Origin of the sequence: Luteimonas panaciterrae (assembly GCF_020511115.1) — a bacterium.
Lineage (GTDB): Bacteria > Pseudomonadota > Gammaproteobacteria > Xanthomonadales > Xanthomonadaceae > Luteimonas > Luteimonas panaciterrae.
Window position 1 is genome coordinate 515,255 of record NZ_JAJAVH010000004.1, and the last position, 57,032, is coordinate 572,286.

General features: G+C 64.4%; 52 protein-coding genes (1 of these 52 cut by a window edge). 17 read left to right on the plus strand and 35 right to left on the minus strand.

The window, feature by feature from the left end:
* Positions 1-136: 136 nt before the first annotated feature.
* From LG367_RS07135 to LG367_RS07155, 5 genes are all read right to left on the minus strand, one after another.
* Positions 137-346 (minus strand): cold-shock protein, encoded by a 210-nt coding sequence (locus LG367_RS07135; protein WP_226468527.1) that lies wholly within the window; start codon positions 344-346, stop codon positions 137-139.
* Between the two features lie 271 nt (positions 347-617).
* Positions 618-1,385 (minus strand): pseudouridine synthase, encoded by a 768-nt coding sequence (locus tag LG367_RS07140; RefSeq protein ID WP_226468528.1) that lies wholly within the window; start codon positions 1,383-1,385, stop codon positions 618-620.
* Between the two features lie 24 nt (positions 1,386-1,409).
* The gene (locus tag LG367_RS07145; RefSeq protein WP_226468529.1) at positions 1,410-1,691 is read right to left on the minus strand and encodes a GNAT family N-acetyltransferase; all 282 of its coding nucleotides are present in this window, start codon (positions 1,689-1,691) and stop codon (positions 1,410-1,412) included.
* Positions 1,692-1,734: 43 nt separating this feature from the next.
* Entirely contained in the window at positions 1,735-2,355 is a 621-nt protein-coding gene (locus tag LG367_RS07150) for a rhomboid family intramembrane serine protease (protein WP_226468530.1), read from the minus strand.
* A gap of 75 nt (positions 2,356-2,430) precedes the next feature.
* The gene (locus LG367_RS07155; RefSeq protein WP_226468531.1) at positions 2,431-4,017 is read right to left on the minus strand and encodes a POT-type proton-dependent oligopeptide transporter; all 1,587 of its coding nucleotides are present in this window, start codon (positions 4,015-4,017) and stop codon (positions 2,431-2,433) included.
* A 180-nt stretch (positions 4,018-4,197) separates the two neighbouring features.
* On the opposite strand from LG367_RS07155, the gene LG367_RS07160 reads away from it, so the two are divergent.
* From LG367_RS07160 to LG367_RS07180, 5 genes are all read left to right on the plus strand, one after another.
* Complete coding sequence (locus LG367_RS07160; protein ID WP_226468532.1) at positions 4,198-5,982, plus strand: M14 family metallopeptidase; 1,785 nt, start codon at positions 4,198-4,200, stop codon at positions 5,980-5,982.
* A gap of 167 nt (positions 5,983-6,149) precedes the next feature.
* On the plus strand, positions 6,150-7,664 hold the full coding sequence (locus tag LG367_RS07165) for a hypothetical protein (protein WP_226468533.1): 1,515 nt from the start codon (positions 6,150-6,152) through the stop codon (positions 7,662-7,664).
* An 11-nt stretch (positions 7,665-7,675) separates the two neighbouring features.
* Entirely contained in the window at positions 7,676-8,491 is an 816-nt protein-coding gene (locus LG367_RS07170; protein WP_226468534.1) for an HAD-IIB family hydrolase, read from the plus strand.
* 23 nt (positions 8,492-8,514) lie between these two features.
* Positions 8,515-9,375, plus strand: coding sequence for a sugar nucleotide-binding protein (locus LG367_RS07175; RefSeq protein ID WP_226468535.1), 861 nt, complete (start codon positions 8,515-8,517; stop codon positions 9,373-9,375).
* A gap of 78 nt (positions 9,376-9,453) precedes the next feature.
* A complete protein-coding gene (locus LG367_RS07180; RefSeq protein WP_226468536.1) occupies positions 9,454-10,284 on the plus strand; it encodes a YbaY family lipoprotein in 831 nt (276 codons plus the stop codon).
* A gap of 148 nt (positions 10,285-10,432) precedes the next feature.
* Here the strand turns inward: LG367_RS07180 and LG367_RS07185 are convergent, their stop codons facing one another.
* From LG367_RS07185 to LG367_RS07215, 7 genes are all read right to left on the minus strand, one after another.
* Positions 10,433-11,446 carry a diguanylate cyclase gene (locus LG367_RS07185; protein WP_226468537.1) on the minus strand — a complete coding sequence of 338 codons (1,014 nt, stop codon included), beginning with the start codon at positions 11,444-11,446 and terminating at the stop codon, positions 10,433-10,435.
* Positions 11,447-11,659: 213 nt separating this feature from the next.
* Positions 11,660-12,229: an SRPBCC family protein gene (locus LG367_RS07190; RefSeq protein WP_226468538.1), complete on the minus strand. Its 570-nt coding sequence runs from the start codon at positions 12,227-12,229 to the stop codon at positions 11,660-11,662.
* 58 nt (positions 12,230-12,287) lie between these two features.
* Entirely contained in the window at positions 12,288-14,198 is a 1,911-nt protein-coding gene (locus tag LG367_RS07195; RefSeq protein ID WP_226468539.1) for an ATP-binding cassette domain-containing protein, read from the minus strand.
* A gap of 213 nt (positions 14,199-14,411) precedes the next feature.
* Entirely contained in the window at positions 14,412-15,971 is a 1,560-nt protein-coding gene (locus LG367_RS07200) for a protein adenylyltransferase SelO (RefSeq protein WP_226468540.1), read from the minus strand.
* An 82-nt stretch (positions 15,972-16,053) separates the two neighbouring features.
* Positions 16,054-16,731, minus strand: coding sequence for a glutathione S-transferase (locus LG367_RS07205; RefSeq protein ID WP_226468541.1), 678 nt, complete (start codon positions 16,729-16,731; stop codon positions 16,054-16,056).
* A gap of 72 nt (positions 16,732-16,803) precedes the next feature.
* Positions 16,804-17,964 (minus strand): MFS transporter, encoded by a 1,161-nt coding sequence (locus LG367_RS07210; protein ID WP_226468542.1) that lies wholly within the window; start codon positions 17,962-17,964, stop codon positions 16,804-16,806.
* Entirely contained in the window at positions 17,961-18,743 is a 783-nt protein-coding gene (locus tag LG367_RS07215; protein ID WP_226468543.1) for a DeoR/GlpR family DNA-binding transcription regulator, read from the minus strand. The genes LG367_RS07210 and LG367_RS07215 overlap by 4 nt, the downstream gene beginning before the upstream one ends.
* 168 nt (positions 18,744-18,911) lie before the next feature.
* Here LG367_RS07215 and LG367_RS07220 point away from each other — a divergent pair, with 168 nt between their 5' ends.
* Together LG367_RS07220 and LG367_RS07225 are read left to right on the plus strand one after the other, a co-directional pair.
* The gene (locus LG367_RS07220; protein WP_226468544.1) at positions 18,912-20,840 is read left to right on the plus strand and encodes a DEAD/DEAH box helicase; all 1,929 of its coding nucleotides are present in this window, start codon (positions 18,912-18,914) and stop codon (positions 20,838-20,840) included.
* A gap of 86 nt (positions 20,841-20,926) precedes the next feature.
* Positions 20,927-21,682, plus strand: coding sequence for a type 1 glutamine amidotransferase (locus LG367_RS07225; RefSeq protein WP_226468545.1), 756 nt, complete (start codon positions 20,927-20,929; stop codon positions 21,680-21,682).
* 7 nt (positions 21,683-21,689) lie between these two features.
* On the opposite strand, the gene LG367_RS07230 is transcribed toward LG367_RS07225, so the two are convergent.
* Both LG367_RS07230 and LG367_RS07235 read right to left on the minus strand, forming a co-directional pair.
* The gene (locus LG367_RS07230) at positions 21,690-21,857 is read right to left on the minus strand and encodes a hypothetical protein (RefSeq protein WP_226468546.1); all 168 of its coding nucleotides are present in this window, start codon (positions 21,855-21,857) and stop codon (positions 21,690-21,692) included.
* Complete coding sequence (locus tag LG367_RS07235) at positions 21,854-22,615, minus strand: sulfurtransferase (protein WP_226468547.1); 762 nt, start codon at positions 22,613-22,615, stop codon at positions 21,854-21,856. Before LG367_RS07235 ends, LG367_RS07230 begins: the two co-directional genes overlap by 4 nt.
* Before the next feature lie 72 nt (positions 22,616-22,687).
* On the opposite strand from LG367_RS07235, the gene LG367_RS07240 reads away from it, so the two are divergent.
* Positions 22,688-23,101, plus strand: coding sequence for an ArsR/SmtB family transcription factor (locus tag LG367_RS07240; protein ID WP_226468548.1), 414 nt, complete (start codon positions 22,688-22,690; stop codon positions 23,099-23,101).
* Positions 23,098-23,715 (plus strand): SRPBCC family protein, encoded by a 618-nt coding sequence (locus LG367_RS07245; RefSeq protein WP_226468549.1) that lies wholly within the window; start codon positions 23,098-23,100, stop codon positions 23,713-23,715. The genes LG367_RS07240 and LG367_RS07245 overlap by 4 nt, the downstream gene beginning before the upstream one ends.
* Positions 23,716-23,768: 53 nt before the next feature.
* Here LG367_RS07245 and LG367_RS07250 read toward each other — a convergent pair whose 3' ends face one another.
* Complete coding sequence (locus LG367_RS07250) at positions 23,769-25,076, minus strand: MFS transporter (protein WP_226468550.1); 1,308 nt, start codon at positions 25,074-25,076, stop codon at positions 23,769-23,771.
* Between the two features lie 100 nt (positions 25,077-25,176).
* Here LG367_RS07250 and LG367_RS07255 point away from each other — a divergent pair, with 100 nt between their 5' ends.
* Positions 25,177-26,445: a TIGR03862 family flavoprotein gene (locus tag LG367_RS07255; RefSeq protein ID WP_226468633.1), complete on the plus strand. Its 1,269-nt coding sequence runs from the start codon at positions 25,177-25,179 to the stop codon at positions 26,443-26,445.
* A 26-nt stretch (positions 26,446-26,471) separates the two neighbouring features.
* On the opposite strand, the gene LG367_RS07260 is transcribed toward LG367_RS07255, so the two are convergent.
* The 6 genes from LG367_RS07260 to thpR all read right to left on the minus strand — a co-directional run bounded on the left by LG367_RS07260 (position 26,472) and on the right by thpR (position 30,476).
* Entirely contained in the window at positions 26,472-27,107 is a 636-nt protein-coding gene (locus LG367_RS07260) for a hypothetical protein (RefSeq protein WP_226468551.1), read from the minus strand.
* A 164-nt stretch (positions 27,108-27,271) separates the two neighbouring features.
* Positions 27,272-28,075 (minus strand): hypothetical protein, encoded by an 804-nt coding sequence (locus LG367_RS07265; protein ID WP_226468552.1) that lies wholly within the window; start codon positions 28,073-28,075, stop codon positions 27,272-27,274.
* Between the two features lie 92 nt (positions 28,076-28,167).
* A complete protein-coding gene (locus LG367_RS07270) occupies positions 28,168-28,533 on the minus strand; it encodes a DUF6164 family protein (RefSeq protein ID WP_226468553.1) in 366 nt (121 codons plus the stop codon).
* Positions 28,534-28,576: 43 nt separating this feature from the next.
* On the minus strand, positions 28,577-29,218 hold the full coding sequence (locus LG367_RS07275) for an HD domain-containing protein (RefSeq protein WP_226468554.1): 642 nt from the start codon (positions 29,216-29,218) through the stop codon (positions 28,577-28,579).
* Positions 29,215-29,922, minus strand: coding sequence for a DUF998 domain-containing protein (locus LG367_RS07280; protein WP_226468555.1), 708 nt, complete (start codon positions 29,920-29,922; stop codon positions 29,215-29,217). The genes LG367_RS07275 and LG367_RS07280 overlap by 4 nt, the downstream gene beginning before the upstream one ends.
* 2 nt (positions 29,923-29,924) lie before the next feature.
* Positions 29,925-30,476, minus strand: a complete 552-nt coding sequence (gene thpR, locus LG367_RS07285) for an RNA 2',3'-cyclic phosphodiesterase (protein ID WP_226468556.1) — start codon at positions 30,474-30,476, stop codon at positions 29,925-29,927.
* Between the two features lie 198 nt (positions 30,477-30,674).
* On the opposite strand from thpR, the gene gpmA reads away from it, so the two are divergent.
* The gene (gene gpmA, locus LG367_RS07290; RefSeq protein ID WP_226468557.1) at positions 30,675-31,424 is read left to right on the plus strand and encodes a 2,3-diphosphoglycerate-dependent phosphoglycerate mutase; all 750 of its coding nucleotides are present in this window, start codon (positions 30,675-30,677) and stop codon (positions 31,422-31,424) included.
* A gap of 15 nt (positions 31,425-31,439) precedes the next feature.
* Here the strand turns inward: gpmA and LG367_RS07295 are convergent, their stop codons facing one another.
* Entirely contained in the window at positions 31,440-32,384 is a 945-nt protein-coding gene (locus tag LG367_RS07295) for a LysR family transcriptional regulator (protein ID WP_226468558.1), read from the minus strand.
* A 138-nt stretch (positions 32,385-32,522) separates the two neighbouring features.
* On the opposite strand from LG367_RS07295, the gene LG367_RS07300 reads away from it, so the two are divergent.
* Complete coding sequence (locus LG367_RS07300; protein ID WP_226468559.1) at positions 32,523-33,767, plus strand: MFS transporter; 1,245 nt, start codon at positions 32,523-32,525, stop codon at positions 33,765-33,767.
* An 11-nt stretch (positions 33,768-33,778) separates the two neighbouring features.
* On the opposite strand, the gene LG367_RS07305 is transcribed toward LG367_RS07300, so the two are convergent.
* Positions 33,779-35,050 (minus strand): MFS transporter, encoded by a 1,272-nt coding sequence (locus tag LG367_RS07305; RefSeq protein WP_226468560.1) that lies wholly within the window; start codon positions 35,048-35,050, stop codon positions 33,779-33,781.
* Between the two features lie 138 nt (positions 35,051-35,188).
* Here LG367_RS07305 and LG367_RS07310 point away from each other — a divergent pair, with 138 nt between their 5' ends.
* Together LG367_RS07310 and LG367_RS07315 are read left to right on the plus strand one after the other, a co-directional pair.
* Complete coding sequence (locus LG367_RS07310; protein WP_226468561.1) at positions 35,189-35,965, plus strand: AraC family transcriptional regulator; 777 nt, start codon at positions 35,189-35,191, stop codon at positions 35,963-35,965.
* Between the two features lie 177 nt (positions 35,966-36,142).
* Positions 36,143-37,336 (plus strand): transglutaminase-like domain-containing protein, encoded by a 1,194-nt coding sequence (locus LG367_RS07315; RefSeq protein ID WP_226468562.1) that lies wholly within the window; start codon positions 36,143-36,145, stop codon positions 37,334-37,336.
* Here the strand turns inward: LG367_RS07315 and LG367_RS07320 are convergent.
* Together LG367_RS07320 and LG367_RS07325 are read right to left on the minus strand one after the other, a co-directional pair.
* A complete protein-coding gene (locus tag LG367_RS07320) occupies positions 37,325-38,779 on the minus strand; it encodes a DUF2867 domain-containing protein (RefSeq protein ID WP_226468563.1) in 1,455 nt (484 codons plus the stop codon). The two genes, LG367_RS07315 and LG367_RS07320, sit on opposite strands and share 12 nt — an antisense overlap.
* 30 nt (positions 38,780-38,809) lie before the next feature.
* The gene (locus LG367_RS07325; RefSeq protein WP_226468564.1) at positions 38,810-39,133 is read right to left on the minus strand and encodes a metalloregulator ArsR/SmtB family transcription factor; all 324 of its coding nucleotides are present in this window, start codon (positions 39,131-39,133) and stop codon (positions 38,810-38,812) included.
* A 228-nt stretch (positions 39,134-39,361) separates the two neighbouring features.
* Here LG367_RS07325 and LG367_RS07330 point away from each other — a divergent pair, with 228 nt between their 5' ends.
* Positions 39,362-39,856, plus strand: coding sequence for a VOC family protein (locus LG367_RS07330; RefSeq protein WP_226468565.1), 495 nt, complete (start codon positions 39,362-39,364; stop codon positions 39,854-39,856).
* A gap of 73 nt (positions 39,857-39,929) precedes the next feature.
* Here the strand turns inward: LG367_RS07330 and LG367_RS07335 are convergent, their stop codons facing one another.
* The 3 genes from LG367_RS07335 to LG367_RS07345 form a co-directional block, all read right to left on the minus strand.
* On the minus strand, positions 39,930-40,196 hold the full coding sequence (locus LG367_RS07335; protein WP_226468566.1) for a DksA/TraR family C4-type zinc finger protein: 267 nt from the start codon (positions 40,194-40,196) through the stop codon (positions 39,930-39,932).
* 111 nt (positions 40,197-40,307) lie between these two features.
* Positions 40,308-42,251 (minus strand): right-handed parallel beta-helix repeat-containing protein, encoded by a 1,944-nt coding sequence (locus LG367_RS07340; RefSeq protein ID WP_226468567.1) that lies wholly within the window; start codon positions 42,249-42,251, stop codon positions 40,308-40,310.
* A gap of 336 nt (positions 42,252-42,587) precedes the next feature.
* The gene (locus LG367_RS07345; RefSeq protein ID WP_226468568.1) at positions 42,588-43,112 is read right to left on the minus strand and encodes a GNAT family N-acetyltransferase; all 525 of its coding nucleotides are present in this window, start codon (positions 43,110-43,112) and stop codon (positions 42,588-42,590) included.
* Positions 43,113-43,228: 116 nt separating this feature from the next.
* Between LG367_RS07345 and LG367_RS07350 the strand changes: the two genes are divergently transcribed.
* Complete coding sequence (locus tag LG367_RS07350) at positions 43,229-43,726, plus strand: hypothetical protein (RefSeq protein WP_226468569.1); 498 nt, start codon at positions 43,229-43,231, stop codon at positions 43,724-43,726.
* A gap of 43 nt (positions 43,727-43,769) precedes the next feature.
* Here the strand turns inward: LG367_RS07350 and LG367_RS07355 are convergent, their stop codons facing one another.
* The 5 genes from LG367_RS07355 to LG367_RS07375 form a co-directional block, all read right to left on the minus strand.
* The gene (locus LG367_RS07355; RefSeq protein WP_226468570.1) at positions 43,770-44,660 is read right to left on the minus strand and encodes a bifunctional helix-turn-helix transcriptional regulator/GNAT family N-acetyltransferase; all 891 of its coding nucleotides are present in this window, start codon (positions 44,658-44,660) and stop codon (positions 43,770-43,772) included.
* A gap of 151 nt (positions 44,661-44,811) precedes the next feature.
* Positions 44,812-46,965: an N-acetylmuramic acid 6-phosphate etherase family protein gene (locus LG367_RS07360; protein WP_226468571.1), complete on the minus strand. Its 2,154-nt coding sequence runs from the start codon at positions 46,963-46,965 to the stop codon at positions 44,812-44,814.
* Positions 46,966-46,986: 21 nt separating this feature from the next.
* The gene (locus LG367_RS07365; protein ID WP_226468572.1) at positions 46,987-49,989 is read right to left on the minus strand and encodes a serine hydrolase domain-containing protein; all 3,003 of its coding nucleotides are present in this window, start codon (positions 49,987-49,989) and stop codon (positions 46,987-46,989) included.
* Positions 49,990-50,066: 77 nt separating this feature from the next.
* Positions 50,067-52,721 (minus strand): TonB-dependent receptor, encoded by a 2,655-nt coding sequence (locus LG367_RS07370; RefSeq protein ID WP_226468573.1) that lies wholly within the window; start codon positions 52,719-52,721, stop codon positions 50,067-50,069.
* A gap of 253 nt (positions 52,722-52,974) precedes the next feature.
* Positions 52,975-53,313, minus strand: a complete 339-nt coding sequence (locus tag LG367_RS07375) for a zinc ribbon domain-containing protein YjdM (protein WP_226468574.1) — start codon at positions 53,311-53,313, stop codon at positions 52,975-52,977.
* Between the two features lie 209 nt (positions 53,314-53,522).
* On the opposite strand from LG367_RS07375, the gene phaZ7 reads away from it, so the two are divergent.
* Entirely contained in the window at positions 53,523-54,668 is a 1,146-nt protein-coding gene (gene phaZ7, locus LG367_RS07380; protein ID WP_226468575.1) for an extracellular native short-chain-length polyhydroxyalkanoate depolymerase PhaZ7, read from the plus strand.
* A 36-nt stretch (positions 54,669-54,704) separates the two neighbouring features.
* On the opposite strand, the gene LG367_RS07385 is transcribed toward phaZ7, so the two are convergent.
* Positions 54,705-55,889, minus strand: a complete 1,185-nt coding sequence (locus tag LG367_RS07385) for an SGNH/GDSL hydrolase family protein (RefSeq protein WP_226468576.1) — start codon at positions 55,887-55,889, stop codon at positions 54,705-54,707.
* Positions 55,890-55,981: 92 nt separating this feature from the next.
* Positions 55,982-57,032, minus strand: partial view of an SDR family oxidoreductase gene (locus LG367_RS07390; protein WP_226468577.1) — the 3' portion only. It continues 92 nt past the right edge of the window; 1,051 of the gene's 1,143 nt are visible here — the last part of the coding sequence; its start codon lies off the right edge, out of view; the stop codon is at positions 55,982-55,984.

Sequence of the window (57,032 nt, forward strand, 5' to 3'; positions counted from 1 at the left end):
CTTCTAATAACGCCAGTTTAACGAACACTGCGTGATGCCAAGATTAACACTGTGACTTCGTTCGCATTTCCTCAGAGGCAAATAAAAAGCCCCGGACGTTGCCGTCCGGGGCTCGGGTCAAACTAAACGCACCAACTTACATGGGCTGCACTTCGTCGGCCTGCAGGCCCTTCTGGCCCTGCACAACCTTGAACGAGACCTTCTGGCCTTCCTGCAGCGACTTGAAGCCGGTGCCCTGGATCGAGCGGAAGTGGACGAACAGGTCCTGGCCGCTTTCCGGGGTGATGAAGCCGAAGCCCTTGGCGTCGTTGAACCACTTGACGGTACCAACCTGACGATCGGACATGATGAGTTACTCCTTGGAACAGTGGGATGGATACGCGCCCCGCCAAGTGCGGGTGCGCGACTGTGTCTAGCAAGGGGTAACGCGAAGCGATGGAGCGGATCGGCCCAGAAATTCCTTGGAATTCCTGTATTGAACAGTGATCTACCGCATCGAAACCACGATGTACCGTGATCCCGGCTTTGAACAGTGCGCGCACGATACCGCAAGTTCGGGGTGAAATGTTAAATTTCGAACATTTCCCGACGCACGGGAATCCCGGTCTGGAACCGGGCTACCACTCTTCCTGCTTGGGCAGCAGCCCCCGCAGCTCGGCGTCGGTCAGATTCCGCCACTGGCCGGGCTTCAGATGCCCCAGCTTCACGTTGCCGATCCGAACCCGCAGCAGCTGTTTCACCCGGTACCTGAAGTGGGCGGCCATCAGCCGGATCTGCCGGTTCAGGCCTTGCACCAGGACGATCCGGAAGCCGAACCGGCCCAGCTTGCCAGTCCGGCACGGCAGGGTCGTCTCCCCGTGGATCGGGACGCCCCGGCTCATCCCGCGCAGGAACTCCTCGGTGACCGGATGGTTCACCGCCACCAGGTATTCCTTCTCCAGCTTGTTCTCCGCCCGCAGGATGGCGTTGACGATGTCGCCATTGCTGGTCAGCAGGATCAGCCCTTCCGAATCCTTGTCGAGGCGGCCGATCGGGAAGATCCGCTCCTCATGGCCAACGAAATCGACGATGTTGCCCGGCACCGACGATTCCGTGGTGCAGGTGATGCCGACCGGCTTGTTCAGAGCGATGTAGACGTGCCTGCGCTTGCCCTTGGCCGCCATGCGCACACGCAGCTGCCGGCCGTCGACCTTGACCTCGTCGCCCTCGCCCACCTCGGCGCCGATGCGGGCGCGGACGCCGTTGACGGTCACCCGTCCCTCGCCGATCAGGCGGTCGGCCTCGCGCCGCGAGCAGAATCCAGTGTCGCTGATGTGTTTGTTCAGGCGCATGACCGCGGCGCGTTCATCCAAAGGCGGCAGGACGACATGCCGCGGGGCGCGCATGCTGACACAGCCGGCCGGCCGATGTCAGGCGACGAGGTCGGCGTACTGCGGGTGCTTCTTCAGGTAGGCCGCCGCGTAGGAGCACTGCGGCACGACCTTCAGGCCTTCCGCCCGCACGTACTCCAGCGCCGCCTGCACCAGCTGGGCGGCAATGCCGCGGCCACCGATTTCCGAAGGCACGATGGTGTGCGTGATGGTCACGATGCCGTCCGCGCGCTCGTATTCGACATAGGCCTCGTGGCCGTCGACGCGCGTGTTGAAGCGCCGGGCGCCCGTGTCGTGGCTGATCTGGAGGTCGTCGCTCATGTCGGAAATCCGGTTCGAAGTTGGGGCATGTGCCTGCAGCCGCTCACCCGAACCGCGGGTGGCTCAGCTGCGACAGGAAGTGCGATAGCACGGACGGGTCCATGATCAAGGTGAACATGACGCCGAAACCCGCGCCCCACAGATGCGCGCTGTGGTTGATGTTGTCGCCGCCACGACGATCCATCCAGATGCTGTAGCCCACGTAGAGCACGGCATAGACGATCGCCGGGATCGGAATCGGAATGAAGAACAGATAGATGCCGGACCACGGCGACATCAGGATGTAGGAGAACAACACCGCCGAGACCGCGCCGGAAGCGCCGAGGCTGCGGTACTGGCTGTCATGGCGATGGCGGGTGTAGGTCGGCAGGATCGCCACCACGATCGCAGCCAGGTAGAACACCAGGTAGCCGATCATGCCGATCCGCTGCACGAACACCTCTTCGACCGCACGGCCGAAGAAGAACAAGGTGATCATGTTGAACAGCAGATGGCCGAAGTCGGCATGGATGAAGCCATGCGTGATCAGGCGGTCGTACTGCTTGGAACGATCGATGGCCGGTGGCCACAGGATCAGGCGATCGGCCAGACGCTGATTGTTGAACGCCATCCACGACACCAAGCAGGTGGCGACGATGATGAGTATGGTGACCGGCGATTGCATCGGATGTTCCCAGTTTCAGACGATTCTGCTGTTGGATGGTTCTGTTTTAGATGATTCTGTTCACGAATGGTTCTCTCACGCGGTTCTGTAGTTGTCCTGCATCGGATAACGACGCGCGTATCCGGCGAAGGCCAGTGCCGTGAGGAAAGCAAAACCGGCGAAGAAGAACATCAGGAACGCATTTTCGCTCAAGCCGGTGCTGGCGATGTGCGAGATCACGGCTTCGTTGCGCACGCCCGCGTTGGTCAGCAACACCCAGACGTTGCCGAAGGTCACGGCCAGATACCAGAACGCCATGATCACGCCCTTCATCGATCCCGGCGCCTGGCTGTAGGCAAATTCGAGCGCGGTGGCCGAAACCAGGATTTCGCCGAAGGTCAGCAGTGCGTAAGGCAGGATCTGCCAGGCCAGCGATACCGGATCGCCGCCGTCGATGGCGAGCTGGATCATGCCGGCCACGATCCAGGCGATGCCGGAAAACAGAATCCCCGCGCCCATCCGCCGCAAGGGTGTCGGCTCGATACCCACCCGGCGCAGCACTGGATACAGCACGAGGTTGTTGAACGGAATCATCAGCATGACCAGCGCTGGATTGAGCGCCTGCATCTGCGCCGCATCCTTCACCAGCCAGCTCGGCCACCACCACAACTCGTGCGGAATGGCCATGGTCTTACCCTGCAGCACCCAGGTCGAGGCCTTCTGGTCGAACAGCGACCAGAACGGCGTGGTCAGCGCGAACACGATCAAGATGCGCAGCACAGCGCGCACGCCGTCGACCGACGCGTTCGCATGCACGTTACGCGCACGCTCCAACTGCATCGACGCACCGGCGCCCCCGAAGGCGATCACCAGCCCGAGCGCGAGACAGGCGCTGATCACGAAGCCAAGCTTCGGAATCAATAGCAACGCCACCAGTGCCAGCACGCCGCCGGCCACGGCGACCATCAGACCCGGACGCCCCTGCCCCGGTGCGCGCGCGAACAGCGAGGTGCGGACCACAAGCAGGAACGCATCCGGATCGGACTGCACGGGAGGTACGTTCACATAACGCTTCCGCCCCAGCCAGAAGACGAACGTGGCGATGAACATCAGCACGGCCGGAATGCCGAACGCCACCTCCGGCCCCTGGCTGCGTAGCATCAACGGCATCAGCAGCGAACCGAAGAAGCTGCCGAAATTGATGACCCAGTAGAACGCGTCGAACACCGGCTTCGCCAGATGTTTGTTGCTCTGGTCGAACTGGTCGCCACAGAAGGACGCGACCAACGGCTTGATACCGCCGGAACCGAACGCGATCAGGAACAGGCCCGTATAGAAACCGATTCGGTCGTTCGGCAATGCCGCCAGGCAGACCAGGCCGGCGCAATACACCAGCGAGAACCAGAAAACGGTGTTGTATTTGCCGAAAAAGCGGTCCGCGAGCCAGCCGCCCAGCAGCGGAAAGAAGTACACGCCAATGACGAAGGTGTGGAAAACATCCTTGGCCGCGCCCTCGCGTTCGGCCTCCGGCAGATAGGCGAGCAATACGCTGCTGGCCAGGAAGGACACCAGGATGTTGCGCATCCCGTAGAAGCTGAAGCGTTCGCAAGCCTCGTTGCCGATGATGAAGGGGATCTGCCGGGGCAATTTCCCGGTCGGAGCGGCTGCGGCGGCAGTCGTCATCGGCACTGAACTCTTTCTCGGACCAGCGCGAAGCCTAACCCAAGCGCCCGCTTTCTGCCTCGTGTCACAAGTCGCGGCGCCCCCACGCCCGCGTTGATTCGTCAATTAGGACAGTCAGCACTTGGGCTGCCGGAACGCCGCAGGCATCATCCGCGTCTTCCCGCCGCCCGTGAGACCGCCATGTCCCGCTTCGTTCGCCGTCTGCCGCTGCTTGCCCTCGCCCTTGCCCTGACGCCGCCGTGGGCGGGCGCGGCCGAGGACGCGCTCACCACGATTTCCGAACGCTCCGGATTCCTCAAGACCGGCCGCTACGACGAAGTGATCGCGCTGTGCAGCGCCTTCGCGCAGAAATATCCGGATTCCGTGCGCTGCATCGATTTCGGCGTGACACCCGAAGGACGGCCGATGAAGGCCCTGGTCGCGACGCGCACCGGCGCGTTCACGCCCGAAGAGGCGCGCGCCAAGCGCGTCCCGGTGCTGCTGATCCAGGGCGGCATCCACGCCGGCGAGATCGACGGCAAGGACGCCGGCTTCCTCGCGCTGCGGCAAGTGCTCGATGGCAAGGCGGCGAAAGGCGCGCTGGATCAGCAGGTGCTGCTGTTCGTGCCCGTGTTCAACATCGACGGCCATGAGCGCTTCGGCCGCTGGAACCGTCCCAACCAGCGCGGTCCGGAGGAAATGGGCTGGCGCACGACCGCACAGAATTACAACCTCAACCGCGACTACGTGAAGGCCGACGCACCGGAAATGCAGGCGATGCTGGCCCTGGTGAACGCCTGGGACCCGATCCTCACCGCCGACCTGCACGTCACCGATGGTGCCAAGTTCCAACACGATATTTCCTTCCAGATCGAACCCGTCCACGCCGGTGACCCAGAGTTGCGCAAGGCCGGGCTGGCGCTGCGCACGGCGCTCGTCGACGACGTGCGCAAGGACGGCTCGCTGCCGTTGACGTTCTATCCCTCGTTCGTCAAGGACGACGATCCGTCCTCCGGCTTCGTCGACAACGTCGCGCCGCCGCGCTTCTCGCACGCCTACTTCATGTACCGCAACCGCTTCGCGCTACTGGTGGAAACGCATTCGTGGAAGGATTACCCGACGCGCGTGCGCATCACCCGCAACACCATCGTGGCTCTGCTCGAGCAGACCGGGCACAACGGCCATGTTTGGCTCTCGCTGGCGCACGATGCCGACAAGCATGCCGAGACGATCGGCGGCACTTCCGTTCCGATCGACTTCAAGGCCACCGACAAGACGCGCACCGTAGATTTCCTTGGCTACGCCTACACGCGCACGCCTTCCGACATCTCCGGCGCTTTGATGACGCATTACGACGAGAACACGCCGCAAGTGTGGAAGCTGCCGCTGCGTGACGAGATCGTGCCCGACCATCGCGTCACCGCCCCCATCGCCGGTTATCTGGTGCCCGCGGCGCAAGCGGTCTGGGTGGGAGAGAAACTGAAACAGCACGGCATCGTGTTCCGTCGCCTCGGCGCCGCGCTGACGCAGGCGAAAGTACAAGCTTTCCGCGCCAACAAGACCACGTTCTCGCCGAGATCGGTGGAAGGCCACCAGCCGCTCGAACTGCAAGGCGCATGGAAACCGGAAACGCGCGACCTCGCCGCCGGTGCTCTGTTCGTGCCCATCGCGCAACCGAAGTCCTGGCTGGTGATCGCGATCCTCGAACCGCAAGCACCCGATTCGCTCGCGACCTGGGGCGAATTCAACAACGCCTTCGAACGCAAGGAAGGCATGGAGGCCTACGTCGCCGAGGATGTCGCCCGCGAAATGCTGGCGAAGGATCCCGCGCTGAAGGCGGAGTTCGAACGACGCCTGCGCGAAGACTCTGCATTCAAGAAGGATCCGCAAGCGCGTCTTGACTTCTTCTATCAGCGTCACTCGTCCTGGGATGAGCGCTACAACCTCTATCCGGTGCTGCGCACCGACGTCGCTCCTGGCGACTGAGTCACCGCACGAAAACGATCTCCTGCATCACGCGGGAGATCGTTTTTTATCGAATTTGATCTCACCGATTTCATGATCGGTTTCACGTTGTTTTCATCGCTGCGATGCTGCACTGCAGCACAGCTGGAGAGGTTTTCTCAGCGCAGTGAAACCACGGGGGACCATTCATGCTTGCGATCCTTCTCGACAAAGAAAAATCCGCGGCGACGCCCGCCCAGCCATTGGCGAACCTGCTCACGCGCTACGGTATCGATAACATCCTGAGTTCGACGGACGCGCACGATGTGCAGATCAATGCGCTGGACGCCGACGCTGGACATGTCGGCTCCGACGATATTCGCGACGTCGTGTTGATACGACCGCATCCCGGCATCTCCGGACTGGCGATCCGCCGGCTCACACTGAATACCGTGCGCCTGCCCTCGCATCTCGCGGTCTGGGACGACAGTCCGCAACCTCGCCTAGTCGCCGCGCGCGTGCCGGTCTCGAGCCTGCGCAGATTGCGCCTCCACGATGAAACCGGCATCGAGCAGGCCGTGCGCGCGCTCAGCGCATCCGGCGCGCTCCAGGAATACTCCGTGCACGAGTTCGTCAGCGCCGATGTGCTACGCATCGGTGGCTCGTTCTCGAAATCCGGCGTGCGCAAGCATTTCCTCAAGCAGGCCAGCGGTCGCGGCGCGATCAAGCTGCGCGACGAGGTCGAGTTCTACCGGCAACTGCCCGAAACACTGCGCCATCGCTATCCGGAACTGCTGTTCCACGAATACGCGGACGACAGGACCACCTTCGGCGTGGAGTACAAGGCCTTCCCCAATCTGCGCGACCTGCTGCTCAACCTGCAGATCACGCCGGCACAGGCGGCCGAACTGCTGCGCTCGGTGCTGGAATACGAATACGGCCAGGCCTACCTCGCCCATGCACAGCCGGTACCGGACAATTACCTGCAGGACTACCACTTCAACCGGGTCTGGCGCCGCATCGCGTTATCGGCGGAGATGGACCCGATGTTCAAGGATCTCATCGCCACGCCGTGGTTACACATCAACGGCCGATACATTCCCAACCTTCCGGCGATGCTGTATGCGCTCGAACGCAACCAGGCGGCACAGAAGCGGCTGTTGCCGAACACGGTATCGCGCTACATCCATGCCGACCTGCATCTGGAAAACATCCTCTGCGATCTCGACAACGGCGATTTCTGGCTGGTCGATCCGCACGGCTACCCGGTCTGCGACATCTACTACGACCTCGGCAAGCTGGCGCACAGCTACAACAGCCACTACGACCTGCTGCACGAAGGACGCCACGAATCCCATTGCCACATCCAGAACTCCGTGGCCCACATCGACTTCCGCTTCAACTCGGGAACGCTGGTCGGCATCTATCGCGAACTGAACGAACGCATGCGCACCGTCGTGCATGAATTGCTCGGCGAGCGCGACACCGAACTGCGCGTGCGTTTCAACGAAGCGATGCACTTCAGCTCCGACATGCCCTTCCACATCCACTCCGACGCCACGCCGAGCGTGGCCGTGCCGATCTACGCCACGGGCGCGCTACTGCTGGTCGAGGTGCTGGAGGAACTGGACATCGACCCGCTTTCGGCCTGCGCCGGATTGCACAGCAAAGGGTTGGAACGGCTGCGCGAAGTCGGCGGCAAACCTTGGTGTTTCGAGAGGTAACGATGCAATCGATGCGAGTTCAGCTCGCGGTCTTCGATATCGACGGCACCCTGCTCCACACCGGGCAACCACTGTCGCCGCACACCATGGCGGCGCTGCACGACACGTACCGCCGGGGCATCTCCCTGGCACTGGCGAGTTCGCGTCCGGCCGCGGCGCTGGACGTGATCGCCGACACCATCAAGCTGCCGATGTACCGGATCGCCTACAACGGCGCTTATGCCGAGGACTTGCGCGGCGATGACATCATGACGGAAGCCTTCCGCGTCGATGCGCCATTGCTCACCGCCTTGCAGCATTACCAGCAGCGCGGTGGCACCGTGCATCTCTACGACCAGATGCATCGCTGGATCGCCTTCGGCGATCGCGGGCGGGTCGAGGAGGAAGAACGCATCGTCGGCGTCCGCGTGCATTATCGTACGACCATGATCGATACCCGTGACGTCGAAACGCCGCTGTTCAAGGCGCTCTGCCAGGGCCAGGAACAGCATCTGGGCGAAGTGCGCGAACTGCTCGCGGCGCAGGGGGATCTGAACCTGCTCTCCAGCGGTCGCGACTACTACGACATCCACCCCGTGCGGGCCGGCAAGCACGCGGCGCTGACGGCCCTGTGCAAGCACCTGCAGATCGGCCTGGACGAGGTGGCCGCCTTCGGCGACAGCGATTCGGATGCAGAGATGCTGGCACATGTGGGATTGGGCGTGGCCGTCGGCAATGCCAGCGCGCGGGCGCGCACCGCCGCCAGCGTTCATCTCGAAGGCCCAGGCTCGGGCGCGCTCGAGGATTTCCTGCTTCAGTTGCAACCACCGTCCTCGCTGGATTCGTGACGCAAGCACGATCCGGTCGACACATGGCGACGAACCGCGAAATCCTCATTCTCGGTGCCAGCGGCGGTCTGGGCACCGCGCTCGCCTCGGGTTTCGCGGACCTGGACGCCGTCGGCACGACCCGCTCCGGCATCGGCGCGACGATCGCGGTCGACGTCGGCGATGAGGTGGCGCTGCGTGGCGTCATCGAAACGGTGGCGCCCCGCTACATCCTCTATGCCGCGGGCATCGCAGACCCCGATGCGTGCGAACGTGATCCGGATCTGAGCAAGCGCGTGAATCTCGACGGCCTGGGCCACGTGCTGCGCCATGCACGCGCGCAAGGCAGCCGCGTTCTCTACTACTCCACCGATTACGTCTTCGGGAGCGCTGGCGAATACGACGAGCATGCCAGGACGTCGCCACTGCAGACCTACGGCCGGCACAAGCGGCAGGCGGAACAACTTCTGCTCGGCTTCGACGCGGCGCACCTCGTGCTGCGCCTGCCGCTGCTGTTCGGCGCCACGGTGCCCGGCCGCGACTTCGTGACGTCCACCGCGCAGGCATTGCGCGAAGGGCGGCCGTTGCGGCGCGACGAGCGGCGGCGTTATCCAGTGTCCGTGGACCACGTCGTTGTGGTCACGCGGCGTCTGATCGCAGATCCCGAACTCGAATCCGGCGGCATCTTCCACGTGGAAGGCTCGGATGGGATCAGCAAATCCGAATGGGCCTGCTACATCGCCGGCCTGCTCAGGATCGAGCCGCGCTTCGACCCCGCCCCTGCCCCGGCGCCACTGGCACCGCGTCCGGACGGCGCACGCCTGCGCAGCCTGCATCCTGAATTGTGCGCATCCGCACCCGGCGAACTGTGGCGGCGGACACGCGAGATCGTGGCGGCGAGCTGAATTTCCCCACCGCCGTTGCCGATGCGTTCCGGCGGCTGCGTTTATCCTGCGGTCTCCGCCCACAGGAAGCCGGACGACATGCACCGCATCCCGATCCCCGCGCTGTTGCTGCTGTGCCTGCTGACGGCATGCCAATCGCCCGCCGGAGGCGCCGTGAACGATTCCACTTCCAGCCCCGCGACACCTCCCACCGCGACAGCCGCGCAGCCCGTCATCCGCGGCAAGGCGACCTACCTGCAGCGGATCAAGATGGCACCAGGCGCCTCCTTCACCGTGCAACTGATCGACGGCCGCCTCGCGGACTCGCCGAACGCGGTGCTGGCCCAGACCACGCTGAAGGACGTGGCGGGACCGCCGTATGCGTTCGAGCTGCCCTACGATCCTGCAAAACTGCACACGGACGGCGCATACGGCCTGCATGCCAGCCTACGCGGCGCCGACGGCAGCCTCCTGTTCGTTACGGACACCCGCATTCCCTACACGCCCGGCAAGGACGATGTCGGCGAATTCGTCATGACCATGGTCAATGGCGCGGCCTCCTCCGACGCACCGCCCGAGGGCGGCAAGACCAGCCCGGTCTGGGACGAGGCCCGCAAGCGTGGGGTCGCTTTTCGCGCGGTCGGCAACGAACCGGGTTGGTGGGTGGAAGTCACCGAAACCGATCCGCCGGTGATCCGCGCCGAACTCGACTACGGCGAACGCAAGATCGAAGTGGCGAAAGCCATCGGCATCAGCAGCACGTTCGGCTTCGGCGGCAAGACCGCCGACGGTACCGATGTCCTGCTGCGCATCTATCGCGAGCCTTGCAGCGACGACATGAGCGGCGCCGCCTTCGACGCGCGTGCCGAGCTCACCGTCGGCACGAAGACCTATCGTGGCTGCGGCAGCTGGCTGGACGAACAGCACTGACGCTGATCCGTGGCCTGCGCCTCCATCTGGAGGAAAGCCCCCTTGAGTCAAGGGGCGCCGCGACAGCGGCGGGGTTGTGGAAGCAAAGTACCCGTGGCCCAAAGTTTGCGTAGCGGACTTTGGGGCTTGATCTGGCGCTCCCGCCGGATCAAGCAGCGTTGATCCGGTCTCGCCCGGCTTCCTTGGCACGATACATGGCGGCATCCGCGTGCCGCACCCAATCGTCCACCGTCACCAGCAGCCGATCCGCTTCCGCCAACCCGATGCTCAGCGTGCAGCGCTGCTGTTCGGCATCCGGCCCGCGACGCTCCAGGAACAGGAGCCGGATGCGTTCGGCCACATCACGGGCATTGCGCAGGTCGGTTTCGGCGAACAGCACGGCGAACTCGTCACCGCCGTAGCGCGCGGGCACGTCGATCTCGCGCAGGGATTCGCGCAGCACATCGGCGATGCAGCACAGCACGCGATCGCCGCTGGCATGGCCATGCCGGTCGTTGACCATCTTGAAATTGTCGACGTCGATCAGCATCACCACGGCCGGCCGGCGCGTGCGCAGGAAGCGCGACAGTTCGCTGTTGACGACCTCTTCCCAATACCGGCGGTTGTGCAGCCCGGTCAGCGCATCGATGCGATTCAGGCGTTCGAGCATGCGGTTCTGCGCGCCGACCCGCACCGTCAGCCTGCGCACCAGCGTACCGAGCGCGGCGGTGTAGATGAACAGGAATGGCAGCGACATCGCGATGCTGAAGGTCGTCGTATGCAGTTGCACCGGAAATCCGAGCAGCCCCCACACCACCAGGCATGTCGTCACCAGCACGGCCAATGTGCGCAGATAGAAACGCACGCCGGCCACCGCGATCCTGTCGATCGTCAGCATCGCGGCCAGGAGCGTGCTCGGCAGCAGGTTGAGCTGCATCACCGCGATCCACGCGCCGCCGATGGCGGAATCGAGCATGAGGTTGCGGAATTCCATCTTCAGCGGATCGCGGCTGCGCCGGGCGATCTGCCAGGCGATATGCGGCCAGACCAAGCCGTTGAACCCCAGGATCAGCCACGTCGGCCATGCGGCGCCGTTTACATAGAGCACCGACGCCACGGAAAGCGCGCCCAGGCCCATCCCCAGCATGCGCATCCAATGATTGCGATCGACGACCTCGACCATGCGGGCGCGCCTGTTGGAATCGGGGCTAGGTGGTAGTGTCGCGGCGTTGATAATCACCCCTGTTCAGACATTTCGACGGCGGCAGCCTACGTTTCCCGACCCTGTTTGGGTTGGCATGCCGTCACGATCCCATCTCTCGGCCATCTAACGCACCTGTCAAAGCATGCATGATGGGAAGCAGAGCACGAACGACGATGTAGAAGCTTACGCCCGTCATCCATCCTCCCTCTTGCCATTCTTGGCAGCGAGGAAATCCGCAAGCGCACCCAGCTGCGCCGCCTGGACGCGATCGACGACAGGTGCCAGCTTGCTCAGATCGTCCGGTGCATAGCCACCGGCGCGATACCAAAGGGTGATTCTCGTCGCGCTCTCGCCCGTGGCGACGATGCGCCATTCGAGCACACCGTGCAGGCCCATGCCCTGCAACGGCCCCAGCCCACCGACCATGCGCATCAGCTTGCCCGGCTCGACGAAGGTCACCGTCAAATGCTGGGCTTCCCGCCCGTCGCCCGCCTTGCGGACGCGTTCGCAGAAACAGCCGCCCGCGCGCGGATCGATGCTCAGCGTGGACTCGTTGCCCCACCAGGTGTGGTCTTTCGGCCACCAGCGGTCGACGTCCTCGACCAGCGCCTTCCATGCCGTTCCGGCATCGACCGGGACCTCACGGGAATTCTCCAGGGTGAATCCGGATGCCGTGGCATCCACCACCGCGGCCGAAGCCCACGGCGCCGCGAGCGACGCTAACAGGGCGAACGCAAGCGACAAGAGGCCTGTTCGATGCATGCGGTGTCTTTCCATGGAACGGCTACCGTTTTACTGGCAACGGCGTCGCGCCCGCAAGTCACTCGCTGGAATCACTGCTTTCCAGCGCTTCCCAACGGGCGAAGGCAGCATCCAGCCGAGCTTGGACATCGGCAAGCTCCGCGGTATCTGCTGCGACCGCAGCATGGTCGCGCTGGTAGTAACCGGTGTCCTGCATCGCCGCGGTCAGTTCCGCCAGCCTGGCTTCCAGCACTTCGATCCGCCCCGGCAATTGCTCCAATTCGCGCGCGTCCTTGTAGCTGAGCTTGCGCTTTTGCGCGGGCGCGGGTGGCGACGACCGGGCCGGCGCCGTTTCCGTTTTCGCGGCCACGGCGGGCGATGACCGTTGCGGTTCCACCGGCGGTCTTCCCTGGCGCAACCAATCGCTGTAACCGCCGACATATTCGCCGACGCGCCCCTGCCCCTCCATCACCAGGGTCGAGGTGACCACGTTGTCGAGGAAATCGCGGTCGTGGCTCACCAGCAGCAACGTGCCCGGATAGTCGCTCAGCAATTCCTCCAGCAGTTCGAGCGTTTCGACGTCCAGATCGTTGGTCGGCTCGTCCATGACCAGCAGGTTCGACGGCCGCGCGAACAGCTTCGCCAGCAGCAAGCGGTTGCGCTCGCCGCCGGACAGGCGCGTGATCGGCGCGCGGGCACGTTCGGGCGTGAACAGGAAATCCTGCAGGTATCCGATGATGTGCTTGCGCTTGCCGCCGATTTCGATGAACTCGAGTCCCTCGGCGACGTTCTCCAGCGCATTCCAGTCCTCGCGCAGCGTGGTCCGGTACTGGTCGAAGTAGGCGACCTGCAACTGCGCACCGATGCGCACCTCGCCCGCCTGCGGCTGCAGTTGGCCGAGCAGCAGCTTCAGCAGCGTGGTCTTGCCGCTGCCGTTCGGACCGATCAGACCGATACGGTCGCCGCGCAGCACGGTGGTCGAGAAATTCCGCACCAGATGCGTACCGCCCCAAGCGAAGTCCACGTGCTTGGCTTCGATCACCTTCTTGCCGGAATTCCCGGCCTGCGCGGTTTCCATGCGCACGTTGCCGGTCAGCTCGCGCCGCTGCGCGCGCTCCACGCGCATCGCTTCCAACCGCCGCACCCGGCCCTCGTCGCGCGTGCGGCGCGCCTTGATGCCCTGGCGGATCCAGGCCTCTTCCTGTGCCAGCAATTTGTCGAAGCGGGCTTGCTCCTGCGCCTCCGCATTGAGCCGCTCCTCGCGGCGGCGCATGTAATTGCCCCAGTCGCCGGGCCAACTGGTCAGCTGCCCGCGATCGATCTCGACGATGCGCGTGGCCAGCGCCCGCAGGAACCGGCGATCGTGGGTGACGAACACCAGCGCGCCCGGCCAGGCCTTGAGGAATCCTTCCAGCCAGTCGATGGCGGCGATGTCGAGATGGTTGGTCGGCTCGTCCAACAGCAACAGATCAGGCGCCGAGACCAATGCCCGCGCCAGCAGCACCCGACGCTTCATGCCGCCGGACAGGCGCTCGAACACGGCATCGCCATCGAGCCCGAGCCGCGACAGGGTTTCCGCCACGCGCTGATCGAGCGCCCAGCCGCCACCCGCCTCGATGCGGGCCTGCGCCGCGGCGAGCGCGGCTGTGTCGATCTCGCCCTCGTGCCCGGCATGGATCAGGTGGTGGTACTCGGACAGCGCGGCGCCAAGCTCGCCCATCCCGTCGGCGACCACGTCGAAGACCGTGCCGCCTGCGCCGGCCGGCACCTCCTGCTCGAGCCGCGCCACGCGCACGCCGCCCTCGCGGCGGATCTCGCCGCCATCCGGTTTCAGTTCGCCCGACAGCAGGCGCATCAGCGTGGATTTGCCGGCGCCGTTGCGGCCGATCAGGGCGATGCGTTCGCCGGCCTCGATGGACAGGTCGACGCGTTCGAGCAGGAGCGGGCCGCCGACGCTGTAGTCGACGGCGTTCAAGGTGATCAAGGACATGTCATTAGTTTACCGGTCCCCCGCTATGCAGCGGTCGGTCATCGCAGTACATTCGCACCGCTGTCGACCATCACATCCACGGAGACCACTATGGCCAAGGGCCTGGACAAGAAAAAAGAAGAGAAGAAAAAGCCGGAAAAGACGCTGAAAGAAAAGCGTGCGGCGAAGAAGGAAAAGAAGGCCGGCAAGTAAGCCGGCTTTCTTTATTCCGGATCAGGAACTGCAGGACAGCATCGAGCACCCCGCCCGCGTCCGTGCCCAGTCCGGGCGCTTCCGGTCGAAGGCTTCCCGGCCGGGCTGTTCGTCGTAAGGCCGGCGCATCACGTCAAGCAATTCGGCGATCCCTGCCGGGTCGCCCGCTTCGGCACGGTCGATCGCCTGCTGAGCGAGATAGTTGCGCAGCACATAGCGCGGATTGGCCGCGTTCATGCGATCGCGGCGTTGCTCCGGCGATGAAGGGTCGTCGCGCAGTCGCGCCGCATAGCGCTGCAACCAGGTCGTGAACTCCGGCTCGGCGTCATCGCGCTTGGCGTCTTCGTAGAACGCATCCCGCAGCGGGTCGAGCGCCGGCGCCTCCACATCCAGAAGCGTCAAGTTTCGGAAGAAGATCGTCATGTCGACCTCGGTGTCTTGCATCAGGCGATGCAGGTCGCGGATCAGTTCGACATCCTCGTCGCGGCATTCGCTCAGGCCCAATTTGCGGGCGATGTTGTCGCGATCGGCACGGGTATAGGCCTCGGCATAACGATCCAGCCCCGCCTGCAAGGGCTCGACCGAACCGAACAGCGGCGACACTGCCTGCGCCAGCCGCATCAGGTTCCAATGCGCGATCTTCGGCTGCCATCCAAAACGATAGCGACGTCCCTGCGCGTCGGTGGTGTTGGGCGTCCAGTCAGGGTCGTAGTTATCGATCCAGCCATAGGGCCCGTAATCGATGGTGAGGCCGAGGATCGACATATTGTCGGTATTCATCACGCCATGCACGAAGCCCACGCGCATCCAGTGCGCGATCATCACCGCGGTGCGCTCGCACACCTGCGTGAACCAATCGCCGTAAAGCGTTTCTCCGGTTCCGCGCAATTCCGGGAAATCCCGGCGGATGGTGAAATCCGCCAATTGCTTGAGCAGAACCGTGTCGCCACGCGAGAACGGCAGTTCGAAATTGCCGAAACGGATGAACGACGGCGCCACCCGGCAGACGATGGCACCCTGCTCCCATCGCGGATGGCCGTCGTAGAACATGTCGCGTTCCACATCCTCTCCGGTGGCGACCAGCGACAGCGCACGCGTGGTGGGCACGCCGAGATGATGCATCGCCTCGCTGCACAGGAATTCGCGGATCGAGGAACGCAGCACCGCACGTCCGTCGGCACTGCGCGAATACGGCGTGGGGCCGGCGCCCTTGAGCTGCAATTCCCAGCGACGACCGTCCGCGGCGATCACTTCGCCCAGCGAGATCGCGCGTCCGTCGCCGAGCTGCCCGGCCCAATGGCCGAACTGGTGTCCGCCGTAATTGGCCGCATACGGCCGCATGCCTTCGAGCAGCGCATTGCCGCCGAAGACGGTGGCGAATTCAGGGCTGGCGAGGTCGGCATCATCGAATCCCAGCGTCGCCGCCATTTCCGCCGAATGCGCGATCAATCGCGGCGAAGCCACCGGCGTCGGATCGACCGGCGACCACAGCGCACCATGCACCTGACGGATACGCGGACCGGCTTCGGCCTCACCGGTCAGCTCACGCACGAAAGCATTGTCGAAATTCAGCGCATGCATCCCGACTAGATTCCGTCGCGATCACTCAAAAACAAGCCCGATGGAACAAGCTCGGTGGAGCAAGCTCGGCGAAACCGGCGACTCAACCCAGCAACGAATACGGCCCGCCCTGCTCCAGCGCCCGCTGATACGCCGGCCGGGCGTGGATGCGCTCCAGGAACGCCTTCAGCCGAGGGCGGTCGCTACCGGCACGCGCCGCGGCGGCCTCGACGGGATAGCTCATCTGGATATCGGCCGCGGTGAACCGGTCGCCCGCGAACCAGGCATGGCTGGCCAGTTCGCTTTCGATGTAATCCAAATGCAGCTTCACCTGCGGCCCGACGAAGCTCGACAAGGCCTTGTCGGCGATGCCGCGCGCGATGGGCTTGGCGAAGAACGGCATCGGCGCCTGCTTGATGCGCGAGAACACCAGGCTCAACAGCAACGGCGGCATCGCCGAGCCTTCGGCGTAATGCAGCCAGTAGCGATAGCGCAACCGCTCGTCGGCATCCTGCGGTTGCGGCGGCGGCGAGAATCGGTAGGCGAGATCGTAGCGTTCGATCAACGTTTCGATGATTGCCGCCGACTCGGCCAGCACCTTGCCGTCGATCTCTACCACCGGCGATTTTCCGAGCGGATGGATCGAACGCAGTTCCGGCGGGGCGAGCAAGGTCTTCGGATCGCGCTGGTAGCGCACCACCTCGTAGGGAAGTTCGAGTTCTTCCAGCAGCCACAGCACACGCTGCGAGCGGGAATTGTTGAGGTGATGGACCTTGATCATGGCGTGCGTCCCGAGAGGAGGCCGACATGGTAGCGGGACCGGCATCACGACAGGATAGGGCCGGACGATCCCCTACCTGCCCGCCACCACGAACCGCGCGCTCGCCGCGACGGCCATCAACGCCACGCCAAGCATCACGAACGCCAGCGGCAGACTGCTCATGTGCGCGATCCAGCCGATGGCCGCCGGCCCGGCGAGAATGCCGGCATACCCGAGCGTGCTGATCGCCGAAACCGCCGCTCCCGCGGGCATCGCGTGCTGCCGGCCGGCGGCGGTGAACAGGACCGGCACGATATTGGAACAGCCCAGGCCGACCAGGGCGAAGCCCAGCAAGGTCGCCGCCGTCGATGGCACCATCGCGCCGATCACGAATCCCGCGGCGGCGCAGATCCCGCCGATCACCATGATCGGACGTGGCCCGAATCGCTGCACGACTCGGTCGCCGCTGAAGCGGCCGAGGGTCATCGCCAGCGCGAACACCGCGTAGCCGATACCGCCCAGGCTCGGCTGCAGATCGCGTTGCGTGACCAGCAACAGCGCGCTCCAGTCCAGCATCGCGCCTTCGGCCAGAAAGACCACGAAACACAATGCGCCAATCAGCACCACGATGCCGTGCGGCAGCGCGAACGGCGAATCGCCGTGACTGCCGTCGCCCTGGCGCAGCAGTCCGCGGCTGCTGACCAAGGCCAGCAACACCAGCAACGCCGCCACGCCGACAGCCGCACCCAACGGCGACCAATGCAGCCGCAGCAGGAGGCTGACCAGGCCCGCGCCGACGATGCCGCCGAGGCTGAAGAAGCCGTGGAACCCCGACATCAATGCGCGACCGCTCGCCTTCTCCACGATCACGGCCTGAATGTTGATCGCGACATCGACGGTGCCGATCGCGGCACCGAACAGGAACAAGGCGAACGCCATCGTCATCCAGCTGGAGAGATAGGCGAGCGATGGCAGGATCGCGCACACCACCGCGAGCGCGACCAGGATCACGAGCCGGCAGCCGTAGCGCGCGGCGATGGCCCCTGTCAGTGGCATCGCCACCAGCGATCCGGCGCCGAGCGCGAGCAGGAGCAATCCCAGCGTGCCTTCGTCGATTCCGATGCGAGTCTTGGCATAGGGCACCAGCGGCGCCCATGCCGCCATCGCCAAGCCGGCGGCGAAAAAGACGATGCGAGTCGACAGCCGTTCGCTCGCGCCGGTCGTCGCGGCCTGCCCATCCAATGTGATGCTCATGCGACTGCTTCCGCCCGCAACACCCGCACACCGTTTCGCGTGAATGCCTTGGCCTGCGTCGCGGGTGCATCGCGCTCGACCACCAACGCATGCAGCCCGGTGATCGGCAACACGGAGAATGGCGCGGACGTCCCCAGCTTTTCGTTGGTGACCGCCGCGACTGTCGCGCGGCTGCCCGCGGCGACCGTTTGCTTGAACTGCGCGTCCTCGTAATCCTGCGCGGAGATCCCGGCCACCGAATCCGCGCCGCACGTGCCGACAAAATACAGATCGCTGCCGAGCGCCTTCGCATCGCGAATCGCGCCTGCACCGAGGCTCGCACCGAGGTGCGGATCGACCCGGCCGCCGATCACGATCAACTCCACATCCTCGCGCCCAGCCAGCACTGCCGCGATCGCAGGCGCATTGGTGACCACGGTCAGGCCCTGCTCGCGCGGCAGCACGCGCGCGATGGCGTGATTGACCGAACTGGCATCGAGAAAAACCACGTCGCCACGCTTCACCAGCGAGACCGCCGCGCGCGCCAGCGCCTCCTTGCGCGCCGAATCCTGCTTCAGACGCGCCGCGATCGGTCCATTACGAGGCGCCGGCGGCAGTGCGCCGCCGTAAACGCGCTGGCACTGGCCTGCTGCCGCCAGTTCGCGCAGATCGCGGCGGATGGTGTCGTGCGAGACATCGAGTTCCTGCGCCAGATCGACCGCGATCACTCGCCCTTCCGCGAGCAGCCGATCGCGGATCAGTGCATGCCGCTGCTGCGGCAGCAATTCCTCGGTGGCCATCGGAACCTCACAGATCGTTAATGATCGTGCATAATTGTGCAACATCATGCACTCGCTGGCAATACTTATGATTGCTGTCCGTTGCGGCTGCAAACCGGTCACTCTCCGTGCGACACCGGTAAACTGTGTTGTCCTGACCGGCTTGACCGGCGCTGCAAGAAGTCCGGCATGAGCGCCGACCTGCCCACTCCCCCCGATTCCTCCCCCAAATTCACCGATCTCGGCCTGCCCGAGAGCTTGTTGCGCGCGCTCGCCGCCGTCGGCTACGAATCACCCTCGCCGATCCAGGCGGCGACGATTCCGCCGCTGCTGGCCGGCCGCGACGTGCTTGGCCAGGCACAGACCGGCACCGGCAAGACCGCCGCGTTCGCGCTGCCGATCCTCGCCGGCATCGATCCCGCGCAGGTGAAACCGCAAGCGCTGGTGCTGGCGCCCACGCGCGAACTCGCCATCCAGGTCGCCGAGGCATTCCAGAAGTACGCCGTGCATCTGCCCGGCTTCCACGTGCTGCCGATCTACGGCGGCCAGGGCTACGCACCGCAGCTGAGCGCGTTGAAACGCGGTGTGCATGTCGTGGTCGGCACGCCGGGACGCGTGATCGATCACCTCGACCGCGGCTCGCTCGACCTGTCGCAACTGCGCCGCCTGGTGCTGGACGAAGCCGACGAGATGCTGCGCATGGGCTTCATCGACGACGTCGAGGCGGTGCTGAAGAAGACGCCGGAGACGCGCCAGGTGGCGCTGTTCTCGGCGACGATGCCGGCACAGATCAAGCGCATTGCCCAAACGTATTTGAAGGATCCGGTCGAGATCGCGATCAAGTCGACCACCACCACCGCCGCCAACATCCGCCAGCGCTACTGGTCGGTGAGCGGCGTGCACAAGCTCGATGCCCTTACCCGCATTCTCGAAGCCGAACCGTTCGACGCGATGATCGTGTTCGCGCGCACCAAGCTCGGCACCCAGGAACTGGCCGAGAAACTCGCCGCGCGCGGCCTCGCCGCCGCCGCGATCAACGGCGACATGGACCAGAAGCAGCGCGAGAAGACCATCCAACAGCTCAAGGATGGCCGCATCGACGTGCTGGTGGCCACCGACGTCGCCGCGCGCGGTCTGGACGTGGAGCGCATCAGCCACGTGCTGAACTACGACATCCCCTACGACACCGAAAGCTACGTGCACCGCATCGGCCGCACCGGCCGCGCCGGGCGCGCGGGCGAGGCGATCCTGTTCGTCACGCCGCGCGAGCGCGGCATGCTGCGCGCGATCGAGCGCGCCACGCGCCAGCCGATCGAATCGATGGCCCTGCCCAGCGTGGAGACGGTGAACGAACGCCGCGTCTCGCGCTTCCTCGACAAGATCGCGGCGGCACTGGAGGGCGAGGACCTGCACGTCTTCCGTGATCTGGTCACCCGCTTCGAGACCGAACGCAACGTGCCGGCCGTGGAAATCGCCGCCGCGCTGGCGAAGCTCGTGCAGGGCGACTCGCCGCTGCTGCTGGCGGCGCCGGAGCACAAGCATCGGGATTTCGAACCCGCTCCTTCGCGTCACGAAGATCGCGATCGCCGCGAGACTCGCGACAGCCGTCCTGCAGGCAAGGGCAGCCGCCCGCATCGCGAAGACGCGCCCAGCTTCAAGCCCGACGCCAAACGGCGATCGACGCCGCCGCGTCTGGATGCCGAAACCGGAGAAGCGATGTTCGCCGCCGAGCCGCAGCGCCCACGCGAACGCCGCGCCGATGCACCACCCGCCTCCGAATTCCCGATGGAGACGTTCCGCATCGAGGTCGGCCACACGCATGGCGTGCAGCCCGGCAACATCGTCGGCGCCATCGCCAATGAAGCCGATCTGGAAAGCCGCTACATCGGCCGCATCGACATCCGCGACGACTACAGCCTGGTCGACCTGCCCGAGGGCATGCCGCGCGAACTGCTGGAACACCTCAAGCGCGTGCGCGTCGCCGGACTTCCCTTGCGGATGCGCCGCGCCGACGCCAGCGACACCAGTGCTCCGCCGCCGCGTGGCAAACGGCCGTTCTCGGGGAAGCCACGAGGCAAACCCGCCGCGCACAGGCCCGGCCCCAAGAAGCCGCGATAACCCGAGCCCGTCATTCCGGCGCGCGCCGGAATGACGAAGCAGAAAGGCGCTTCAAGAATCCCGCTCTCCCGACCTAGAATCGGGGCATGTCCCGCCTGCTCGTCTTCCAACACGTCGCCGCCGAACCCCTGGGCACGCTCGACCCGTTGATCCGAGGCCGTGGCCACCGCATCCGCTTCGCCAATTTCGAGCGTGATCCCGATGCGCAGCCCAACGTCGACCGCTATCGCGGCCTGATCGTGCTGGGTGGCCCCATGAACGTCGAGGATCAGGCGCAGCGCCCGCACCTGGTCACCGAACTGCGCGCGATCGAACGCATGCTCGAACTGGGCCGGCCGGTGCTCGGCATCTGCCTCGGCGCGCAATTGCTCGCGCATGTCCTCGGCGCGCCGGTTCGCCGCAGACCAGTGCCGGAAATCGGCTGGTATCCGCTGCGCACCACGGCGGCCGGACAAACCGATCCCGTGCTGTCCCCGCTTGGCGAACAGGCCGCGGTGTTCCAATGGCACGCCTGTCATTTCGAGATTCCGGACGGCGCCTCGCATCTCGCCGTTTCCGATGAGTGCCCGCAACAGGCCTTCCGCTGGGGCGACAACGCCTACGGCTTCCAGTTCCATCTCGAGATGGACCAGCCGCTGATCGAACGCTGGCTGGCGACGCCGGCCTATCGCGACGAACTGGCCGACTCCGGCCTGCCGCACGATGCCGAGACGATTCGCGCGCAAACCCGTGCGCACATCGGCGCGATGCAGGCGCAGGCCGATCGTGTCTTCAACAACTTCCTCGATCTGATCGGGCGCCCGCAGAAGCGATACACGCTGCCGTCACGCGAGTTCGCCTGAGCCTCGCCTACCCGGCGAAAAGCTGCGTCAACGGAGGCCACCCCACCAACGGCGCCACCACCCAGTAGACGCCCGCGAGAACCAGCCCCCACATCGCCACCTTCAAGAGGAAGCTGACCACCTTGAAGGCCAGATACACGCCCACGACAATCAAGATCACACCGATCCAGCTCATGCCTGCACACTCTCCTTTTCGGACATCGTAGCGCACAGGGGCTGCAGGTCCGCGTCCAGCGCGACGCGATCGTCGAAGACGAAGCAGCGACCGTCGTATCCGTAGCCGCCCACGTCCTCGAAGTAGCCGAGGATGCCGCCGTCGAGTTGCAGCACGTTGTCCATGCCGTCCGCGCGCATCCACAACGCGGCTTTCTCGCAGCGGATGCCGCCGGTGCAGAAGCTGACCACCGTGGCATCGGCGATCGCATCGCGATGCGGCGCCAGCGCGTCGGGCAGATCGGTGAAGTTGTCGATCGGCAGACACAACGCACCCGCGAAGCTGCCGTAACCGACTTCCTCGCGATTGCGCGTGTCCAGCAGCACCAGCCGCTTGCCGTCGTCGTCGTGGCCCTGGGCGATCCAGCGCGCCAGATCGCGCGGCGCAACGGCCGGCGCCCGCTCGCGCAACGGCGAGGCATTCTCGCGACGGAAGCTGATGATTTCCGGCTTCACCTTCACCTTCAGACGCGCGAAGGGCTGCGTCTCGCTGTAGCTGAGCTTCACGCGCAGATCCGCGAAGCGCGCGTCCGCGCGGAGCCATGCGAGGAGCGCCGTGATTGCGTTGTCGGCGCCGGCGAGGAACAGATTGATGCCCTCCTCGGCAACGAGCACGGTGCCGAGCAAGTCGTTGCGCAGCGCCAAAGCCGACAGATCGGCGGCCAGGGCGTCGGGAGCCTGGATTTCGGTGAAATGGTAGGCGGCTAGGTTGGTGACCATCCGCCAATTCTACCGGGCACGATATTCAACCAAACAGTTGACATTCCGGTTTTCGAATGTATATTCAACCATATGGATGAATATCAACCCTCCCGCCCGATCGATCTGGATGGTGTCTTCGCCGCCCTTTCGGACAGCACCCGCCGCGAAATGCTGGCCCGGCTGGCCGAAGGCGAGCGCAGCGTCGGCGAACTCGCCGCCCCGTTCTCGATGTCGCTGGCCGCCGCCTCCAAGCACATCAAAGTGCTGGAAAACGCCGGCCTCGTGCAGCGGGAAGTGCTCGGACGCACGCACCGCGTCCGCCTCCATGCGCAGCCGCTGCACGCCGGCATGGAATGGCTGCGGCACTACGAGCGCTTCTGGAACCAGCGCCTGGATGCACTGGAAGCCCTGCTCCGCGCGGAAGATGCCGCCGCCACGAAAAAACCAAACGAACCCGCCGCGAAGGCACCTTTCAAACCCACGACCAAAGGGAAACGACGATGAGCGGCCGCCTGACCTCCTCGCGTCCCTATCCCACCCACGTCTTCGCCCATCCGCCCCAGCAGATCAAGGAAATCCAAATGAACGCCAACGCTTACGCAGTCCGCACCGCTCCCGACACCGTGCGCATCGAGCGCATCCTGCCTGGCCCCATCGAACGCGTCTGGGCCTATCTCACCGAAGACGAGAAGCGCGGCCAATGGTTCGCCTCCGGCACGATGGAGCCGCGCGTCGGCGGCAAGGTCGATCTGTTGTTCCTGCATTCGCGCCTCTCGGACGAACCGGGCGCGCCGCCGCCGCGCTACGCCGACATGGAACCCAACGGCTTTCGCCACGAATCGCGCGTCACCGCCTGGGACCCGCCGCGCCTGCTGGGCTACATCTTCGGTGAGGACGACGAAGTCCGTTTCGAACTGGCCGAACGCGGCAGCGACGTCCTGCTCACCCTGACGCATACCCGCATCGCCAGCCAGGAGAAGCTCGTGCAGTACTCCGGCGGCTGGCATGCCCACCTCGACGTGCTCGCCGATCGCCTCAACGGCCGCGCGCCGCCGAATTTCTGGAAACTGCACGCACCGCTCGAAGCGGAGTACCAGAAGCGCTTCGCAGCTGTCTGATCGCGGCTATCTGAGCCGCGCGCATCGAGTCGGCGACCGGTCTGACGAACGAGTCAGGCCCGCTCGCCGACCGGCAGGGCGGGCTCGTCTCCCGCCGACTTCGGAATCGACAACAGCGCCAGCAACGTCAGCACGGCCGCCGCCGACAGGTAGTAACCCACGTATTGCAGGCCGTAATTCTTTGCCAGCCATGTGGCCGCGTAAGGCGCCAGCGAGGCGCCGATGATGCCGGCGAAATTGAACGCCAGCGACGCGCCGGTATAGCGCACCTCGGTCGGGAAAAGATCCGACAGGATCGTCCCGAGCGGCCCATAGGTCAGCCCCATCGCCGCCAACCCCAGCGCCAGGAACAACAACACACCAATCGCGCTGCCGGATGCGAACAGCGGCGCGAAACACAGACCGAAGACGATGATCGCCACCGTCGACCAGATCATCGCCGCACGCCGGCCGCGACGATCCGCGTACACGGCCGATAGCGGGATAGTGATTGCGAAGCAGAGCACCGCCAGCATCTGCAGCAGCAGGAACTGCTCGCGCGTATAGCCGAGCGAGGAAGTACCCCAGCTCAGCGCGAACACCGTCATCAGGTAGAACAGCACGAACGTCGCCACCGCCGCGAACGTGCCGATCAGCAGCATGCGCGGATGCCGTGCCAGCACCGCCAGCATCGGCACCTTCACACGCGCTTCGTTGGCGAGGACGCGACGGAAGGCCGGCGTCTCCTCGATGCGCAGACGCACCCACAAACCGACCAGCACCAATACCGCGCTGGCCAGGAACGGAACGCGCCAGCCCCAGGCGAAGAATTGCGCGTCGTCCATCAGCTCCGTGAGCAGCAGGAAGACGCCGCTCGACAGCAGAAACCCGATCGGCGCGCCGAACTGCGGAAACATCCCGTACCAGGCGCGCTTGCCCGGCGGCGCGTTCTCGGTAGCGAGCAGCACCGCACCGCCCCATTCGCCGCCCAATCCCAGGCCTTGCCCGAACCGGCACAACGCCAGCAACAGCGGCGCCGCCACACCGATCTGCGCGTAGGTCGGCAGCACGCCGATCACCACCGTCGAGATGCCCATCGTCAGCAACGCCGCCACCAGCGTCGCCTTGCGGCCGACACGATCGCCGAAATGGCCGAACAGCGCCGAGCCCACCGGCCGCGCGAAGAACGCCAGCGCGAACGTCGCCAGCGATTGCAACGTCGACGAGGCGGGATCGCTGGCGGGAAAGAACAATTTCGGAAACACCAGCACCGCGGCGGTGGCGTAGATGTAGAAATCGAAGAATTCGATGGTGGTGCCGATCAGGCTGGCGAACAGGACGCGTCCCGCTGGATTCTTCGGGGCGGCGGCAACGGAATTCATGCAATGCATCCGCGATGATGGGGGCGTCTCGATCATGACAGATGCCGCGCCAACTCCGCATGCCTTCCTCCTCGGGCGGGCATTCACTACCCTGTCACCGATGGATGCTTCCCCACCTCACACGAATGCGCTGGCCGTCATCGGCGGCGGCCCGGCCGGACTGATGGCGGCGGAAACCGCGCGCGCCGCCGGTTTCGAGGTGGATCTGTACGATGCCAAGGGTTCGGTCGGACGGAAATTCCTGATCGCCGGCAAGGGCGGCCTCAACCTCACCCACTCCGAACCGATGCCGGCCTTCGCCCATCGCTACCGCGAGCGCGAACGCGACGTGGCGCGGTGGCTGCACGACTTCGGCGCCGACGAATTGCGCGCGTGGGTGCGCGGGTTCGGCGTGGAGACGTTCGTGGGCAGTTCCGGCCGCGTGTTCCCGACAGACCTCAAGGCCGCGCCATTGCTGCGGGGCTGGGTACGGCGCCTGCGCGATCAAGGCGTGCGCTTCCACATGCACCATCGCTGGCTCGGCTGGGGCGACGGGCATGCGCTGCGCTTCGCGACCGCGGATGGAGAACGCGAAGTCCATGCCGCCGCGACCATCCTCGCCCTCGGCGGCGGCAGCTGGCCCGAACTCGGTTCCGATGGCGCCTGGGAATCCGTGCTGCGCACGCGCGGCATCGACGTGGCGCCGCTGCGGCCGGCCAACTGCGGATTCGACATCGGCTGGAGCCCTCACTTCGCCGAACGCCATGCCGGCGCGCCGCTGAAGCCGGTGATCGCGCACTGGCGCGACGAGCACGGCGAGGAACACGCGCTGCAAGGCGAGTGCGTGGCGACCGCTACCGGCATCGAGGGCAGCCTGATCTACGCCCTGTCCGCGACACTGCGCGAAGCGATCGCGCGCGATGGCACCGCCCTGCTCCATCTCGACATCGCCCCGGGCCGCGACATCGGCAAATTGCGGGAAGCGCTCGCCAAACCGCGCGGTCGACGCAGCGCCAGCGAACACCTGCGCCGGCAGACCGGCCTGGACGGCGCCAAGGCCGCGCTGCTGTACGAAGTGCTGGGACGCGACGCGCTCGGCGATGCCGCGCGGGTCGCCAGCACCATCAAGCGACTGCCGTTGCGGCTACGCAGTGCGCGGCCGATCGCCGAAGCCATCAGCAGCGCTGGTGGCGTGCGTCTGGAAGCACTCGACGACGGCCTGATGCTGCGCGCCATGCCAGGCGTGTTCTGCGCGGGCGAAATGCTCGACTGGGAGGCCCCGACCGGCGGCTACCTGCTCACCGCCTGCTTCGCCAGCGGCAAGCGTGCCGGCGACGGCGCGGTCGCCTGGCTGCGGCGGAAGTCGGAACAGGCGCACACGCGGACGTAAGCACGCGTGCGCGGACGCGCGTAGCCTTACTTCTTCTTCGAGAAATAATGCGTGGCGGCGCACAGCTTGACGTCCTGCGCGGACGCCGCCGGCAGGGTCTTGCCGCTGAGCGCGATCAGCTTCACCACCTCGCTCTCGCCCTCCATGACCTTGGCCAGCGCGAGATAGCTGGCATCGGCGGTGCTGCCGCAGAACGCGTTGCTGGGGATCTTGCTCGGCGCGGTCTGCTGGACGATGTGACGCAGTTCCACTTGCTGGCGCGGCTCGATCATCATCGCGTCGGCATAGCGCTCGCTCGGCGAATACTGATCGTCACCGTTGACTAGGGCGACGCGCTCGGTGACGAAGGTGGCGCCGTTGGCGCCGGTGATCTTGCCGTCCTCGATCTTGATCGCGCCGGTGCTGGATTCGCCCACCGGATCGCCCGGCTGGAAATCACCGAGCACCACCGGCTGCAGCGTCGGCGGCGCGGCGCGCTCGTAGGTGGCCGTGCTCGGATCGGGCTCGGGAACGGACGGTGGCGCGGCCGCCGGCGGGGACGGCGCCGCCTGGGCAGCCGGCTCCGGTTTCGGTGCCTGCTCCGGCTTGCACGCGGCCACCAGCGCGATGGCCATCGCCAGCGCGGCGACTGCGGAGCCCTTGCGAACGCGGTCACAAGTCATGTACGGAATTCCCCGAGCGGTTATTCAAACCGAACATCATAAGCATCGCCTGTTCAACAAACGTTAGGCTTCCTTCACTTCTGAATGCGGCCGGCTTTGAGTCCGGCTTGCCTGCTTTGAAGAACGTCTTGTTTTGAACAACTGGCTTGATGCGGCCAGCCCGCTCACATTTCCGGTGTGGTATCGCGCAGGATGCGCAGGCTTTCCTCACGGACGGGATCCTTGGCGTTCTCCGCCGGCTTTTCTTCCGACGGCTCCTTCGCCGCTTCCGGCGTCTTCCCGTCCTCGCCATCTTTTCCGGTAACGGCGCTGGTGACGGGCGCGGCGCGGCAGTTGCGGCTGAGCATCTCCGAAGGCTCCTGGCCGCGATAGTCGACCTGAAGATCGACCATGACGTCGGGCTTCTCGTCCGGCTTGCGGCTCAGCGCCTGCACCGCGCCGCAGATGGCGTCGATCGTCGCCTGGCTGCGATGCTCGGGCGTATCGAGGATGACGTACAGGTTGACGCGATCCAGCCACGCCAGCGAACGCACGCCCGCCACCTTCCAGGCGGCGGTGCGCGCCGCCTCGTAATCGGTCACGCGTTCGGGATCGACGAAGCGCATCGATTTGCGGAAATCGTCCTGCATCCCGTCGACCTGCTGCTGCATCGCAACCTCGTCGCCGCGCTGCATCGCCTCGTGCACCGCCGCCATGCGCGCGGCACGCGTGACGACCGGATCGGGAGGCGGCGGCTTTGGCGGCAACTTCGGCGGTGGAGGTTTGAGGATCGGCGCGGGCTTCGGCGGCGGCGGCTTGTGCGCCGCGAAGTTCTGATAGATGCGGAAGCCGACCCATCCCGCCACCGCGACGATCACCACGAACAACGCCACCCACGCACCGCTGCGCTGGCGCCGGCGATAGGCCTGACGATCCGGAAACTCGACCTTGCGTTGTTTCTTCATGCGCTGCTTTTTCAATCCGGGCATGCCAGCCCTTGTCCGACAGCATGTTTGGAACGCATCGACCGCACCTCCGCCGTCATCTAGTCACTTGTACAGCCGGTCACTTGTGCAACTGGTCACTTGTGCAGCAGCCATACCGGCAGTGCCACCAACCCTAGCAGGAATACGATCGCCAAGAGCGTCAACACGACCCGCAACGGCGATTCGCGCACCACGTCGGCGAAGGTTTCCGCCGTGCCGTCGCGCTGTGCCTGTGCGTGGGCGGCGCGGGCCGTGTCGCGGCGTCGCGTCTGGTAATCGGCCATCAGTTGCCTGGCTTTGGCGATATCCTCGTCATGCTTGACCCAGATGCCGCCATACGAGATTCCCCAGCGGCTCGGCTTGGTCTCGTACCAGCCGATGTCGTTGGCATCGAGGAACGCGCGAACGTCGTCCGCTTCGTCCTCCGGCACCATGCGCAGATTGAGCAGAAGCTTCGCCATGGCCGCATCATAGCCCGCGCGGCGACGGCGCCCAAATCCGCGGTTATCGCTTTTCGCTCACCGCGCGGCGCAGATTGTGACGGGCTTGCGCATCCAGGCGCTCGTGGAAGAACTCGCTGAGATAGATGCGCGGCTTCGCCAGCAGCGCCTTGAGGAAGCGGCGGCGATTGAGCTTGAACAGCCAGCCCGGCACATGACCGCGATATTCGGCGGCGATACCACGGTCGTAGGTATCGAAGATCGCCGGCGGCGCGCCGAGAATCGCCATGTCGCAATCGAGGAAATGGCGGGCGTCATCACCGCGCGCGTCGCGCGGGAAATCGTCGGGCGAGAACTGGCCGTGACGCGCGGTAAGCTCGATCAGTTCCACCACCCGCGCGACGTCCACGCCGGCGTCCGGCATCCAGCGTGAGATCTCGGAAGCCGCCAGCTCGGCCGAACGTGTTTCGTTGTCCTTGCGCCCCGCCTCGTAGATCGCATCGTGATACAGCACCGCCAATCGCACTTCCATGGGCTGGGACCAGTCCGGACCGGCCGCAACGGTTTCGCAATGGCGCATCACTTCGCCGACGTGTTCGAAGTTGTGATACGTGCGTGGCGGTGTCGCGTATGCGGCGCGCAGTGCTGCCCATTGTTCCGGCCGCACGAATGCGGCGAGGCTCTCGATGGGAGTTTCGGCATTCATGGTGACTGCCTCACCGGCGATGCGTCCGAGTATCGACGCTCCCGCGCCGCGCGCCACAGCCAGATGCCGACCATCACTAGCCAGTACACGATCATCGCGATCACCAGCTTCTGCGTCAGCCCGCGCGGCGCGCCACGCCATAGCGAGAGAATCCAGACGGCCGCGAACGAGGCGACGGCAAGACCGAACGCCAACCGGAAGCGCGATCGCCAGAGCGGATCGCCACGGAATCGCCAGGCCTGCAACACCATCGCCGTCGTCACCCACAGGAAAGCGCCCTGCGCGGCGGTTCCATGCACCCAGCCTTCGAACGTCGGCGCACGCCCCGGAACATTGGTATGCGCGAACGCCGTCACCACGAGTGCCACGGCCGCCATCACGAACAGCAGCACCGGTGCGCTGCTGCGCGCCTGCGGCTCGAACGCGAAGTACAGCCCCAGTGGCAGCAACACCAGCGCGGCGCCGAGCAGGCAATAGGCCGCCTGCAACCAGACGCCATACGGCCCGATCAGGTAGAAGCTGAGTGGCGTCCGGATCCAGTCGAGATCCTCGCGTGCGAATTGCAGCACCAGCGCGGCGCCCGCGAAAAGCAGGATCGCGACAAGCGCGGCGATACCGCAGAAGCCCGTGGCTCGCTCGGCTGTCCCAACGCGAGCGGGAATCGCATCTTGTTCCCGGATGGATGGTCGTTCGATCTCGCGCATGCTCACCCCTGCAATGTCCAGCTTGCGAGCGTTTCGTACTTCGAAGCTCCGACGAAACTCCGCAGCAAATGGAATTCACGCACCCGCCAGCCGACCGGCTCGATCGATCGCTGTGCAAGCGCATGCTCGTCGTAGAGCACAGTCAGATGCGGCACGAACTCGTGGCGGGCATCTGGCTTGAGCCCCGCGGCCGCCAAACGGACGGCCAGCGCATCGTGCAACGCGATCACCGCAGCGACCGCAACGCCCTGCCCTCGCAACACCAGCGGCCGCCGCTCACGTCCCGAACCGAAGCTCGCCACGCTATCGAATGTCAGCTCGAACGCATCCGCCGACACAGCCTCCCCCGCATGCTTGGCTGCGGCCAGCACATTGCCCGGAAGGCCGGCGAACTCACCGAGAAATTGCAACGTGACATGCAAACGATCCTCGTCGATGACGCGACCACGCAGTCCATGCTCCGCGCGCAGCGATCGCGCGACCGCGGCGATCCGCGCCATCGCGGCCGCATCCGGCTTCACGGCGAAGAACAGGTTGCCGACGGGCTCCTGCAAACCGAACCCATCGAACGACTGCTGCGCGCCGGGCCGGCTCGTATCAGATTTGCCCGTGCCAGAACGATTCAAGCCACACGTCCTCATCCAGTTCCGCAACCGCGATTATCCGCGATTTTCCCATGATCCGATCCGCACCGACTGCGCGACCCGCTACAATCACACCTCCCCATCGCGATCGTGCAACGGAGCTTCGCAGTGACCCATCGCCTCGTGCTGCTGCGCCACGGCCAGAGCCAGTGGAATCTCGACAACCGCTTCACCGGCTGGGTCGACGTCGACCTCACCGAACAGGGCCGCAACGAAGCCGCCAATGCCGGGCAATTGATGCGCGAGGAAGGCCTGCAGTTCGACGTCGCTCACACCTCGGTGCTCAAGCGTGCGATCCACACGCTGCAGGGCGCGCTGAAGACGCTCGATCAGGACTGGCTGCCGGTATACAAGAGCTGGCGCCTGAACGAGCGCCACTACGGCGGCCTGCAGGGCCTCGACAAGGCCGAGACCGCGGCCAAGCACGGTGAAGAACAGGTCAAGATCTGGCGCCGCTCCTACGACATCCCGCCGCCTCCGATGGCGCAGGACGATCCCGGACATCCGATGCACGACCGCCGCTACGCCGGTCTCGACCGCAACGTGCTGCCCGCCACCGAATCGCTCGCCTCCACGCTCGACCGCGTGCTGCCTTACTGGCACGACGCCATCGCGCCACAGCTGAAAGCCGGCCAGACGGTGCTGGTCACCGCGCACGGCAATTCACTGCGCGCGCTCTACAAGTACCTCAACCACGTCTCCAACGCGGACATCCTCGAACTGAACATCCCCACCGGGATTCCGCTGCTGTTCGAACTCGACGAACAGCTGGCCGTGCAGTCGTTCCGCTATCTCGGCGATCCCGAAGCCGCCAAGCGCGCCGCCGAAGCCGTGGCGAATCAGGGCAAGGCGAAATAAAGCATCGCGCGCCGCTCAGGCACGGCGCGCAACGGAGCGACGTTTCTCCTGCTTGCCGGCCCTGGCTGGCGGTGAGGTCGCGGCTTCCTTCAATTCGGACGCGAATCGCGCGAGCAATGCGGTCAGCCGTCCGGCCTCAGCGCGATGCACCAGCCAGATGCGGATCTCGGCCTTGAAATCACGCACGTCCAGCACTTCGACCGCATCGCGATAACGGCTGCGTTCGCGTAGCTGTTCCGTCGCGAGGCCCAGCCCCAGGCCGCGCGCGACCAGCGCCATGCGCATCTCCACCCCCAGGCTTTCCACCGCGACCACGAACGGCAATCCCGCGCGCGTGAGCGCATCGCGCAGCGTGCGCCGGAACCCGCACCCGTCCTGACTGAGCACCCAGGGCAATTCGGCCAGATCGGCGAGTGTCGGGCGTTTCGGCAACGCCAATCCTTTCGGCGCCACCACCTGCATGCGATGACGCGAGACCGGATGCGCGGACAGCGTCTGCGGAATCGCCGCCTCACCAGGCAGATACACCAATGCGGCATCGATGCGGCCGGACTCGACCTGATCCAGCAATTCATGCGACCAGGCCGTGGTGATCAGCAGCGACAACTGCGGATGCGCGCGGCGCAGGCCATCGATCTGCGCGGCCATCGAATCGTCGGATTGCAACGGCGTGAGGCCGAGCCGGAATTCACCGGCGACTTCACCGTTCGCGGCGATGCCGCTGCGCAGATCCTGCACCGATCCCAGCACGCGCCGGCCCAGTTCGTAGGCTTCGCGTCCGGCTGCGGTCGGTTTCAGCGGCTTCGACAGACGATCGAGCAGTGCCGTGTCGAGATCTTGTTCCAAACCTTGCACCCGCCGCGTTACCGCCGGCTGTGTCAGATGCAGACGCGCCGCCGCGGCCTGGATGGAACCCGAGTCGACCACGGCGATGAAGGCTTCGATGTCGCGGATGTTCATGACGGCAGTTTCCGGGGATTTGTCGGAGGGAATCCAAATAATGCCGATTACGCATTTTAAGACTAAAAATTATTCATTTGATGAATATACGCTTCGGACATAGATTTCTAGCACGACATGCAGAGTCCGATATTCACCATGCCCCACACGAAATGCGCCACTGGCGAACACGACGATCTGCGACAAATCGCCGCGATTCCGACTCCGGTCAATACCCGGCTGTTCGGAGGCGCGGTCTGCGTGCTCATGCTCAGCCTGTTCGCCTCGCAGCCGCTGGTCGGCGTGATCGGACCGGCGCTGGGGTTGCAGGCACAGTTGTCCGGTTTCGTGCCACTAGCCACCCTGCTCGGCTACGGCATCGGCCTCGTACTGATCGTGCCCTTGTCCGACATGATGGAAAACCGCCGACTCGCGTTGACGATGCTCGCGGCCGCGGCGCTGGCGCAATTCGCCTGCGCGTTCGCGCCGAACGCGGTGCTGTATCTCATCGCGGCGCTCGTGCTGGGAGCTGCGCTGAGCTGCATCCAGGTACTGGTACCGCTCGCCGCCGCGCTCACGCCCGAGGCCGAACGCGGACGCGTGGTCGGCGACGTGATGAGTGGAATGATGATCGGCCTGCTGCTGTCGCGTCCGCTGGCAGGCTTCGCGGCCGCGGCATTGGGCTGGCGCGGCATGCTGCTCACCCTGGCGTTGTTGCTGGCGGTCCTGTTCGTCGTGTTGTGGTTCACGTTGCCGTGGCGTCGCCCCGCGCCAGGACTGAGTTACGCCAAATTGCTGTCGACGTTGTGGAGCCTGTTGCGCGAGGAACGCGTGCTGCGCTTGCGCGCGGCCTCGGCGTTCCTGATGTTCGCCGCGTTCAACGCGTTCTGGACCACCGTCGCGTTGCTGCTGGCACACCCTCCTTTCCATTTCGGCGAGCATGGCATCGCCCTGTTCGCATTGGCCGGTGCCAGCGGCATCGTGGTGGCACCGCTGGCCGGACGCTGGGGCGATCGCGGCTACACCCGGCCGGCATTGGCGGCGATACACGCGCTGGCGCTGGTGGCATTGCTGGTCGCGGGCCTGGCGACCATGCCAGCCGTTCATACGATCGGTTTGGCCGTGGCCTTGCTGGTCTTGGCCGCGATGCTGCTCGACGTCGGCACCGTCGCCGATCAGACGTTGGGCCGTCGCGCGGTGAACCTGCTGCGACCCGAAGCACGCGGCCGTCTCAACGGGCTATTCACCGGTGTGTTCTTCGCTGGCGGTTCGCTCGGCGCGGCGCTGACCGGCTTCGTCTGGACGCGTGGCGGATGGAGTGCGATCTGCATCCTCGCCGGCGTTTTCGTCTGCGGCGCGCTGGCGATCTCGCTTTCGACGCTACGCGATCGAAGCCTGGGGTGAAGGTCGTTCGTTCACGCCGCCGCGGAGGCCTGCTTCAACTTCTTCTTTCCGTTCAGATCGGGCAGCCATAGCGCGATCACGCCGATCAGCGGCAGATACGCGCAGACCTGGTAGACAAAATCGATACCGCGCGCATCGGCGAGTTCGCCGAGCAACGCCGCGCCGATACCGCCCATGCCGAAGGCGAAACCGAAGAACAGTCCCGACACCATGCCCACGCGTCCGGGCAGCAGCTCCTGCGCGTACACGAGGATCGCCGAGAACGCCGAGGCCAGGATCAGACCGATCACCACGCTCAGGATGCCGGTCCAGAACAGATTCGCATGCGGCAGCAACAGCGTGAACGGTGCCGCACCGAGGATCGAGATCCAGATCACCCACTTGCGCCCGATGCGATCGCCCACCGGCCCGCCGATCAGGGCACCCGCCGCCACCGCCGCCAGGAACGCGAACAGATGTGTCTGCGCGCTCTGCACCGAGACATCGAAGGTGTGGATCAGATAGAACGTGTAGTAGCTGCTGAGGCTGGCCATGTAGAAATACTTGGAGAAGACCAGCACGCCGAGGATCACCAGCGCGGCGGCGACGCGGCCGCGCGACAGTGTTTCACCGATATTGCGTTTCGCCGCCGGCTTTCCACGCACCGCATGATGCTGCGCGTACCAGCGCTCGACTTGCAGCAGCACCACGATCGCCAGCAGCGCCGCCAGCGAGAACCATGCCACGCTGCCGCGCCCATGCGGCACGATGATCCACGCGGCCAGCAGCGGTCCCAACGACGCACCGGCATTGCCGCCGACCTGGAACAGCGATTGCGCCAGCCCATGCTTTCCGCCCGAGGCCATGCGCGCCACGCGCGAGGATTCCGGATGGAACACCGAGGACCCCGTTCCCACCAATGCCGCCGCCAGCAACAGCAGCGGAAAATTCGGCGCCCACGCGAGCAGCAGCAATCCGCACAGCGTGAAACCCATTCCGACCGGCAGCGAATACGGCAGCGGACGGCGATCGGTGTACATGCCCACCACCGGCTGCAGCAACGACGCGGTGAGCTGATAGACCAGCGTGATCAGACCGATCTGCGCGAAGCTCAGATTGAAGCCGCTCTTGAGGATCGGATAGATCGCCAGGATCAGCGACTGGATCATGTCGTTGAGCAGGTGCGAGAAACTGATCGCACCCAGCACCGTATAGGCGGTGCGTTCCTCGGCGGACGCGGACGGCGCCGCGATCGCACTCTCCATCGCGCCATCGATGGCGGCGTCTTCGACTCGTGTTTGCATGGCGGTCACTCCAGCGTGGGGGCTTGCCGCCTTGCCACGGCGGCGGCGCCACTTTAGAGTTGCCGGCCTCGGCCTGCCCGAATCATCGGGCCAATTTATATCGAATCCGGGCCAACCCCCGGATCGACACCAGACACCATGCGCCAGACCCGCGCCAGCCTCTACGAAGACACGCCTCGTGACGTGGTCGCCACCGGCAACGAGTACCCGCCGCATTACGTCCTGCCGGCGCACTCGCACAAGCGCGGACAGCTGCTCTATGCCTCGGCCGGTGTGGTCAGCGCCATCACCGATGAAGGCAGCTGGGTGGTCCCGCCACGACGCGCACTGTGGATTCCGCCCGGCGTCACGCACGAGGTGCGCATGAGCGGTGCGGTGTCCACGCGCAGTGTCTTCGTCCGCCCCGAAGCCGCGCAGGCCGTCGGCCTGCCGACGCACTGCCAAGTGATCGCGGTGTCCACCCTGCTCCACGCATTGCTGTTGGAAGCGGTCGATCTGCCGGCGGAATACGCACTGGATGGCCGTGACGGCCGCTTGATGGCATTGCTGGTGGATGAGATCGCGGTGATGCCGACACTCGCGCTCAACACGCCGCTGCCACGCGATCCTCGACTGGCGCGCATCTGCCGCGCACTGATGGAAGCACCGGCACTCGAAATCGACATCGACATGATGGCGCACAAGGCCGGCATGAGCCGGCGCAGCTTCACCCGTCTGTTTCGCCAGCAGACCGGCATGAGTTTCGGCCTCTGGCGTCAGCAGGCCTGTCTGCTCGCGGCGCTGACGCGGCTCGGCTTGGGCGACTCGATCACGCAGGTCGCGACCGATCTTGGCTACAGCAGTGCCAGCGCCTTCACCGCCGCGTTCCGGCGCACGCTCGGGGCTTCTCCCAGCCGTTATCTGCAGGGCCAGTGAAGCCCTCGCAGGCGGACTCGCCCATCCCTCCCTCGTTGCGTCCGGCGGCCACGAAATCGCCGTTTCCGGACAATGTCCCCGCCCCCGCGACGATCCAAAAAAATCTTGCGCCGGCGCAGTGGCAAAGGGATAGACTCGGCATGGCGACATCGCCTCCCACATGATGGAGGGCTCGACATGATTCCCCGTACCGCAGCGGCCCTGCTGGCCGCCTCCACGTTGGGATGTTGCATGGCCGTCCACGGCGCGACCGCGCCGGCACTGGCCGCTCCCGGCATCGCAGACCCGATATCCGTGACGACAACGGAACCGCTCGCGGTCCCCGCCGACATCGTGCCGATCTCCGTGCCCAGCCCGCAGCAGATCATCGTGATCCCGCCGGAACTGCGTGCGCAATTGCGGCAGAACGTCATCAACAAGAGCTACTCGCGCGAGCGGCGCATGAAGCTGCTCGTCGACTACATCTTCAGCAAGCAGGGTCTCGGCCTGGAGTACGACTCCTCGGTCACCCGCACCATCGAGCAGACCTTCCGTGACCGCAAGGGCAATTGCATGTCCTTCACCCTGCTGTTCGTGACGCTGGCGCGGGAAGCCGGCGTGAGCGCCTATGTGCAGGAAGTGGGTCAGGCGCTCTCCTGGTATCAGGAAGAGAACACGCTCTACAACGCCGGACACGTCAACGTCGGCATCCAGCTCGGCACCGATCAGGGCACCGTGGATCTGGATCGCAACATCCTGCTCGCGCGCGGCGGCCCCAAGCGTATTTCCGACAAGCGCGCGCTGGCGCATTTCTACAACAACCGCGGCTCCGAACTGATGCAGGACGGCTACATCGTCGCGGCCAAGGCGCACTTCGACGCCGCGCTGGCGCAAGACCCTGGTTTCGCGCCGGCCTGGAATAATCTCGGTGTGCTGCGCATGCGCAATCACCAGCCTGGCTTGGCCGAACGCGATTACCTCGCCGCCCTGCAACGCGACGCATCCTATGCGCCGGCGCTGTCGAACATGGTCAACCTATATCGGTTCACCGGCGACGAAGCCAAGGTCGACACCTACATGCACCGTTTGCGGCGAGCCCAGCTCGGCGATCCGTTCTATCAGTTCCTGCAGGCCGATCAGGCCGAGAAGCGCGGCGACTATGCCGTCGCCGCCACGCACTATCGCCGCGCGATTCGCCTGTATGACAAGGTCCACCAGTTCCACTTCGGCCTGGCTCGCGTGTACTTCCTCTCCGGCGACATGGAGCGCGCCCGGCGCGAACTCAGCCGCGCCCTGGCCCTCAGCAGCGAGGACGCGGTGATGCGCAACCGCTATCAGGCCAAGATGGACAGCCTGCGGCGCTGGTCGAAGGCTTCCGCGCTAGCGCACTGACAGCAGGCAGTCGAGAACGTCCGCGCCGATCACCGGCGCGGCGTTTCGCCGTGGCGCTTCGCGCAATTCCCGCACCGCGTGATCCACCGCCAGCCGCAGCATGGTCGGCGAGATGTAACCGCGATGCATGCGGTCGATGACGCCCATGTAGAAACGGCCGAACAGGTTGCGCGTGCGCACGCGCGTGCCCAGCGTGCACTTCACGCGCCCATCCGGCAGCAGTTCGACGCCGACGCATGAACGGAACACGAGATGCTTGTCGTCCGCGCCGAGGATCACCTGGGCGCGCCCGCCCGAAGAATCGACGCGCTGCGCCAGCACGGGATAACGGCCGGCGAACCAGCCTTCCGACGTCGTCGACAGCAGCGACGAGGCCGGGCAACCCAGCGGCGAAGTGCGCAGTCCCAGCGGCCTCACCAGCACATTGCGGAAGGCCATCAACTGCGAGACGCCCAAGGGCCGGTTTTCGAGGAATCCTTGCAGCATCGAGCCCAGGATCGCGCTGGCGGAGGCATTGCCGAATTCGCCCGCGGCCGTCGTGAGTTCGAACGTGTCCTCTTGCGTCTGCTTGCCATCCAGCTGCGCACGCAGCAGGGAATCCACCGGCGGCGCCGCGAGCTCTTCCACCAGCCGGCCTCCGCCGTTGTCGGCGAGGAACCCGCTCGGCCCACGCCAGCGCCCCCACGCCCCGCGCACGCGACCAAGCGCGCCGCGCGTCCATGCGCACAGACGCGCGAGCGGCGATGCAGGCGCCGCGTCCAACGACAGCGCGTATGTGGGAACGCGCGAGGCATCGAAAGATTCGCTCTCGAGAAGATCGCGCACGTTCGGCGGCAACACTTCGGTCAAGGCCGGGATATCGGCGCGATTGTCGATCACGCGCTGACGCAGCGCCTGCGGAAGATCGCCACCAAGTTCATTGGTATGGCAGGACAAGGCGAACATCGCCGGATGCGACGAACGCCCCTGCAACGGCACGAACTGATGCCACGTCCCGCCGCCGAAGCGAACGGTGAACAGGCAATCCGGCGGAATATTGACGTGGTGCAACGACGCGACGAACCGCTGCGGATCCTCCGCGATCTCTTCCACGGACGCGTTCGAGAAGCGCAATTGCGTCCCGGCACTGCCCGACACCGCGGTGAACACGCGGTGGCCGGCATGACGATGGAACGGATGCCCGTTCGCGCCCACGGTGAACGAATACAGCGACGTCACATCCCCGTTCGCCAGATCGACGCCGCCCAGACGCGCCGACGGCTCATCGAGCTCGTCGATGAAAGCCTCGTGCCCCCGCTGCCGCCCCGATGCGCTTTCGATGAGTTGGTCGCCTCCACCAAGCCCGAGCTGCGCGATCAGCGACACTTCGATCGGCAGGCCGCCCGCATGCGGACGGATGCGCACGCTCGGAAAAGTACGGATGACTTTCGTGGTCGTCAGCATGGTGCCCCCTCTCCTTCCTTGTCAGGCCGTTCAACCGGCGGTCGATGGTGTCTTCCCGCGCACCCGCGCGCGGCTCTCGCGTTTCAGCGGCCCGGCCACCGGACACACCTCCGCCGCCCAGGCGAACAACGTGTTGGCCAACCGGTCCGGCACGAGCCGGAAATAGACGAACTGCCCGCGCTTCTCGCGGGCGATCAGGCCGGCCTCCTCCAGGATCCGCAGATGGCCGGAGAGCGCCGGTTTGCTGAAATCGAACCTGGTCCCGATCTCGCCGGCGGTCAGCTCGCCCTCGTTGAGATAGGCCAGGATCTTGCGGCGCGCGGCGGAGGCCAGGGCTTCGAAGACGCGGTCCATAGCAGTTCTTTAGTTAAGAAATTACTTAATTATTTATCTGATGAACGCTAGGCCGTCAAGAGCCCATGCAAAGTCCCCGCAAGCAAAGATGAATGGTTCAGCTTAAGCGCGCTTCTGATGTCGATTCCGCCCGAGCCCGCTCGTCTAGGTTTCAAGGACGCGTGACCGGAGCCCTTCCCGCTGTCGTTCGCGGCGCCTTTCCCACAAACAACAACCGAGGACACCATCATGGCCATCGCGCAGCGCATCACTCCCTTCCTGTGGTTTGACGATCAGGCTGAAGAAGCCGTCGCCTACTACCTCGAGACCTTCGACAACTCCCGCATCGTGAGCACCACCCGCTACACCAAGGATGGCGCGCAAGCCACGGGCAGGCCCGAAGGATCGGTCATGACGATCGCCTTCGAACTCGACGGACAAAGCTTCACCGCGATCAACGGCGGACCGCACTTCAAGTTCAACGAAGCCGTGTCGTTCGTGGTGAACTGCGAAAGCCAGGAGGAAATCGACCGCTATTGGAATCGCCTCACCGCTGGCGGCGACGAACGTTCGCAGCAATGCGGCTGGCTCAAGGACAAGTTCGGCCTGTCCTGGCAGATTGTGCCGCGGCAGATCTCCGAATTTCTCAACCATCCCGACGCGGAGAAAGGCAGCCGCGTCATGGCAGCGGTGATGCAGATGAAAAAGATCGACCTCGCCACACTGGAACGCGCGGCGGCATGACTCGCCGGGTTTAGAAAAATCGCGCGGCTTGGCCGCGCGATTCCCGGTTAACGCTTTGGGATGCGGAACACCATCAACGCAGCTGGCTGTCCTTGCTCCCGCGCCGGTTGTAGCCGCCATAACCGTCCTGCTCCTGATCGCGCGCCTCCTGGCAGGAAACACACAGACGCACGCCCGGCATGGCCTTGCGCCGTGCCTCGGGGATTTCCGCATCGCATTCCTCGCAATGCGTCAATCCAGGCCCTTGCGGCAACTGGCTGCGCGCACGCTTGATCGCGTCCTTGATGGTTGCGTCGATCTGGTCCTGTACGGCGCCGTCGCCTGCCCATCCGGTGGCCATGTCAGTTCTCCCATAAAAAGAACATGCCCGCGAGCATAGCGCCGCAGGCATGAACCTTCGACATCGGCACTTCGCGGAAGCCCTGTCGATGACGAGAGCTTCCTTGATGCGTCAGGGCTGGTCCTCTTCGATGACCACATCGTCGAGGTAGAACGAGACGCCACTGCTCCCCGATCCGACCAGGGTGATCAAGACGCTGCTGGTGCCCGCCGGCGCGTCGACCGAGGCCGTCACCTGCTGCCAGTCCGCGGTCAAGGCCGGGAACGCGATGGCATTGGAAGCCAGGACCTGGCCGGAATCCCCGCGCCATTCAAGAACCAGTTTCGGATTGCTGGGGACACCCACCCCGCCCCTGACCCAGAAGCTGACGCTCTTCGGGCCGGAGCCCGCGACATAGCCAGGATAGTTGGCAACCTCCACGCCCCAATACGAGTCGGTGATGTCGACACGCAGGCTGTGGCTGCCGCCATGCGCCTGTTCCGTGCTGCGCGAGACGTTGGCGTTGTACCAGCCACCCCAGTAGCCGACGGAATCTTCCAGCGTCGAGGTGTCGTCGTCGATCAGGTTGCCCACTGGACCTGGACCGCCGCCTTGGTCGCTGGTGCTGCCCGCATCCTGCAAGTACGGCGCGGCCTGCCAGGCGGAGAAGCTGATGCGCTCGCCCCAGCGCTTGGCGAACTGCCACGGGCCGTAATAGTGGTTGTTCGCGAACTTGTTGTTAGCGTTGAACATCACCTCGTCCTGGATGCCCGCCACGGTATAGGGCGACCAGGGAAGATTGTCGGCACCGGTCGCCGTCAGGGCCTGCACGCCGCAGTAGTCCGCTCCCGCGCAGGGAACGACCGCCGGGTCGAAATAGAACTCGTTGTTGGTCACTTCGATGTTGCGCGCACGCCAGCGGCAGTCCGTGCGATACGGCTCGCTGCTGACCTGCGTGTAGCATGGATGCGTGGCGCTGATCGGATCGAGATAGTCGTAGTCGTGCGGCTCCGGGATCAGCGTGGGATGCACGAAAGGCGTGCAGTAGCCCTTGCTGGTATTACCGTTGGAGTTGCAGAAGCGGTTGGCGTTCTCGTAGATCGACACGCCGGAGAAATTGTTCTCGAAATAATTGTCGTAGATCCGGATCTTGGCGGCACCGGACACGGTGCTGGCCAGACGCGCATCACCGCCGGATTCCGACAGATAGATCGCCGGCGCCGGCGAGCCCTGGTTGCGCTGGCCTTTCACCCACGCATTGTTGAGGAAGGTATTGCCGCGGATGGTGGCGTTGTAGCTGATCTCGTACCAGATGCCCTCGTCCTCGTTGTCGGCGATGTAGTTGCCTTCGAAGAGGAAATCGATGTTGTTGGTATCGGCCCACAATCCGACGCTCTTGTTGTCGTGTACCCAGTTGTTGGTGATGCGCGCGCCGTTGACGTCCCAGAACTTGCCGCCGCCGGTGCAGCCGCAACCGGGCTCGCGGGTTTCCCAGTCGTCGGTGTTGTTGCCGGCGATCTCGTTGTGGTCCAGGACGATGTTCTTGATCGCCGAATCGCCTTCGATCGGCATCTTGAACATGCTGAATCCGTACTGCCCGTTATCCTTGAGGCAGTTGTAGCGCACGATGTTGTTGCTGCCGAGGAAAACGCCGGCGCCGTCGTTGTTGATGATGGTGTTGTATTCCACCAGCCAGCCGTCGCCGGCGTCGTGGTTCACCACGCCCTCGTTGTTATTGTCCAGGCCTCGACCGAAATTGCGGATGGTGAGGTGGCGGATCGTCACGTCCTGCGCGCTGCTGGTGAAGGCGTAGAGGTTCAGATTGCGGCCATCGATGATCGCGCCGGGACCGCCGATATAGGTCGTGTTGTCACGCGCGATGATCTGTCCGTAGACGTCGTCGCCAAGCGTGTGCACACCGGGCTCGAACCAGAAAGTGGCGCCCGGCTGATTGAAATTGAAACCGCTGTTGCTGCCGGCCGGCACGATGATGGCGCCCTCGGGAGCCGTTGCCGGCCCATCCAGCAATGCTGTGTTGCCGCAGATCTGCGCCGGCGGCTCGGCCGGCCATAGCAAACTGGCTTCGGCGCGGGTCGCACCCGCAATGTTATGGCGAGTGGCTGCAACGGGGGCGACAAGGCCCGAAGCGAAAACCAATACAGAAACGCCCAAGAACTTGGCTGGCTTCCCAAGACGGGAAAGCAGCGCACGCTGGTTGATGCTCACTAGTGAACTCCCCTGGTCGAACGATTAAATTGCGCCGCTACTGCGAACCCCAAGCGGCGCGCACACTTTGCATAAATGCCGTAAGCCAGAAGCGCGACTCCATCACCATTCGGCCATCGCCCGGCGTACGGTTTTCACTGTCGTGAAAGCCGTCATCTCGTGGCATAGCGCTCAATCTGCGAACGATCAGTATTCACGTTTGTACCAGAACGCATCGGGCAGTTTCGCCATGCCGGCCCGTTCGTAGAACCCGACAGCATCCGGCACCGAAGCCAGGATCAAGCTGACGCTCGGCCCCAACTGGCGTCGCGCTTCATCGAGCAGCCCCTTGCCGATGCCGAGGTTCTGCGCCGAAGCACAGACCGCGAGCTCCGACAGATAACAGCACCAGGAAAAATCGGTGACGCAACGCGCGACCCCCACAAGGGAGTTTCCGGGTTCGTCCAATCGCGCCGTCACGATCAGATTCGCCGCCGACAACATCATCCGAAGCCGCGCCTCGTCGTCGACCGGACGAATCGCGCCGAGACCGGACTCCACCAGAACACGCCGGAATTCGGCGACATCCAGCCCGGCTTCCCGCGCGTACAGCACCCGGGAGGACTCGATCATGCTCGGCACCCCATCGCTCACCCGGCTCAAGCGTACTTCCACGCCCGATAAAAGACAGGCTGGGGTGCTCCCGAGCTTGACACTGGGCTTCCCTGCCATGGCGTGGCGCCCAGGGGGCATCGGCGGGCGGGTCCAGGCGCGTAACCGGGTGCAGAAGACGCGAACTGCGGGGGCCATGTATCCTTGCCGATCACACCCTCCCTCCACGGACCGGCATGAAGTGGGACGTCTTCACCATTCTTGAGCAGTTGCTGATCCTTCTGACGATCTCCAGTCAGATCTGGATCGCGATCCGCGTCATCCTCAATGCCACCGGCGCCGAGCAGTACGTGCGGATCATGGCCTTCTGCAGCGGCCTGCTGCTGTTCCTGATCTCCCGCCCCCTCGGCCTGACCTTCGCCGACCTCATGCTGCTGGCGCGCGTGCAGGAGAATCTGATCAGCCTGGTTCTGATCGGCGGCCTGTTGCCTTTCATGATCGGCGTGCTGGTTTCCGAAGCCACCATCATCGCCATCCAGATGGGCAATCCGGTTCCGATCCGCTTCATGCTGATGGTCGCCGCCTTCACGCTTTCGCAGGCGGCGTATACCAATTTCATGGCGATCTCCACGCACGTCACCACGCTGGACCGAGCCTACGTGCCGAATCTCTGCTACGCGGTCGCGGTCGGCATCTGGCTGACCTTCCGCTATCGGGATGCGCCGCCGAAGTAGGAGCGGCGTTCGCGCGGCTGGTCGTGACTGTTCGCGCTGGCGCCTACGCGTCGGTGCTGCCGGCACCTTTCGGCTTGGGAAGTGCTTTCGCGCCCCGCCGCATCTTTGACGGCTGTAGGCCTGTCTTCTCGAACCAGTGATGCGCGTAAGGATTGTCGTTGTAGCGCGCGATCTCCCGATACCCGTTCCGGGCATAGAGCGCCTGCGCTTCCTTGAGCGTGCGATTGGTATCGAGCCGCAGCACGTCCAGACCAGCCTCGACCGCGTGTGCCTCGAGCGCATCCAGGATGCGCTGGGCAATGCCGAGCCCGCGCGCGAAGGGCGCCACCCACATGCGCTTGATCTCGCCGATCCCACGGCCTTTCACCTTGAACGCGCCGCAGCCGACGGCTTGCTCGTCCAGGCGCGCGATGAGGAACAATCCCGCTGGCGGCGTGAGCTCCTCGGGATCCGCCGACGGGCTGCGCGCCGGATCGAATCCGGTATCGAAACGTTGGTCCAGTTCGCGCAAATACGCCTCGATGCATGCGCGGGCATCCGCGCTGCCTGGGTCGACGACCTCGATGGTGACGGCTGACGCCCGCATCAGCCGTTCCACTTCCGCCATGGCCGCGACCAGGCGATCGCGCTGCGACGGACCGAGCGGCGCCAGCACCGAGGTCGCGAATTCCTCGGAGCGGCGGTCGAGTTCCTCCACCTCGCGCAACCCTTTGCGCGTCAGGGTCGCTCGCCGTACCCGGCTGTCGTCGGGAGCACGCTGCGACGTCACCAGCCCTTGCGCTTCCAGCGAGCGCAGAAGGCGGCTCAGATAGCCGGAGTCCAGCGACAGCCGTGTGCGCAGATCGCGAAGCTCCGCTCCTTCCCTGCCGATCTCGAACAGCAGCCGTGCCTCGCTCAGCGGTCGGCCACGACCCAGGTAACTGTCGTTCAGCACTCCGATCCGCCGCGTGACCGAGCGGTTGAAGCTGCGAACTTGTTGAATCTGCTCCGAATCCATTGTCTGACTTTAGTCAGATAAATTATCGACGTCAAGTCCAGCTATTTGTGGAGGGAAAGCCGGTTAACGCCGCCGTTTTGCCATCAATTCAGGGGGTTCTGAGACCCGCCAGATATCCGTTCAAGCCACCGGTCTTCAGCAGCGCGAGCCCTTCGTCATACGAAACCGCTCGCTGCAGGCGTAGCGACTCCAGGATGCGCACGATCGCCAGCGATACCTCCGCCGCCGCCTGATCCCCCGCCTTCTTCTTTTCCCGGACGAATCCGATCGTGTCGAACAGCACGGCGTTGGCCTGTGCGTACGTGACCGGCGCCTGCTTACCGTATCGCCGCGTCCAGGCCTCGCTCGCGAGCACATCGTTGACATGCGACTGGATCAGATAGGTCGCGCGACCTATGAGCTTGAGATTGCTGGGGCTCACGTTGGTCATCGTGTTGCCGACCACTTTGTTCAGGCGGGCCATCACGGCGGTCGAATGCGCGTTCAGAAGCATCTTCAGCGCGATCTGCTGATCGACACCGAACGGATCGTCCCGTGTTCCGACCGCGACATGCACGATGGCATCGGCATCACCCCATACCGGCGCAGGTTCGGTGCCGACATGCACGATACCCAGGCGCGCATCGTGTTCTTCGAACGCGACTCCGAAACGTGCGAATGCGGACCCACGATCGGCAAGCGCTCGCGATTCGTCCCCCACCGCCACCATCACGCCGAGATCGCCGGGCTGCGGACCACGATGTTTCAGGCCATCCTCGAAGGAGAAATCGTAAAGCGCCTGCTGATCGTCGCCCGCGCGCTTGAGGCTCTCCAACGCCGCATTCCGAAGATAAGGATCATCAATGCGCGTCGCGAACGGCTCGCGATAACGCTCCGGCTGCAAACCACGGAACGAGCGTCCGAGCATCTTGCGCCAGGCTTCCTGCGTATCCCGCGCGGGCGCCCACACCTGAATCCAGGATTTGCGCTGCGCTTCGTTGACGATATCCAGCGGGAACAGACGAAACGTCGGGCTACGCTCGGTACTATCGATGAAAACGGTGATCAGGCCGCGATCGGCGAAATACGTCGAGAAATGGCCGTCGCGATAGGTTTCGGATTCGAGGTCCGTCAATTTGGCGAGATCGAGCACGGTGACCTTGACCGCGGACAACACTTCCGGGAATCGCGCGAAGCGTTGCTGCAGCGAGGTTCCGCGTTCAAAGCCCAGCCGGGCCAGATCTTCGGCGTCGAGGAATCGTTCGAGCACACGCTCCACCGCCTCCTGCGCCGCATGCGCGATGACGAAGGTCTCGATGGTCGTCGCCTGCATCCGCGTCGAACCGGTAATGGCCTGCGGCCCCGTGGTCAGGTTGAGCTTGGTGATGCCAGGCTGCTCGATCACCTGCCGGCTGCGCTCGAACGGCAGCAACACGGAATCCGGATTGTTGTAGACGAAGAACAGATGCTTGGCGGCCTCGGCCGGATCGTAGTTCGTGGCCGGCTTGTTTCCGCCCTCGCCCTCGACGAATTTCCACTGATCGAGCGCGCCCAGCACGGTGCCGATACCGGCGGAGGTTTCCCCGCCTTCCGTCACCTCGATCACCACGTCGCCCTTGCGGATGCCGTGATCGGCAAGCTGCAGGCGACCGATCAATTGCAGATCCTCGAAGCCTTCGAGCGAGCTGATCAGGGCACGATCGGCGCCGGTCATTTCACCGATCAATTCCGATTCGATATCGGCGGACAAATGCGGTTTGAGCTTCGCCCGGATCGCGGGATCGGCGAGTACACGACGCCAGAACGGTCGCCAGAATGTGCTTTCCATTTCCTTGGCGAGGCGACCGGTCGCACCGGTTCCGTAGATATAGATCTTCCTGCGCTGCAGCAGCGCCTGTTCGATGGCATCCGAGAGCGCCGAAGGAGCCGGCTCCCGCGAAAGCTTTTCCAGCCGCGCGGTGATGTCGTCGTCTACCGAGAACAGCATCCGCAACCCTTCGGCGGTGTCTTGCGAGATGCGTTCGCTCAGATCCCAGGTGCGTTGATGCCGCTGCTCGGTCAGCAAGGTGTGGAGCTGGAACTGGGTCTTGTTCCGAACGTAATCGACCGATTCCCGCGACGGAGAGATGCCGAGCAGCGTCAGCACATCCTGTTGCTTGCTGGCAGCAGGCAATTCCTGCGGCGGCGTGCTTGCACAGGCGGTGACGACCACCAGCAAAGCCGCCAGAATCGGGCTCTGCATTCGCTTGAACACATGGCTCATGCTCTCGTTCCTTTTCTCACGTCAATGCGGCCGCGATGCGTCCGAACTCCGATCCGGCGTGGCCAGCGCCTCGACCACCGCATCCGCGACGGCCGGCCTGACCGTGCGGATCTGATTGTTCTCGCGCGTCGGATGCACGCGATTGGTCAACAGGATCACGAACAAATCTCGTTCGGGATCGATCCAGATCGAGGTGCCGGTGAACCCGGTGTGCCCGTAGGCATTGGCCGAGAACAGATTGCCCGCCGACGATCCGGTCGGCGATTTCGTATCCCAGCCGAGTGCCCGGCTCGAGTCGGGCACGAGATCGGCACGACGGGTGAACAATTCGAGCGTCTCGCGGGACACGATGCGACGGCCTTCGAACACTCCGCCGTAAAGCAACATCTGCGCGAAACGCGCCAGATCGCCCGCCGTGGAGAACAGCCCCGCATGCGGCGCCACACCTCCAAGTGCATACGCGTTCTCGTCATGCACCTCGCCGCGGACGATCCGGCCCCGCCATGGATCTTGCTCGGTTGGCGCGATGCGCGCGAGCAGTTCCGGTGCCGGAAGCTGCGGGAAGAATCGCGTCTCCCGCATGCCGAGCGGCTCGAATATCTGCTCGCGAACGAAGACATCCAGCGGCACACCGGCAACACGCTCCAGGATTTCACCGAGCAGGATCACGCCGAGATCGCTGTACCTGGTTTCCGTACCCGGTGGATATGCCAGCGGCATGGATTCGATTCGTTCGAGATATGCCTGCTTGCCCTTGATTTCCTTGTACAGCGGCGCCGATGCTTCCAATCCAGAGGAGTGAGTCAGCAACTGACGCACGGTGATTGTGTCCTTGCCCGCCCCCTGCCCCGGCGCATCCACGAACCTCGGCAGATACGATGCCACCGTGGCGTCGAGATCCAATCGTCCTTGATCGACCAGGATCATCGCCATCGTCGTGGTCGCGATCACTTTGGTCAGGCTGGCGAGGTCGTAGATCGTGTCGGCCGCGACCGCGGACGCGCTCTTGTCATAGGAGAGATGGCCGAACGGATGCAACATCGCCAGCTTGCCGCCATGACCGACGGCAATGACGCCGCCTGGGAAGGCGCCATCGGCAACCGACTTGTCGAGCAGTCGCGCCACCGCATCCAAGCCTTCCGGCCTAAAACCCGCAGCGATCGCGGCCTTCTTTTGATCCGATGCAACCGCCAATCCGAGTTGACGACGCGGTAGCCGCAATCCCTCGCCCACCTTTGCCACGCCCGGCAGAGTGACCGGCAACCGCCCTTCGATCACGTTCTCGCCGAGCAGCGCCTGCACCGCGGCGCGCTGATTCGGAGACCACGGCCCCCATGCGCACAGCAAGGCGGGCAACTTCGGAAGCTGCATCGTCACATACGGGCTGCCGAACACGATCGCTGCCACCGGAACTCCGGATGCTCCGAGTGCGTTCAACAGTTCCGCCTGACTCGCTTCGATCTGACCGCCGCCTCGCAAATACAACGACACGATGACATGGGTGAATTCGCCTTTCGCCCGTGTCACCAAGGCATCGCGCTCATCCGGCGACAAGCGGATCGAAAGACGCTGCGTTTCCCGAGGAATGCGGCGCGCATCGAGTTCTGTGTCGAACAGTTCCGAGGGATTGTCGAGTCCGTCGCTGGCCACCACCAGATGCAGGATGCGTAGACGCCGTTCGACCGGAAGCGGCACGACATCGCCTGTATTGCGCACCAATGTGATGGCCTCGCGCGCGATCGCATCAGCGCGTGCCTGATCGTCGCTGCGCCCGACCCGCTCGCGCGCCGCCTCGGCATCCACCAGATGTTGGCGTTGCAACCCCAATCGCGCCTTGGCGGCGAGCACGCGCAGCACTGCCTCATCCAGACGCGCAACCGGCAACTGCCCTTCGCGCACCGCGCGTGCGATCGACTGCGCGGCCACGCGTGGATCGGGCGGCATCAGCAGCACATCGGCACCCGCGGCGATGGCGCGTACCGCCGCCGCGCCCACCCAGACACCACCGACGCCGCGCATGTCCATGGCGTCGGTCACTGCCAGGCCACGGAAGCGCAATGTGTCGCGCAGCAATCCTGTCGTGAGGGTGTGCGACAACGTCGCCGGCGCCAGACTGGCATCGAATGCCGGTACCTGCAGGTGCCCGAGCATCACCGAATCGACGCCAGCGGCGATCGCAGCACGGAACGGGACGAGCTCCACGCGATTCAAGCGCGCACGATCGCCAGTGATGGTCGGCAAACCATGATGGCTGTCGACAGCGGTGTCGCCATGCCCCGGGAAATGCTTGACCGAGGTCATGACCGGCGGATGCGCGGTACGCGCACCCTTGATGAAAGCCGCGACCAGCTTGCCGACCCGCTCGGGTTCCTCGCCGAACGAGCGTGTATTGATCACCGGATTGGCCGGATTGACATTGACGTCGGCCACCGGCGCCAGCACCCAGTGCACGCCCAACGCGCGTGATTCGCGCGCTGTCAGCTCACCTGCAAAGCGCGCCGCTTCCTCGGCGCCTGACGACAGTGCGCCGATCGCCATCGTGCCCGGCAATTGCACCGATCCCTCATCGACCCGGAATCCGGCACTGCGCTCGAAGTCGGCCGACACCAGCAACGGGATCTTGGCCGCCGACTGCATGCGATCGAGATATGGCACGACGGTGTCGAATTCGGAACGCGACAACACCAGACCACCGATTCCGAGATCGCGCACCTGCTCCAGCAATTGCACAGTCTGCGGCGAATCCGGCGGACGCGGCCGGGCTTCCGTCTTCACAAAGACCAACTGCGCGGCCTTGTGATCGAGATCGAGACCGGCGAAGGTCCGTTCGACCCAATCCCGATCCGCCGCCGGCAGATCCCGCAGGATGTCGGATTTGGAGACGGGGCTGTCCGTCTCCGGTTCGGCTGCCGTGCCGGGTCGAGACCCGAAACCAATTGCCGATACGAACAGGAAAACCGCCGCCCTGAGAATCGGCCAACGACGCTGATGCGATGTGCGGGACACGCGACCTACCTTGATCATGCCGACAACTCTACGACCGATGCCGTCATCCCGGCGTGGACCGGGATGACGACGATCCTCCACTGCAAGCGCATGCCTCAGAATTTGACGCGTGCATTGAGGAAATAGCGCCGCCCGTTGCGCCAGATGCCAAGCGGCCGGTCTTCGGTGCCTGCGTAGCGGTATTGCGTCTCATCCAGCAGATTCAGCCCTTCCAAGGTCAGTTCCAGGTACTCGTTGACCTTGAATCCGAGGCTGGCGTCGACCTGTGTGTACTCGTCGTTGGTCGTCACCACACCGTCGACACCGATCGCACGGAAATACTTGTCGCGCCAGCTGTAGGTCAGACGCGCGCTGAAGCGATCGTTCTCGTAGAACGGCGTGATGTTGAAGACATTCTTCGAGTTGAACGGGACTTCGAGCCCTTCGCTGGTGCCACCCTCGGAATACGTGTAATTGGTCATCAGGCCGAAACCGGAATCCCACGTGTTCTGGAACGTCAGCTCCAATCCGTACAACTGGCCTCCGCGGCCATTGCGGGGACGCGTGATGTCGTACTCTTCAAATACCCCATCAGTCACATTGAATTGCACCTCCCTTGCCGACTGATTGACGATGAAGGTATCAATATCTTTGTAGAACGCGGTGGCCGCCAGCAAACCGGTATCGCTGAAATACCATTCGCCTGATAAATCGTAGTTCTTGGCCCGATAGGGCTCGAGATTCGGATTTCCGCCGTTTCCAGTGTTCACCGTATCGCGCAACACGATAAACGAGGACAGATCGTCGAAGTTGGCGCGCGACAGCGCACGCGAGGCGGCCAGACGCAGCACCACATCGTCGCGGACATCCCACGCCAGATTCAGGCTCGGCAGCCAATCCTTGTAGGTTTTCTCAAACTTGTTCGGAGTCAGCCCCGTTGGATTTTCCTGGGTCGGTGGTGTTCGAGTCTGTCCGACACTAGTCTGTTCAGTACGTACGTAACGTACACCGACATTGCCCCGCACCGCGCCGAAGCCGAAGTTCGCCTGCATGTAGGCGCTGCCGATCTTCTCCTGGATATCGAAACTGCCTTCCGGCCTTTCCTGCAGATTTCCATACTCGGGAACGCCGCGCAGGAAATCGCGCAATGCCAGACGATCGGCCGTCGACCAGCCGGTCAGACCTCCACCGGCGTCGATGCCATCGAGGAAATCGTCCGGCGTGGTTCCGCCGGCGAAGTCGGCGAGCGAGAGACCAGCCAACCTGCTCGCGTCGACGGCAGCGATGCGATCGGTCTGACCGGTCTCGTGATCGCGATATTTGGCGCCGAACTGCAACTGGCTGACCGGGCCCCAATCGACACTGAGCGAATAATCGCCCTGCGCGTAGCGTTCCTTGTCCCGCGTGGGTTGCTGGCGCAGTTCGCCAAGCCCGATCCTCTCCATGTTGGCCGGATTGGCGGGATCCTTGTCGAAATCCACCGATGCCGACTTGTCGCCGATGTGATACGTGTAGCCACCGCGCCCTTCGAATTCGAGGAAGTGCTGCTGCTGCGTGCCGCCATCGGCCTTGGTCGTGCCCACCTCGGCGCTTGCATTCCAGCCATCGCCACGCCAGTCGGCGCGCAGGTCGAGCGAATAGGTTTTCACCTCGGCCTCGCGGTCGATGGCGTCGAGCAAGGTGAGGCCGTCGCTGAAGGTGGCGTCCGTCACAACGCCGTCACGAACATTGGCGGCGGTAACGAAGCTCGTGCACTTGGCCATGCTCGCCGACGCCCCGCAATTGTTGAAGGCGTAGCGGCTCTGGTTGTAATTGTTGTACTCGCCCTTGATGTACACGCCCGTCAGATTGAGCTCGAATGCATCAGTCGGTTTGGCCTGCAAGCCGAAGGTGAAGCTGCGGCGTGTACGCTCCTGTTGAAACAGGGCTGAATTGATGGCATTCGGGAACGTGGCGTTACGATCGTTGCCCGTCACAGGCGTGAAATTGCCAACGCCCGTGGACGCCACGATCGGATAGCTGAATACTTCGACGCCATCGCGCCGCAGTTCTTCCTTCGAATACAACGCCGAGAACAGGAAGCCGAACGTCTCGCTCGGATTCTTCCAGCTATACAGCCCCGAAATGCTGGGCGAACCATCACCGGACCGATCGTTGTAGGCATGGCCCAACGAGCCGTTGATGGTATTGCTGGGTAGATCAAGCGGACGGCGCGTGTAGACGATCACCGTGCCGCCGATGCTACCCTCGTCGATGCGGGCCTCGGGCGACTTGAACACTTCGAGCCGGCCGACGATTTCAGGCGAAAGCAGCGTGTAGTTGAAGGTACGGCCAGGCCCGTCGAGGATCTGCCAGTCCGCCGAGGCGATGGTCTGTCCGTTGAGCAGCGTTCGGTTGAGCGACGGCTCGGTGCCGCGAATGCTGACCTGCTCGCCCTGTCCAAAATTTCGATCGACGGTGACGCCCGTGAGGTGCGACAGCGATTCTGCGACGTTCTTGTCCGGGAACTTGCCGATATCCTCGGCGGTGATCGCTTCCACCACGGCATCGGCATTGCGCTTGGTCTGCAATGAACTCTGCATGCTGGCACGGATGCCCTGCACCACCACCTTGTCGAGCTCGGTGGGATTTTGCGTGCCTTGCGGCGCGGTGCTTTGCGGTGCGGGATTTTCCAGCGCCGTGGTGGCCGCTTCCTGTGCCTGTACCTGCGCGGCCGCGCCCAGCGCGGCGAGGATACCTACGGACAGCATCGTCTTGCGAATCGTCATCATGCCCTCTCCCCTGCCCGTGCGGGCAGCCAGCTTTCAGATTGGTGTTCGATACCGGAACGCGTCGATTCCGACGCATCCGGCTAATCGCGCATCACCCCCTGATGCCCCGGTTCGGAGATCGCGCATGCGCCATCCGCGCCATGCCCTCGATCACGCTCCTCGCCTGATGTCGAAGCGATCTGAAACTGTTTTGCCTGCGCAGTCAACCTTCACGACCACGAAGTGGTGCGCGCGGCGGCATCGTTACACCTTGTTACGCCTTGCGCAGGAAGCAGGTCTTCAGCACGAGACCCTTGATCTTGTCGGAATGGCCTTCGATGTGCTCCGGGTCATCCTCGACCAGTCGGATATTGCGGATCACGGTGCCCTGCTTGAGCGGGATCGAGCTTCCCTTGACCTTCAGGTCCTTGATCACGACGACCGTATCGCCTTCGGCGAGCGGATTGCCGTTGCAATCGCGCACGACGCTGGCGCTCTCCGTTGGAGCATCGCCGTCACTCCATTCGTGCCCGCAATCAGGACAGATCCAGAGCGCACCATCCGCGTAGGTGTGATCGAGCGCGCAAAGCGGACAGGCGGGAGCGTCGGACATCAGAATCAGAAAAATAGTGAGAGGGCGCACATTATAGCCGCGCTGCGACCACACCCCTTACCTGATGTTTAGTGCATCAGAGCAGATACTCGCGAATGTCCGGCATTGACGCAGCGCATCATGCCCTTTCGGGCAATGGCCGCCTCCGCGGCATGCTCTCAATATCAACAGGCTGTCTCCCCGGTTCCACCACCCGCCTGGAGATCGAAATGGTGCGCAGCCTCTTCTCTCAATCCATCGCAACGATTAGTTTCCCCGCACGACGCTTCCTGCTGGCCGCAGTGCTGGCTTTCGCGGCGATCGTCTCCACGCCCTCGTGGGCACTCGATTGCGGCGGCAACAACGGCTTCGTCTGCACCGGCACCGCATCGCAGTACGCGGGTGGCTTCAACCCCGGCGTCGGTAACGGCGGCTTCGGCGGCGGCAGTTGCACGGCCACGCGCACCCCGGTGGTCTTCATCCCTGGCAATGGTGACAGCGCGATCAGTTTCGACATGCCGCCAGGCGCCGTATCCGGCTACACCACGCCGTCGCTTTCCGTGTACGACGAACTGAAATCACGCGGCTACAACGACTGCGAATTGTTCGGCATCACCTATCTCGATGCCGACGAACGATCGACGCCGCAGTACAACTACCACGAGCCGGCCAAGTACCAGATCCTCAAGACCTTCATCGACAAGGTGAAGGCCTACACCGGACGTAGCCAGGTCGATATCGTCGCCCACTCGATGGGCGCGAGCATGGCGCTGGCGATGATGCGTTATCACGGCAATCAGGCCAGCGTGCGTCGTTTCATCAACATCGGCGGCGGGCTGCGCGGCCTCAACACCTGCTACGCCTCCGGCTACCAGTCGCCCTACGCGCCGACCTGCAACGCCGAGGCCTATGTCTGGCCGTACGACTTCTACACCTTCGGCTTCTATCCCAGCACCGGCGTGCCCTACTACGGCTACAACCGCTGGACCGGAAGCGGCAGCGACAGCCTGCGCGCGTTGCCGTCGATGTTCTCCTCGGTGAATTTCTACAGCGTCACCGCAGGCCTGTACGACCAGGTCCATTGCTTCACCACCAGCTACGCGGCCGGCTGCAGCAGCGGCGCCCTGTTCAACGCCGCGAGCAACGTCAAGGCACAGGTCGATGTCGGCTTCGGCAGCAGCGCGTACGCCTACGACTGGGATTGGGCCGACGGCATGCCTTACAACGCCGGAGGCGGCGACACCAGCAGCGGTGTCGGCCACTTCCGTTCCAAGAACAATACCGGGCGCATCATCTACAACATGCTGTCCACGACCTGCACCACCGGTTGCGCCAACGGCTATGTCGGAGTGAACGGCCCGGCAATCAATCGCTAGGGCCAGCAAGTTCGCGCCGGCCTACTCGATACGGATCTATTTCCCTTCCGCAAACCACGCCAGGTCGATCGCTGCCGCCATCGCCTTGTAACCGGCATCGTTCGGGTGCAAATGGTCGCCACTGTCGTAGTCGGGCCGGAGATGACCGGAGCGTGCGGGGTCGCGCATCACCTTGTCGAAGTCGACCACGGCGTCGAAAGCGCCGGAATCGCGGATCCAGGCATTGACCTCCTCGCGCTTGGCCAATGCCGCCGGCGTGGGAGGCGCCGGGAATTCCGTGCCTTTTCTGGGTAACAACGTCGCGCCAAAAATCTTGACGCCCTTCGCATGCGCGCGTGCAATCAGCGTCTTCATCCCATCGATGATCTGCTGTGCCGAGACTTTCTGTTCCGGCTGCTTCAACACATCCGAGGCGGAAATATCGTTGCCGCCCTGCAACAGCAGCACCCAGCGCACTCCCGGCTTGTTCAAGGCATCGCGATCGAAACGCGAAAGAGAGCTTGGGCCGCGATACGGCACCGCCCCATCGTTGACGATGCGATTGCCGGCGATGCCCGAATTGATCACGGCGATATTCGCCAGCGCCGGATCAGCTTGCAATCGCTCGGCCAACGCATCGGGCCAGCGCGCATTCCGGTTCTCGGTGGAACCTACGCCGTCGGTGATGGAATCGCCAACGATCACGATCGCGCGCGAGGCGGGAGCCGCCGCAACTTCAACGTCCGTCAGGAAATAGCGTCTATCTTCCGGCTCGCCCGCGGGGAATTCCTCTTCCGTGGTGGCATCACCGTTCGCGAAGAACGCGTCCTGGCTGGCGGCACCATGCACGGTCGGTTGCTTCACGCCCTCGGGTAAATACAGACTCACCGCGAGCTGTTCGAGCGCGGCGACAGGCAACGCCACCGGATCACTGAGCACGCTATCGCCTTTGGCGATGGTCACGGTCATTTTGCCGCCAAACGTCGCCGCGCGATCGGTAGTGGTCTCGATGGCCGACTTGCCCGCGGACTTGGCCACATGTACCGGCCCGATCGTCACTGGCGTCGTCCCATACAGGTTGGAGAGACGGATACGCACGGCGGACCCGGCGATACTGGTGCGAATCACTTGCCGCACCGTCTGCGCCTTCAACTCGTCGCCTGCCGATACGGGTGCCGCACCCCAGGCGGCCACCCAATGCGCTTCGTCGGTGGGAGCCTGCATCTCGGCCTGGACTGACATCGCCAGGCTCATCACGCACAACAAGCAGCCGGCCAAAGCACGTCTGAGCGTTGAATTCCGCATAGATTCGATCCTTGATGCGATGAGTCAGTTCATGCGCCCTTGCGCGAACCCCAGGCCTTGAGCAATTCCGCTTCCTGCTCGCGCGTGATGCCTGCGCGCAGCTTGGCTTGGCGATCAGCGGGTAGACCGCGGAACCAGGCCAGGAGATCGGTCACGGTAGTGGCGAGTGGGCGGAAACTCAGCCCTGCCTGGATCGCGCGTGCATTGCTCACCTGCCCATAACCGGCGAAAGGATTGTCGCGCGCCGGCACCCAGATCGGCAGATCGACTTTCTTCTCTTCCACGAATGCCGGCGTGACATGGGTGAACGTCACCGGTCCGCCGGTGACGGCCTGACAGCCGTACAACATCGCGTCCATGCCCAGCGAATAATTCGGGCCCACGGCATTGAACGTGCCGAGGGTGCCCGCCTCCGCGAGACGGATCATCCATTCGCCGAGATCGCGGCCGTCGATGATCTGCACCGGGTCCGCGCCGTCGCCGGGCACCAGCATCTCGCCGCCCTGCGCCACGCGATGCGGCCAATAGGTAAAACGATCGGTTTCGTCGCGCGGCCCGACGATGTAGCCCGGCCGCACGATGGTCACGCGCTCGCCGAACTGCTTGCGCGCCTCGGCTTCACTCAGTGCTTTCAGCGGACCGTAGAGATTCTCGATGTCGCCGCGCAGCGTTTCCTGCGTCTCGGCCATCGCATCCTTGCCCTTGTAGACAGCCAACGGCGCATCCTCGGTGATGCCGGGCTTGCTGCCGTCCGCGTAGACCGAGATCGTGGAGATGAAGAGGTAATGCCCAACGTTGCCCTTCAGCACTTTGCCGGCATCCCGCACCCACACCGGCAGGCTGGTCGGATTGTCGATGCACACGTCCCACTTGCGCCCTTCCAGTGCCTTCAGATCACCGGTGTTGCGATCGCCGTGGAGTTGCTCGACTTCACCCGGCCATTCCGGCGAAGGCTTCTTGCCACGATTGAACAATGTGATTTTGTGGCCGCGCGCCAACGCGTAGTTCACCTGGAACGGGCCGGTGAAGCCGGTGCCGCCCAGGATCAGAATGTTCAGAGGTTTCGCGGCCTTGCCCACG

Excerpts from the sequence above, each read along its gene's own strand:
- LG367_RS07135 (WP_226468527.1), bottom strand. The coding sequence starts at position 346 with ATGTCCGATCGTCAGGTTGGTACCGTCAAGTGGTTCAACGACGCCAAG.
- LG367_RS07140 (WP_226468528.1), bottom strand. The coding sequence starts at position 1,385 with ATGCGCGCCCCGCGGCATGTCGTCCTGCCGCCTTTGGATGAACGCGCC.
- LG367_RS07145 (WP_226468529.1), bottom strand. The coding sequence starts at position 1,691 with ATGAGCGACGACCTCCAGATCAGCCACGACACGGGCGCCCGGCGCTTC.
- LG367_RS07150 (WP_226468530.1), bottom strand. The coding sequence starts at position 2,355 with ATGCAATCGCCGGTCACCATACTCATCATCGTCGCCACCTGCTTGGTG.
- LG367_RS07155 (WP_226468531.1), bottom strand. The coding sequence starts at position 4,017 with ATGACGACTGCCGCCGCAGCCGCTCCGACCGGGAAATTGCCCCGGCAG.
- LG367_RS07160 (WP_226468532.1), top strand. The coding sequence starts at position 4,198 with ATGTCCCGCTTCGTTCGCCGTCTGCCGCTGCTTGCCCTCGCCCTTGCC.
- LG367_RS07165 (WP_226468533.1), top strand. The coding sequence starts at position 6,150 with ATGCTTGCGATCCTTCTCGACAAAGAAAAATCCGCGGCGACGCCCGCC.
- LG367_RS07170 (WP_226468534.1), top strand. The coding sequence starts at position 7,676 with ATGCGAGTTCAGCTCGCGGTCTTCGATATCGACGGCACCCTGCTCCAC.
- LG367_RS07175 (WP_226468535.1), top strand. The coding sequence starts at position 8,515 with ATGGCGACGAACCGCGAAATCCTCATTCTCGGTGCCAGCGGCGGTCTG.
- LG367_RS07180 (WP_226468536.1), top strand. The coding sequence starts at position 9,454 with ATGCACCGCATCCCGATCCCCGCGCTGTTGCTGCTGTGCCTGCTGACG.
- LG367_RS07185 (WP_226468537.1), bottom strand. The coding sequence starts at position 11,446 with ATGGTCGAGGTCGTCGATCGCAATCATTGGATGCGCATGCTGGGGATG.
- LG367_RS07190 (WP_226468538.1), bottom strand. The coding sequence starts at position 12,229 with ATGCATCGAACAGGCCTCTTGTCGCTTGCGTTCGCCCTGTTAGCGTCG.
- LG367_RS07195 (WP_226468539.1), bottom strand. The coding sequence starts at position 14,198 with ATGTCCTTGATCACCTTGAACGCCGTCGACTACAGCGTCGGCGGCCCG.
- LG367_RS07200 (WP_226468540.1), bottom strand. The coding sequence starts at position 15,971 with ATGCATGCGCTGAATTTCGACAATGCTTTCGTGCGTGAGCTGACCGGT.
- LG367_RS07205 (WP_226468541.1), bottom strand. The coding sequence starts at position 16,731 with ATGATCAAGGTCCATCACCTCAACAATTCCCGCTCGCAGCGTGTGCTG.
- LG367_RS07210 (WP_226468542.1), bottom strand. The coding sequence starts at position 17,964 with ATGAGCATCACATTGGATGGGCAGGCCGCGACGACCGGCGCGAGCGAA.
- LG367_RS07215 (WP_226468543.1), bottom strand. The coding sequence starts at position 18,743 with ATGGCCACCGAGGAATTGCTGCCGCAGCAGCGGCATGCACTGATCCGC.
- LG367_RS07220 (WP_226468544.1), top strand. The coding sequence starts at position 18,912 with ATGAGCGCCGACCTGCCCACTCCCCCCGATTCCTCCCCCAAATTCACC.
- LG367_RS07225 (WP_226468545.1), top strand. The coding sequence starts at position 20,927 with ATGTCCCGCCTGCTCGTCTTCCAACACGTCGCCGCCGAACCCCTGGGC.
- LG367_RS07230 (WP_226468546.1), bottom strand. The coding sequence starts at position 21,857 with ATGAGCTGGATCGGTGTGATCTTGATTGTCGTGGGCGTGTATCTGGCC.
- LG367_RS07235 (WP_226468547.1), bottom strand. The coding sequence starts at position 22,615 with ATGGTCACCAACCTAGCCGCCTACCATTTCACCGAAATCCAGGCTCCC.
- LG367_RS07240 (WP_226468548.1), top strand. The coding sequence starts at position 22,688 with ATGGATGAATATCAACCCTCCCGCCCGATCGATCTGGATGGTGTCTTC.
- LG367_RS07245 (WP_226468549.1), top strand. The coding sequence starts at position 23,098 with ATGAGCGGCCGCCTGACCTCCTCGCGTCCCTATCCCACCCACGTCTTC.
- LG367_RS07250 (WP_226468550.1), bottom strand. The coding sequence starts at position 25,076 with ATGAATTCCGTTGCCGCCGCCCCGAAGAATCCAGCGGGACGCGTCCTG.
- LG367_RS07255 (WP_226468633.1), top strand. The coding sequence starts at position 25,177 with ATGGATGCTTCCCCACCTCACACGAATGCGCTGGCCGTCATCGGCGGC.
- LG367_RS07260 (WP_226468551.1), bottom strand. The coding sequence starts at position 27,107 with ATGACTTGTGACCGCGTTCGCAAGGGCTCCGCAGTCGCCGCGCTGGCG.
- LG367_RS07265 (WP_226468552.1), bottom strand. The coding sequence starts at position 28,075 with ATGCCCGGATTGAAAAAGCAGCGCATGAAGAAACAACGCAAGGTCGAG.
- LG367_RS07270 (WP_226468553.1), bottom strand. The coding sequence starts at position 28,533 with ATGGCGAAGCTTCTGCTCAATCTGCGCATGGTGCCGGAGGACGAAGCG.
- LG367_RS07275 (WP_226468554.1), bottom strand. The coding sequence starts at position 29,218 with ATGAATGCCGAAACTCCCATCGAGAGCCTCGCCGCATTCGTGCGGCCG.
- LG367_RS07280 (WP_226468555.1), bottom strand. The coding sequence starts at position 29,922 with ATGCGCGAGATCGAACGACCATCCATCCGGGAACAAGATGCGATTCCC.
- LG367_RS07295 (WP_226468558.1), bottom strand. The coding sequence starts at position 32,384 with ATGAACATCCGCGACATCGAAGCCTTCATCGCCGTGGTCGACTCGGGT.
- LG367_RS07300 (WP_226468559.1), top strand. The coding sequence starts at position 32,523 with ATGCCCCACACGAAATGCGCCACTGGCGAACACGACGATCTGCGACAA.
- LG367_RS07305 (WP_226468560.1), bottom strand. The coding sequence starts at position 35,050 with ATGCAAACACGAGTCGAAGACGCCGCCATCGATGGCGCGATGGAGAGT.
- LG367_RS07310 (WP_226468561.1), top strand. The coding sequence starts at position 35,189 with ATGCGCCAGACCCGCGCCAGCCTCTACGAAGACACGCCTCGTGACGTG.
- LG367_RS07315 (WP_226468562.1), top strand. The coding sequence starts at position 36,143 with ATGATTCCCCGTACCGCAGCGGCCCTGCTGGCCGCCTCCACGTTGGGA.
- LG367_RS07320 (WP_226468563.1), bottom strand. The coding sequence starts at position 38,779 with ATGCTGACGACCACGAAAGTCATCCGTACTTTTCCGAGCGTGCGCATC.
- LG367_RS07325 (WP_226468564.1), bottom strand. The coding sequence starts at position 39,133 with ATGGACCGCGTCTTCGAAGCCCTGGCCTCCGCCGCGCGCCGCAAGATC.
- LG367_RS07330 (WP_226468565.1), top strand. The coding sequence starts at position 39,362 with ATGGCCATCGCGCAGCGCATCACTCCCTTCCTGTGGTTTGACGATCAG.
- LG367_RS07335 (WP_226468566.1), bottom strand. The coding sequence starts at position 40,196 with ATGGCCACCGGATGGGCAGGCGACGGCGCCGTACAGGACCAGATCGAC.
- LG367_RS07345 (WP_226468568.1), bottom strand. The coding sequence starts at position 43,112 with ATGGCAGGGAAGCCCAGTGTCAAGCTCGGGAGCACCCCAGCCTGTCTT.
- LG367_RS07350 (WP_226468569.1), top strand. The coding sequence starts at position 43,229 with ATGAAGTGGGACGTCTTCACCATTCTTGAGCAGTTGCTGATCCTTCTG.
- LG367_RS07360 (WP_226468571.1), bottom strand. The coding sequence starts at position 46,965 with ATGAGCCATGTGTTCAAGCGAATGCAGAGCCCGATTCTGGCGGCTTTG.
- LG367_RS07365 (WP_226468572.1), bottom strand. The coding sequence starts at position 49,989 with ATGATCAAGGTAGGTCGCGTGTCCCGCACATCGCATCAGCGTCGTTGG.
- LG367_RS07370 (WP_226468573.1), bottom strand. The coding sequence starts at position 52,721 with ATGATGACGATTCGCAAGACGATGCTGTCCGTAGGTATCCTCGCCGCG.
- LG367_RS07375 (WP_226468574.1), bottom strand. The coding sequence starts at position 53,313 with ATGTCCGACGCTCCCGCCTGTCCGCTTTGCGCGCTCGATCACACCTAC.
- phaZ7 (WP_226468575.1), top strand. The coding sequence starts at position 53,523 with ATGGTGCGCAGCCTCTTCTCTCAATCCATCGCAACGATTAGTTTCCCC.
- LG367_RS07385 (WP_226468576.1), bottom strand. The coding sequence starts at position 55,889 with ATGTCAGTCCAGGCCGAGATGCAGGCTCCCACCGACGAAGCGCATTGG.